Raw genomic sequence first — 57,671 nt, 5'->3', positions numbered from 1 at the left:
GAGATCCTATTAACAGTTACACTAACGCTTGTTGTCAATGGCACATTGTTTAGATTTTCTACCCCTGACGGCAAAGTTACAGTTCCAGTTATTGTAAATATTTGTGCTGTCTTTATAGCTGGATCATATTTTGAAGCATCTACATCCCATGTCACTAAGGCATCGCCATCACCACCATCGGTAACCAAAGATACTGTCTTTGGCAATCCAAGGGCGTCTGCTGTCTTCGCCGATCCGATTGTCAACCCTGTTATGTCAGCAGGCGCATTGATGCTCACTAAATTAGCGCCTTCAGGCGTAATATCAATCTCCTGCAGTGAACGGTTATACATGGAATCCGCGGCGAATACTCGGAGTGTATATGGAGTAATCGGCGACAAACCTGTAAACTTGTATTCCCTAAATACATCGAATGGCTTGTCCAGCGGCAGCGAAAGACTATTGAACGATTTATCCACTTCTTTCGTAAGCTTGTTGATCAGCTGAACATTGTATTCCATTACACGAACATTGTCACTGGCTTGCTTCATTGTAAAAACAAGCTCGTTGTTTTCGAAGGATTTGACCGCAATACTGCCTTCATCAAACTGCGGAGGAATGAGTTCTCTTATATCGTTCTGGCTATACGTAAAGGCGTTTCTGCCACTGCCAGCGTTTACTACAAAAGGGATGCCTACAAATTCATTAGTACTTAGATTGTACTGTTTGATAATAATTTTCGGACCGTAAACCTCCAAGAAATTCACGATACGAGGGGTGGTATGGTAATTGATATACGAGCCTTCAATATATCCGCCGTATGGACCCTCATCAATATAACTAGAATAGGACGACGCGCCGGAATCGAGATACGTAGCCGAACCTTGATAGAGAGAGCGTTCGTCGGTCGGATCGTATTGCGTATGGCCTGAAAAATATACCACTTGCGACAAATCATTCTCGGCAATATATTTACCAACAGCATTACTTCCCGCGCTGCTCCATCTCTCACTCCACACGGTTCCGCTTATTGGGTAGTGAGACATGACAAATATGGGTTTTGTCGGATCGTAATCCTTTTCTTCTTTAATGGTTTTGAGGTAATTATTGGCCTTCCCTACTGTATTTTGGTTGTTGTAATTCGCGTCAAAACCTACAATGTTATATCCTTTTACCTTGACCCGATAAGCATCGTTAAAGAAATTGTTATCGTACGAATTCGTAGATTCATTCCACGCGCCCGCCGAACCGATAGGTATTAAGTTTTCGGCGCCGCCCATATCATGGTTGCCTCTTACCATTAATAACTCTGTCTTTTTAAATAAGCCCTCTTTTTGAAGTTTACTGTATACGTTTGTAAGCTCACCCATCCACACATATTCACTGGCTTGGTTACCGCCGGTAACGTCGCCTGGAATCAACATGACATCGGCCTGCGGGAATACACCCATGGCTTTTCTGAAATCTTCTTCCACGCGCTTGATTGCATTGGGATTACCACTGATTTCCGTGTCGCTGTTCACCGTTACATTCAAACCGGGAGGAGTTAATGTTTTATTGCTTTTTTGATAGATGAATATCGCGTTGTTTAGTTCACGTTCGTAATAATTGATCGTTTCCTGTGTATAAAATTTCACTTTTTGCGTAGTTGCAACGGTATTTGAATAATTTAAAACCTTCTTCAAATAGTTAAAATCGGTTTCGCTGAAGCCGTTGCCGAGACCGCCTTCTACGATTGTATTTGCTTCTGATATTGCGTCGTTAAGTGCGTCTATATCTACTGAATGTCCAGCGTAACTATTGTAATTCGCTTGGACCACTTCAGTATTTAATACGCCTTTCCAAATCATCAGATCAGCAATATCGAATGAGTTACCGCCGAGGTTGCCCAATCCGTCACTACCTATATTTAATGGGTTCGACGTATCTAAAGTTCCGTTCCTCAGCGTTGTATCAGCCATTTTGTAAGCATCAATATAAAGCGACGCGAGCATTTTATCTCTGTCTACAACAAATGTTACGTAACGCCAATCGGAAGCATCAAACGTGTTGCGTCCAAAGGAAATGTTTTTTACTTTTGCCGTTGGGAATCCAAAATTCATGTTGACCGAATTGTCGGATGTGTAAATCGCCCAGCCTGCGTTAGAGCCGTTACTAAAATCCTTGTTTGATAATATAACTTGATTTTTTTTGGTGTCACCCTTATACCAGAAGGATACGGTAAAGCTTTCATCACCAAACTTCAAGCTATTCGATGTACCGACATAATTGCCGTCTCCGCTATCTAAATGCATAGCTTTGGTCCCGGGTTTTATACCGTCTACATAACTATAATCTCCAGTTGCTTTCAAATCTTCTTGATTTACATCGTTCTTCAAATTATTATCAAATTTCATCGATGCAATAAGGGGGTTGGCATTTGTGCCGGCAGTATCTTTTGCTGCGTTTGCCGTGGTCGATAACATAGTGAATATCATCGTTAATACAAGGGTAAACGATAAAATTCTTTTCACTAGAGAAAACCTCCATAATATAGGGATTTTATGATTAAAAAATATCTGCTTATTAATGAACGTTGCTGCTCATTTTGAGACCGATGACGCCGAGCACGATGAGCGACACCCAGAGCACTTGAATCAGGTTAATCGATTCCTTAAACAGGACAAATCCGATCAGCGTAATCAGAACAATGCCTACGCCCGACCAAATCGCATAAGCGACGCCGACATTAATGTAAGTCAACGCAAAGTTAAGCAAGGTAAAACTGCAACCGTACAAAACAAACATCCATACGGAAGGCCATAGCTTGGTGAAGCCGTCAGACAGCTTCAAGGAAGTGGTGCCGGCTAATTCGAACAGGATGGCAAGCAGAAGCAGCGTCCATCCCCAGCCGCTTTCAACCTTCATGCCGTGACGCCTCCAAGTGAAGCTGGGCGTATGGCTCCGAGAGGGAGCAGACTCTCATAATGACGGTGCATCCATTCGCTCCATTTGCCCCATAGATAAATAAAATCCAGCAGCGTACCGTCTTTGTCGAATAAAATTCCTTGTATAGGATAGCGTATCTTGTTGATTATCAATTCCGGCATTCCGATCTCTCCTGTACAAATATTGAAATTAATCGCCTTTCTTGACCAGCAACCCCTCCGTTCTCTTACGCATCTTTCCGGACAAACCCATGATGACCGATCGAACCAACAAATTGGTCACAATGATTAACGTAGACATTGCTGCTGCCGGTGCGATATCGCCTGAATCCTCCATATTGACGATAGCAACCGAAGCCGGCTTCAAATCGGGCGCATACAAGAAGATAACCGCCGACACCGTAACCATGCTGTTGATAAAGAAGTAAACGAAAATTTCCAGAATCGTCGGCAGCGAAAGCGGCACGGTTACCCGAAACAGCGTCCGATACCAAGGGACGTTCATCGATTCCGAAGCGGCCTCGAACTCGCTATCCAACTTCTTCAGCGACGATGTCATAGTCAGGAAAGAAACCGAGTAAAAATGTACGATGTTGCACAGGATGACGATCCAGATGGTGCCGTAAATCCCGTGCAAGGGCTGATTCGGATTGTTAAAAAAGAAAACGTAAATCAGACCCAGCACCAGTCCCGGCAGCGCAAGCGGCAGCATGGACAGAAAATAAGCGGCATGACGCAAAATCGCAAAACTGCGCGATTTCTCGATGAGATATGCGAACATAAAGGTAAACAATGTGCCGATTACGGCAGTGCCTAACGCGATAATCAAACTGCTCGCGAATGGTCCCGCTCCTTCGAATAATCCTTCATAGCGAGAGAAGGAAATCGACAGGTTATACGGCCACACTTTAACCAAAGATCCGTATACCGCTACGAGAAGAATTCCAAGGATGATCGCCGACACGATGGAGCAAAGCAGGTAGAATAAGGCATCTCTCCGTCTGTTCTCTTCAATCCGGTAAGGCGTTGATTTAGCGTTCAACCACCCGCTCTGCTTACGCTGGGAAATGCGGTCGATAACGAACGAAACAACGGCCGGAATGAGGAGAAGCACGCCGACGGCCGCACCCATCTGCATATTTTGCTGACCGATAACCTGCTTGTACAAATCCGTCGCAAGAACGTTATACTGCCCTCCCACGACCTTCGGAGCTCCAAAATCCGTAAACGTCAGAACAAAACAAACGAAGATGGTACTAATCAACGCGAACTTCGTGCCGGGCAGGGTTACCGTCCAGAACGTACGCCATTTGGAAGCGCCGAGCGTCTCCGCCGCTTCATACAGCCGGTAATCGGCGCTCGAGAGGGCAACCGACAGAATCAGGAACGCTTGCGGAAACGTATATAATACTTCCGACAGAACGATTCCTACCGGCCCGTAGAGCGGAATGCGGAGCTCGGGCAGCAAGCCGAAGAACCCGGTCGAAATAAGCCCTTGATTGCCGAACAAATAGATCAGCGCCAGTCCGTGCAGCATGGAGGGAGCGAAAAGCGGCAGCAGTGCAACGGACCGAAAAAACCATTTCCCCCGAATTCCGCTTCTCTCCAGCGCATAAGCAAACCCGAAGCCGAGCGTCACGGCAATAAGTGTGGTCATCGTCGATACTTTGATCGAATTCCATAGCGATGCAACAAGAGCAGGCGTCGAAAAATAGTTGGCGAAGTGAGCCAGTCCGACAAACTTTCCTTCTTGGTCGGTGACCGCCTTCATCATAAGCTCAGTGAGCGGAAGGAGGATCGCGATCAACAGCGCTAAAGTCATCGTGACCATTACGATATTTTGACTCCAGGAGCCGGCTTTCGGCCTCATTCGTTTTAACCAGATGTCCATATTCATCATCTCCTTACTGAGCATCCGCCAGATTGGCTGACGAATCAAACCGGATCACGTGCTCGGGCGGGAAAGTGAAAAGAATCTTTTGTTTCGTCCTGACGTTTAAGGACATCATCGTCTTTGCGGACACGTCTATCGTAACGAACTGCTGCTGCGGCGTATCCTGCGTGTTCAAAAGCTCCGCAACGAGGCGATAATGAGACCCCCGATACTCAAGCTCCCGCACGACGCCTTGCCTTCCTTTCTCATGACCTTCACGCACCAGCTGGACATGCTCCGGACGAATCGCGAGGGTCGCGCTGCCGTGCCTGTCTTTGTCCGTCCCAATAAAGTTGACGGCCCCAATAAAATCGGCAACAAACGGCGTTCTCGGATTTTCATACACTTCATTCGGTGTCCCGACCTGGATAATACACGACTTATTCATGACCACAATGCGGTCGGCCATCGTCAGCGCCTCTTCCTGATCGTGCGTCACCATGATCGTGGTCATGCCGAACTGGCGGTGCAGACGGCAAATTTCATTCCGCAGTTTGACGCGAACCTTGGCATCCAGCGCGGATAACGGCTCGTCGAGCAGCAAACAATCCGGAGAGAACGCCAGCGCCCTTGCGAGAGCGACCCGCTGCTGCTGGCCTCCCGACAACTGCGCAGGAACTTTGTGACGCTGCTCGACTAGTTCCACCAGTCCAAGCAATTCCTCCACTCGATCGGCTATCTGAGCCTTGGACAGGCGGTTGCGCAGCCCGTACGCAATATTCTCGCTAACTGATAGATTGGGGAACAGAGCGTACGATTGGAACATCATGCCAAAGTTTCGTTTCCCTGCCGGCAGCCCGGTAATATCTTTGCCCGCAATGGTCAACTGCCCTCTGTCCGCTTTTTCCAATCCCGCGAGAATGCGAAGCAGCGTCGTTTTTCCGCAGCCGCTCGGTCCCAAGAGACAGATGAACTCGTGTTTGTCAATTTCCAAATGAATGTCCTGCAGCGCCGTTTGCTTTCCGAATTGCTTGGAAATACCGAGCAGGGATAAATAACCTTGCTTCATTACAACTGCCCCTTTATATACATGAGATGACTCACCCGCCCCCCCAAAGCCCCGGAAGGATGCTTTCGGCATCCCTTCCTGGGCTTACCTTGCAGGTCTAGGCAAGCTTAATTTTTAGGTTCCGCCTTGGATCCGTATTTCTCCTCCCATTCCGCAAGCACCGTTTCCCGGTCCCGAGCCGCTTGATACAAATCGAGCTTCGCCAGCTGCGAAACCGGATCTTTACTGTAACCTTCGGGCGTACTGCCACCCTCCTGCTTAATGCTCAGGATCGCGTAATTTTTGTTGTATTCCTTCATCGGCTCCTCGCTGATCGCCCAGTCGAGGAACAACTTTGCTTCCGGTTTGATTTCTTTTTTCTTTACAAGAGCGTTCGCTTCCATATCCCAGCCGGAGCCTTCCTTAGGGAAAATCACTTCGACCGGAGCTCCTTTTTTCTGCTCTAGAATGCCGCTGTATCCATAAGAAATGCCGATCGGCACTTCGCCGGAAGCAGCCATCTTGGCAGGCTTTGAACCGGAATGCGTGTACAGCATCATGTTTTCATGCAGCTTGTCCATGTACTGCCACGCTTTTTCTTTCCCGTAAAGCTGATTGAGGGCGTTCACCGTCAAATATCCGGTGCCCGAGGAAGCCGGATGCGGCATAGCGATCAAGCCTTTGTATTCCGGCTTCGCCAGCTCCTCGTAAGACTGGGGAATCGTCAGATTACGTTTCTCCATCTCCACCTTATTAACGATGATCGCTGTCTCCCAAATATCGATGCCAACCCATTTCGGCGGGTTCGCTTTATCCTTGAACTCCGGTAGTACCCGATCCACCCCTTTAGGGGCATAGGGCTCCAACATTTCCTGATCATCCATAACAAGCAAGCTAGTTGCAGCCAGACCCCAAACGACATCCGCTTGAGGGTTATCTTTCTCGGCAATCAGCTTTGCAGTCATGATTCCTGTCGAATCGCGTACGATGTTGACTTTCACATCCGGGTTCTGAGACTTGAAGGAAGTGAGATAGGTCTGGATCTGTTCCTCTTCCATCGCTGTATATACGTTGATTTCGCCCGCTTTACCAGACACTGCAGGCTGTTGACCGCTGTTTGAAGCAGCTCCCTCTTGTTTTGCCGTTCCACATCCTGCCAATAAACCCGTAATGAGTAACATGGCCGTCATCGATTTCCAATTAAAATTGATCTTCACAGTCAGCTCTCCCTTGTCTTTCCTTATTATTCAAAAAAAATTTAATACAAGTACTTGGACTCCCTCTTTAGAGCTTTAAACCTGTTCTGTACAAAAAATATTGTACAATTATTTCGAGAAAGTTATGTCAAATGACTGTAAACTGATCATAAAGATTATGTAAAAGCTTGTTTTCATCCTTGCTGTCCTTCATGGTGGTCTTTTTGCTATAATAGAAGATATCAATTCAAGAAATATTGAACATATACATCGAGTCCTAAAACGGTTACGAGGAGTGAACAGCATGGTGTCCCAAAGCGAGGAAAGCGCTGAACGACGGCTGCGCATCAGAAAAAATATGATCGAAGCCATAGCAGAGACAATGGATTTATACGGCGCCACTCATTCGTCGGGCCAGTTGTACGGCATTATGTTCTTTGAGAATCGGGCTATGACGCTCGACGAGATGAAAGCGCAAATGAACATGAGTAAAAGCAACATGAGCTACGCTGTCAGAGCGCTCGTTGAATCCCAGATGGTCAACAAGCTGGACGAAAAGCAGGATCGAAAAGATCTGTACGCCGCAGAAACCGATTTTTTTCGTGCGTTTCAGCACTTCTTCTCGCATAAGCTCCAGCGTGAAGTCGATGTTATGACGGAAGCTATCTATCAGGCTCTTCCCGAGCTAACCAATATCATTCTTGAGGAACATATTACCGACGAGGAACGGAAGCTTGCGCTTCAGGATCTGCATAAGCTCAGGCATGCGAAGAAGTATTACGAGTGGCTGCAGCAGTTTGTCGATGCCCTGCGCCGAGGGGGATTTTTCAAAGAAAGCTCTGCCGAAGCGGACTCGGCAAATAACAAAAAAGTGACGCATGACGAGTAAGCTTTATCTCGCTATATGTCTTTTTTTATTAAGCAGGCATTTGATCTCACCTTGCTTCACAACTACATTTATGAGTACAGCCCGCTGATCATCATTGGGCTATACTCTTTATAAACTGCTCAGCCATGCCAATAATTTTCATCCTTCACTTCACTATAAACAAAGAACAAAAAAGCCCGCGGTTTCCGCGGACTTCATTCGGACAATGTTGTCCTTCTTCACACTCTCTTTTTATACACTCTCATTGCAAAGAAATAGGCTACGAACAAAATCCCAACGCACCACGCAAGAGCGACCCCATATATCATTACCCACCGGCTGACCTGACAGCAGCGCTCGGTTAGCCTCTACGATCGAGGTCACCGGCTGGTTTTCGGCAAAGACACGAACGACCTTCGGCATCGACTCGGTCGGAACAAATGCCGAGCTGATAAACTGTAGGAAGATAAGCAGGTACGAAAAAGCACTTGCGCCATTGACCATTTTTGCTGACAGACCTGCAATGGCCGCTAGCCAAGTTAATGCCAGCGTAAACAGAGCGAGTATGCCGACAACCGCAAGCCACGACAGTATCCTCGCAGACGAATGAAAGCCACACAGGCTTCTATTGGTGGTTATAATCTCTTTGCGAATGTATTCAACAGTCGATATCCAATGAACCTCTTCGATAAATTGGAGGTAACCATTTCATTGGACAGTTTTTGCCATCGGAGTCGTCGTGCAACGGTTGACCGACCATAGCGCTCAGGCTTCCTTATGGTTCTCCATTATTTCCCTGCCGGTATATACATATTTTGTATCTCCTGTACTCCAGGCACGAACCCAAGATTAAAATAAACAGATTCTGCATCATTACCTTCCATGACATACAATCTAAGTATCGAATATTTATCTACTAGGATACTCAGGGCTCTTTGCAACATATGTGTAGCCAATCCCCTTCCTCTATGAGAAGGTATTACACCGATACTATATACTGCTGCCAGATTGTCTTGTAAACAAAGACGACAATTCGCAATGAGCTGACCCGTATTCTTATCATAGATCATTGTTGAAGCCTGAACTAATATATCATTCGTATAATTAGGATCTTCATTTGGAATAAAATCTTCTAAAGAAAACTTTTTTCTCCTTACTGCTTCAAATCCTCCTTTAAAGCTTTCAAAGTCACAACGAGCAATTTCATCTTCATTGATGAAGCGCTTAGTTCCCTTCTCGTTTTCTTCAATTTGGGGACTTTCAATAATTAAATTTTCATCCCAGATAACTTCGAAATGATCTGTAGGACGCTGCATCCAACGACATCTGAATTCATCTGGCCAAAAACCCGCCCTCGCATATATTTGAACTTGATCGGGAAGAACCTCAAAAGTCTTAATTGGTTGAGTTCTGTCAGACCAATGTATTAATATTTCTTTAAGCAGCTTCAATATTTCGAATGAGTTATTAAAAGGAGGGATAAAAAATAAATGGTATATCACGTTGGGTGCCATTCTTACGCCGCCGATTTTAGTCTCTCCCTTATAAATCCAAAAAGAATTTCTTCGCGAAGCTGCATAGCTTTCTTCTCTAAAAAAACCAGTATACTGCATGTTATAATAAACGGAACAATAGACTCCCCATTCTTCTGGCTCCGCCATTCGAATAGAATATTCACTTGATAAATCATATGTAATAGTATCAATAGACCAATCGCTTAATTGCATACTCCATTCCTCCTTGTAAATTCACAAAATAATAGTAAGTGAACACGAATCACTACTGTTTGATACCTCTCCTCAAGATGTCCAAGAACGACAAAAAGACTACAGATGAACATAGCATCATCAGTAGCCTCAAATCTCCTGGATCACCTTATTAACAGATACGAATGAGGTACATATCTGACATAAGCATACAAATACCGAGCAAATAAGGCCCGGTGGAGAAAGGGATATATGATATTGCTATTGTTCTTAATAATATGAGCGCGGCTAAATAGAAGGTCTGCAGATTATAACTACGATTACTTCCAATTAGGATCGGCCTCATATATTCAGTTATTTTTTCAACTGATTAAGAACAACAATAATCACGACACCATTCACTCCTATCGAATGCTTATTTGCCCATATTACCAACGAGATAGATCATTCTCAAGTTACTAAATAATTATAAAGGTATTCTACCTGTATGTGATCCTACAGATAGCAAAAACCCGACCTCACGAGGTGGAGGCGAGGGGATTTGAACCCCTGTCCGAAGATCACGCCACAGGCCGAGATTTGACAGCGTATCCCACTAAAGTTGGGCCCTCATCCCGGTACGGTACATGGGCGATACAGAGCGAGAGCACACGAGCAGGTAATTAAGCTGTTACAGCGTAGTTTATTTGTTGTTTGCCAATTAATTGGCTTTAGCATTGATGAAGCAGACAACTCCCTGATGCTCGCTGGCTCAAAAAAAAGACAACCTTCATCAAAAAGGTTATCCTTTACACAGTTAAAGATGTTATTCGTGTGCTTGTAAACGTCTTTTCAAGAAATATGTAATTCAGGATGTTTGCGGTAAAAATCCGCCCAAAGCTCCAGATTGTCAGTTGTGATCAGAGATGTCGGATAATTCTTTGCGATTAACTCCATATCCTCAATCGTATCAATCGGCCAAGGGCCGGATTCAATGCCGTGCTCTGCAATCATCTCCGCATATTTCGGCGTCATAAATTGTTTGTGCACCCCGAGATACGTACAGCGGATCTCCTTCATAAACGGAAAAACGTAAGGCATACTGCCGTTGCAAATCATTCCCAATTCAATATCAGAATCAAGTTCTCTCGTACGTGCTATGGAAAAATGGTCGAAGCCGATGATCCGCGATTGGTCCAATGTATCCGTACGGCGAATAACATCCAGTGCCGCTTCTTCCAGCCCCGGATACCGGTCTCCGGTTTGTTTTAATTCGATAAGCACAGAAATGTTGCCCTTGAGCAATTTCATCGCTTCCTCCAGCGTCGGGATCGTTTCTATCTCCTTCACACGGAACCTTTTCAATTCCTCCAACGTATAATCGCGGATCAATCCTTGTCCGTCCGTCATACGGTTAATGGCAAAATCGTGCATCAGAACGGGCACGCCGTCCTTGGACAAATGGACGTCCAGCTCCAAGTGCGTAAAGGACAAGTCAATAGCCGCTTGAAACGAAGATAATGTGTTTTCCGGTAATCTCACCGGATAACCCCTATGCGCTACGCCTCTGATTTTCATAGTCTTTTCCTCCGTTATTATTAAGAATTTATGAATAGCGTTCGGTTGATAAAGTAAACGTGTGAATCTGGCAGTTGAGAAATTCTAGTATTTCTCAACTGCCAGTTCCGAGTCCGCCGGATGTTCGATTCGAGAGGCTTTCTGGAACCGCTGCCGCTCTACATAGTTGGCAATTCGAGCAAACGTCATGCTTGTCAGTACCGCAAATAGCACGAAACCATAGAAGCCGGCACCTAACCCGATCCCCGATCCCCCCACGAACAGTATCATGGCCGCCGAAGTTAATCCCTTAACCTTCAATCCATCTTTCAGAATAACACCAGCCCCGAGAAAACCGAGTCCCGCCACAATCTGAGCGGCCAGCCTCATTGGGTCCATCATCGTGTTCGGATATTGACCACTTAGCTTGCCGACGCTGTGAATGGATATCAGCGTAATTAAGGAGCAAGCTACGCAGACGTACATATACGTTTTCAAACCTGCAGGCTTGCTCTTGGTTTCCCTGTCCCAGCCAACGGCTAAACCGACAAGCGCACTTAGGACGATTCGCACATACGCTTCGTAGTATAGCTCGAAATGACGTGCGATATCAGCCACGGCGCCTGCCAGAGCATCATTCATTGCCTTCCCTCCACTCCAGGGCGATCTTTTTAGTTTATGCCACTAAAACAACATGATATGATCCCGATCCGCATTTTGCCCATATGCATTTAATGGCCGATGATAAAGAGGCAATTTATCATATAGGATCTGCGCAGCTCTTACTATTTCTTCATCCTCGATAGCTACTATTCGGGTGCGAACTTCAGACTTATCGATTTCCACGATACGTATGGAAGGATGACACAAGCCGGCAGCAGTCTGAATAAAGTTCCATTGTTCTTCCTTTACAATGGAGTGTACGTGATTGTGGCCGTTGAAGTAAAAACAGTTTCCTTGTCTTTTTCGTAAAACTGCTCGCATATCAATGGTCGGATCAATATGCATCTTTTCATCCAAAGATCCGGTTGTCGTGTTATATAGGGGATGATGGGCAAAAACCAAGATTGGCTTTGATGGAGAAACGAGCATTTGTGCCTCCAACCATTCCAATTGATCCGCATTAAGATGACCGCTATAATCTTTCGGGTCCATTTCTCTAGTCGAATCAACAAACACGAACAGGGCCTCATTGGTTTCAAATACATCGTTCAATGGTTGATCAATCAAAGATTGAAGCTTAGTTTTTGGTAATTCATATGCATCGTGATTCCCTAATACTTGGCGAAACGATATACCGGAGTTACGAATATACTGATATACGTTTTCGAATTCTTCCTCCGTTCCCATGTGGGTCAAATCACCAAGGGAGATGTGTAAGTCTGCCTCAATTTCGAATAGCTTTTGTAAATATCTTTCATAGAAACACTCTTTAGCCCTTAACAGCTCTTCATTTCCTTGCACAAATTTGTTATCAAAAAAATGCAAATCTCCAAATAGCGCCAAACGCATCATTTTATCTCTCCCCTATATAAATTTGAGTCAATTGCATTATTCGCCAGAAGGCACATCAATGGGATGATCGATCGGGACCGGAATTCCGAAATCGGGATTACCCTGTTCATCCCATCCGAATTTTTGTGCTCTAGTACTTCGATGCGCACTTCCTGCGCCTGACACTGAAATTGCGTGATAGACTATCCAATCTTCGTTATCATCAGGTGATTTAACAAAACTATTATGTCCGGGCCAGAACACATTATTTTCCAGGCTCTTTTGGAATACTGGACTTAGGGTTTTTATCCAAGATTTTGGATTCATCAAGTCATCCTGTTCAGAGCAAGTCAGCATACCTAGTGAATAGTCATCAGACCAACAAGTGCTAGCCGAGAAAATAAGAAAAATCTTCCCATTGTTCCTCAAAAGTACAGGCCCCTCATTAATCGCCATACCACCTTGCATTTCCCATGGGTCCGTAGGTTTACTTAGCAGAACGTTTTCTCCTTCTATTGTCCAAGGATTGATCATTTTTGCCATATAAATCGCAGACCCATACTCCGGAAAATGACCATATCCCGCATATAGGAAAAAAAGATTGCCCCTATGTTCAAATACCGTACCGTCCAAGCCTGCATATTCTGTATTAATAGATCCTTTATCCGTCCAGGTTCCTTCAAAAGGGTCTTCTTCTTCATTTTCAAGGACGAATATTTTACGAGTGCTGTCCCCGCCCCCATCATTCGCCGTGTAGTATATATACCACTTTTTGTTAATGTAATGAATTTCAGGAGCCCAAAGATTCTTACTTTTGATTCCGGTCTCTTCCGGGATCCAGATTGTCTTTTTGTCACCGTTGGCGATATTCGTAATATTGTCTGATCTCCATAGATCCAGACGATCTCTTCTTGTAACCATAAAATAATAGGTTCCGTCTTCGTGTTTATACATCCAAGGATCCGCACCATGCACTAGTAATGGATTCACAAAAGTTTTGCCCATACGATTCCCCACTCTCCTATACTATTTTAAGTTCGTTTACTCGACAGGCGAAGATCTCCCATCCCTATTCGCTTTCAGATAAGACCCGATCGCCCGGTCGCAAAGTTCCTTCGCGAATCTGATTAACGATTATATCCTGGATATGTTTGTACAGCGGGTATCCGGTCATATACGATTTCTCCAGTTGTTTAAATAAAAGTTGTTATATCCTTAACTTTGTAGCACAATAGGGATCTTTTCAACATCTAATGGTTGATTATACCTCCACATAACCACACATTTTCATGGTAATAAAAATCACCCCCACAGCATAGTAAGTCTGTTTCGGATAGAAAACGCTTTCTCAAAAGACCTGAGTACCTCTCATAATTTCTGTCCTACTGCGTAAAGCTATAAAGTTTCTAATCACTGGAAGTGTTATGCCAAAGAAAGTCCTGATCCGGTTTACTCCGTCAATGAGTGCAGATTCATGTAATTCTTTTGGTACCGTTCTCAAAGCTGCTACAATGATAAATAACTTAGATGGGCCGATAAATACATAGGGAGCTGTTACCGCAGAAAGACTTCGCACTTTTTTGAAGGTAAACATTGAGTAATACCTCCTTTTCCTATTTTTTAATACCATGCCTATATATTTGTGTTTATTATACTTAGGATATTTTTAAAGTTATATATTAAATTTAGTACATATTATATAAGTTATAATAAAGAATATAAGCTGTTAGCCTATATGAAGAAATCGTCGCAGATCTCGGCATTTTCAGTGAATACCTTTCTAACCTCCATGTATTCCGAGAATGCAAAAAAAACACCTGACAAGGTGTCTCCTCTGATAAGTTTGGTGGGGGTATGGAGATTTGAACCCCTGTCCGAAGATCACGCCACATTTGTCATCTAAGCGTTTCATAGATAAAAAATTTTCAATAATTTTATTATTTATAGGTAGGAATGGTAAACATAATAATAGAAGAAATTATGGAAGTCAAAACTAAGGAGGAAGTCATGGGAAGATTAGTTCATTTCGAGATTCATGTAGATAATATGGAGCGTGCTAAGAAGTTTTATGGAGAGATATTTGGATGGACTTTTGAGGATTGGAGCAGTTATGCTGGAATGCCCTACTTTGGAGCTGTGACGGGAGATGCAAATGAACTTGGAATCAACGGAGCTTTGATGCAGCGTCAAGGTGCCTCCCCACAACCAGGCCAGGCCATGAATGGTTATGCATGCACAATGGGAGTGGAAGACTACGATTCTACTGAAGCAAAAATTCTTAATCTTGGAGGCAAGCTCGCATTGCCAAAGTATGCACTGCCTGGGATGGCGTGGCAAGGGTATTATATTGACACTGAAGGAAATTTATTTGGGATTCATCAGCCAGATGAGAACGCAAAATAGCAGTTTGCCTTTTCCGCATATTTACAAAAGCCCGGCCTCACGCGGTCGGGCTTTTCATGTTAGAACTAAGTATTTTGCGAATTTTCATAATTGAAATATAGCTGATAAATAGCAAACATCCAAACCTTGGATTACATAGCAAAAACCCGACCTAATTCGGTCGGGTTTCTCATGGTTGGTGGAGGCGAGGGGATTTGAACCCCTGTCCGAAGATCACGCCACACAGGCTTCTACGGGTGTAGTCACAGTTTTGATGTCACCCAAGCAAACGCCCCGTAACCGGCTTTCGCTAAGGTCAGCCTGATTGTCTTCTTCAGCTCACCGCAGGCGGAGATGAGACAGCGTATTCCACTACTTGTTAGCCCCTAATCCAGTCACATGGACGATGCTGGGTAGAAGCACGCACACAGTTTCTTAGGCTGCGAAAGCGTAGTTTGTTTGTTGTTTGCCGTTTAATAGGCTTTAGCGTTGATGAAGCGGACGACTCCCCGCTACCCGCAACCCGCGCTCGTACAATCCCCGTCGAATCCATAAACGCCCCCAATTTTGCATAAACGATCAGCTGCAGATGAACACTACTCCGAAGAGTACATCCACACTAATGTTTAGCTAGATTGAAGCTTTAGGATTAAGGATCAGCATCTGACAAAGCAGGCTGTTCCGATTGTCTAACACGAATGCACTTGCATTGTTTGTCTTGCCGTTGCTACTGCTTTAGTATACCACGAATCAGCAGCTTCCGTGCACAATTGTTATTGGCAACAGTGGTCGCTTGCTCCCATGGAAAACAACACCTTAGTTAGAAACCTTCTGTTTCTCGCGCAGCACGCGCTGGATATCACGCTGAGCATCACGCTTAGCTGCCGTATCCCGTTTATCATACTGTTTCTTACCTTTACCGAGACCAATCAATAACTTCGCGTATCCATTGCGCACATAAATCTTCAAGGGCACGATCGCATAACCTTCTTGCTTAGATAAGCCTAGAAGTTTATGAATTTGCATCTTGTGCATCAACAGCTTGCGAGCACGTGTTGGATCGGTAGGATTATGAATATTCCCTTGCTCGAACGGACTAATGTGCATATTGTGTATGAAAATTTCCCCATTGCGGATAGTAGCAAACGCATCGCTAATGTTTGCACGGCCTGTACGCAGTGACTTAATTTCCGTACCCAGCAGTACCATGCCAGCTTCGAACGTTTCCTCAATGAAATAGTCATGGGAAGCTTTCTTATTCTGGGCGAGCTGCTTGCCGTCACTCTTCTTACCCATGCTAGTCACCTCGACTTAATTAAGCTAAAATAATGGTTGCACGTATACTGGTGTTCATTGTAACAACTTTAACAACGAAAATCAAGGCGGCCATGGAGCAACCCGCTCTGTCGCCCTGCCAAAAAGGAGATTTCCCATGCTGCTTGAAATCATTGCTACGACTGCAGATGAAGCGGTTACAGCTGTAGTGCACGGTGCGGACCGTGTAGAGCTTATCTCAGCCTTTGATGAAGGTGGACTAAGTCCACAAGAGGACGTTACGGTATTGGTGCTTGAGGCACTTAAACGACTCGAGCAATCTAACCATACACCTTTATCCAAAGTCTATCCCGTACACGCAATGGTCAGGCCACATAGCAAGTCCTTCGTATACGATAAGGCCGACATTAGTGAAATGACTACTCAAATGATTAGTATGCGCTCATTAGGCGTTCATGCATTCGTTTTAGGCACACTGCAGCTTGATGGCACCATTAATACTGATGCATTAGAAAGATTGTTGGAAGCTGCTGGTGATCGTCCTGTCACCTTCCACCGAGCATTCGATGAAGTGCCCGACCAAGAAGCAGCATTAGCCACACTCATAAAATATCCTCAAATTAAATGGGTGCTTACCTCGGGAGGCAAACCAAGCGTACTTGAAGCAGAAGATCAAATTAATAGGTTGGTTAAACAAAGTATTGGACATACTGTTACCATACTCCCTGGAAGCGGTCTATCGGTTCCTTCATTGCCTGCCTTTATAAAATCGACCGGAGCACAAGCCGTTCATCTTGGAACTGGCGTTAGAACCGGTGGAACAGATTCTCCTATTGATGGAATGCTCGTTCGGCATGCCCGTCAATTACTTAACGAATTCGAATAAAGAAACAGACATTCCTCTTATAAAAAAAAACCGCCTTTAACCCAAAGGTCAAAGGCGGTTTTATTAACGTTCGTAAGCTACTACAGCTTTACAACGTTTTCTGCTTGTGGTCCACGGTTGCCTTGAACAACGTTAAATTCTACGCGTTGTCCTTCTTCAAGAGTTTTGAAGCCTTCGCCAGTGATTGCGGAGAAATGTACGAATACATCGTTGCCGCCTTCAACTTCGATAAAGCCGAAACCTTTTTCTGCGTTAAACCATTTAACTGTACCTTGTTGCATGTGTAAAAACCTCCAAAAAAATAATATTAATATGCGCCTGGTTTGTCTTTAAACAAAAAATTCACACATTGGAAAGGGTTTCATGACTATAATGATACCCTTTTCAATATGTGAATTCAGGTTCATATTATCGATTGATTTGAGTGTACTATACCCAGAATTAAAATGCAAGTGACGAGCTTAAATATATTTTCCCAAATTGCCCAGATAGCGGCGACTTCCAAATATGCCATAGAACGGAAGTCGCCGCCCCTATTTTATTTGCGATTTTTCCGGACAAAAGCAGCTGTGGTGTTACCGCCGCCTCCGCTTTTTTTCTTCCGCTTGCTCTTCACCGCATCGCCGCTACTACCTTCCACACTCGGCGAATCCGCGCCTCGCTCACTACCAACCACGCCGCCCTCCGGCGTATTCCGCCGCTTCGCGCCACCACTACTATCGTTGCGCCGCTGCCCGGCTCCACGACCATTTCCGCCTGGCCCGCCGCCATTGCGGATGGGCAGGCCCCACATATCCGTACGCGAATTGTTCCCGCGCGACGAATCTCTGCCGTTACCGCGCGACGTATCCGCCTCTTGCCCCGGCCCACGTTCCGCCGGCTTTCCGCCGTCGTTCACGTTAGCTCCGGCTTCGCCGTCGCCACCCCGTCCGCGCCGCTTGCCTCCGCCGCGCCCGCTATCAGGTGCATCGATGCGCCATGGATTGGCCTGCTCGACAATGCCGACTACGCTGCGATCGACTCCGCCGCCAAATCCGCCGCGTCCGCCTTTGCCTCCGCGACCTTTACCGCCCGCATTTGCTCCGCGCTCGCCTCTTCCACCACGGCTGCCCTCGGCTGTTCCACCTTGGCCTTTACCTCCCGCGTTTCCTCCGCGATCAGTTTTGCCACGATAACCTTCGGTCGCTCCGCCTTGGGCTTTACCGCCTGCGTTTGCTCCGCGCTCGCCTCTTCCGCCGCGGTTGCCTTCACCTGCTCCGCCTTGGCCTTTGCCGCCCGCGTTTCCTCCACGTTCACCTCTGCCGCCTTTGCCTCTATCACCGAATCCGCCGCGTTTTTTGCCGCCGCGTTCACCGCCGCCAAAACCGCTGCTCGGTATACCCTTATAGCCGCTGCGCGGCTTCATATCTACAAGCTCAAAGTCAATCGTGTGTTCGGTCATACTGACGCGAGTAACACGAATCTTAACCTCATCGCCAATCCGGTACACTTTAGAGGTACGCTCGCCGACCAATATCATATGCTGCTCATGGAAGTTATAGTAATCATCAGACATGTCACTCAAGCGAATTAAACCTTCGACCGAATTATCTAGCTCGATAAACATCCCGAAGCTTGTTACGCTGCTAATAATACCTTCGAACTCTTCGCCCACTTTATCGAGCATGAATTCACATTTTTTCAACTGCTCTGTATCACGCTCGGCATCAACCGCTACCCGCTCGCGTTCCGATGAATGCTGCGCAATTTCCGGCATTCTAGCAGTTAACGATTCATGTCTTGCTTCTGTCAATTGTCCCTTGCCATCAAGCACCTCGCGAATGATACGGTGAATGACCAAATCGGGATAGCGGCGAATAGGCGATGTGAAATGCGAGTAGAATTCGGCTGCAAGGCCAAAATGCCCCAAGCTTTCCGCATCGTACTTCGCTTGCTTCATCGAGCGAAGCATCACCGTAGAAATAACGGTTGCTTCCTTCGTGCCGCGGATATCTTCTAGCAGTGTTTGCAATGCTTTTGGATGAATTGAATTGCCTTTGCCCTTCACTACATAACCGAAGTTCGCTGCAAACTGGACAAAGTTAAGCAATTTCTCTTGCGACGGATCTTCATGGATCCGGTAAAGGAACGGAACGCGCAGCCAGTGAAAATGCTCGGCTACCGTTTCATTCGCTACGAGCATAAATTCCTCAATGATTTGCTCCGCTACCGAACGCTCACGTTTCACAATATCAACCGCTTTACCGTTCTCATCAACGATAACTTTAGACTCTTGGAAATCGAAGTCGATCGCGCCGCGCTTCATTCGCTTGGAACGAAGACGCATCGCCAGATCCTCCATCAAACCAAACATATCAAGCAAGCTGGCGTAACGCTCTTTAAGCTCGGTTTGAGGCTCCTCTACCGACGCGGTCAATATTTTTTTCACATTGGTATAGGTCATACGTTCTTTCGTGCGGATCACACTTGTAAACACATCATGACGCACACGCTTAAGTGTAGCAGCATCAAATTCCATTTCACATGAAAGAGTCAGACGATCAACCTGTGGATTGAGCGAGCATATACCATTCGACAAACGGTGGGGAAGCATCGGAATAACGCGATCCACCAAATAAACGCTGCAGCCTCTAAGATAGGCTTCCTGATCCAGCTCTGAATTTTCTTTTACATAGTAGCCAACATCGGCAATATGTACACCTAACAAATAGTTGCCGTTCTCCAGTCGCTTCACATGCACCGCATCATCTAAATCCTTTGCATCTTCACCGTCAATCGTGACAATGACCTCACCGCGCAAGTCTCGTCTGCCTTGCTGCACAATCTCATCGTCTGTAATAGAATCGGGTGCCGCCTCAGCTTCTCTCATTACTTCATCTGGAAAGCCTTCTGGAAGCTGATGTTTGCGAATAATCGACAGGATGTCGACACCGGGATCATTTTTATGTCCCAAAATTTCGACAATTTCCCCTTCAGCTGCAGAACGCCCTTCTGGATAGGAGACAATTTTAACTACGACCTTCTGACCGGAGACAGCACCTTGATAGCCGCCTTTTGGTATGAATATATCTCGATTGATTCTTTTATCATCCGGTACGACAAAGGCATACACCTCATGATCCTCGAACGTTCCTACGATTTGCGTAACAGCACGTTCTACAATACGGACGACCTCGCCCTCCATCCGGCCCCCATGCTCACTTCTCGAAGTGACGCGAACCAGAATGATATCGCCGTTCATCGCGCTCTTCAAATCATTGGCGTGCAAATACACATCTCCATGATCCTTCTCATCCGGTATCAGAAAGCCGAAGCCCTTCGCATGCGATTGCAGCTTACCGCGCAATAGATTCATTCGTTCCGGCACGCCGTAATGATCATTTGGCGTACGAATGATTTTACCTTCATCTTCTAATTTATTCAGCAGTTTAAGGAACTCCTTAAACTCCACTGCATCTACGATACCAAAATGTTTCTCAAGCTCTTGGTACGTCATCGGCTTATATGCCGTTTCCCTCATAAAATCAAGCAGTTCCTGCTCGTAATTAATCATTATTATTTTTTCTCCTCATAAACCTGTCATATTGCTATAGCGCATTTTGCAGCAGGTTGATAGATTGTCATATAACATGTAGTATACACGAAATGGAAGCCGCGCATCCGTGAATATGATGAAAATACAAAAAAAGCGAGGAATATCCTCGCTTTCTGCGTGTGTGTTCGTTATTGTTTTACGAAGTAAGAAACAACAAGCGCCAATATGAAGAAACCAGCTGCTAAAGCAACTGTCAAACGCTGCAAGAACAAATCCAAACCGCGCGCTTTCTGTTTTCCGAAAAGGTGCTCAGCGCCACCCGTAATCGCTCCGGACAAGCCTGCACTTTTACCTTTTTGCAATAATACGACAGCAATAAGGCCGACAGAAAATATAACGAGCACGATTTTCAATATGATATCCATTCATTCCACCTCCAGCATAGGAGCTCCGTAGAAACACATAAATCGAGTGTACCATAGATGGGCACAAATTACAATAGGACAGCCCTTAATCTAGCTGATCACGTAAAACCATGTTCTTTCAAATATTTGAAATTATTAGCTGCGCTTTCGAGCGAGCTCGAATCAAATTGCTCTTGCTCAACAAACATATACGCAACGCCTGCAGGTTCAATCTCATTTAGCAGTTCACCATAACCAACCTCGCCCTTGCCGATTTCTGCATCCTTCCGCCCTTTGAAGAAGTCTTTCAGATGCACGCAAGGAACGCGCCCCTTGTATTTTTTTAAATAGTCAGCCGGATTATAACCTGCGATATAAATCCAGCCCAAATCAAACTCCATCTGCAAGAGCTCCTCTGGCATATCCGACAAAATATGATCGATAACAGGTTTCTTATCCACTAGCTTAAATTCAAAATCATGATTATGGTAGCCGTATTGCATGCCTGCTGCTTTCACTTGTTTCGCGCATTTTGTGAATACATCGACTAAATGCTGCACATTATCCTTCGTGGGCAACTCAGGGAGTGGTGCCCAGGGCGTAATAATATAAGAAACATCAAGCTCCAATGCATACTCGATTTGTCCTTCAAAATCAGATTCCATATGTTTGGTATCACTAAAATTGAGCGGGACATGCACAGAGGGTGTGATTAACCCTAGCTCATCCAGCTTACTTTTCAATTCCTTCGCCGGTGTTTTGAAATATCCTGCGAATTCAACCGCCTTATAACCTATTTTCGCCACCTTCTCTAAAGTAGACAAAAAATCAATCTCGGTTTCATCTCGAAGTGAATACATTTGAATGCCTATTACAGGTTTCGCCAATCTTACACACCGCCTAATCGTTCATACTTTACCCTCCTATTATGTCCTGCACGAGTCCAAAAAAAAGAAGGGTATGCCTGATCAGGCATACCCTTCTCAATAAGCCGCTAATTGCGTCCTATTTGATGTTTTTCAAGTTGTAGAATGCTGTTTTGCCAGCGTATTGAGCTGTCGAACCCAGTTGGTCCTCAATGCGAAGCAATTGGTTGTATTTCGCAACGCGATCCGTACGGGAAGGAGCGCCTGTTTTGATTTGGCCAGCGTTTGTAGCTACAGCGATGTCAGCAATTGTGCTGTCTTCGCTCTCGCCTGAACGGTGAGAGATAACTGCTGTGTAACCAGCGCGTTTAGCCATTTCGATCGCATCAAAAGTTTCAGTAAGCGTACCGATTTGGTTTACTTTTACAAGGATAGAGTTACCTACGCCTTTATCGATACCATCGGATAGACGCTCAGTGTTCGTAACGAACAGATCGTCACCAACCAGTTGAACTTTTTTGCCAATCTTCTCAGTAAGCAATTTCCAACCATCCCAATCGTCTTCGGAGCAACCGTCTTCGATTGTAAGGATTGGGTATTTGTCAGCCCATGAAGCAAGAAGATCAACGAACTCAGCAGGTGTAAACGATTTGCCTTCGCCTGCAAGTACGTATTTACCGTCTTTGAAGAACTCAGTCGAAGCAACGTCCATACCAAGGAATACGTCAACGCCTGGCTTGTAGCCTGCGCGCTCGATAGCGGAGATGATTGTTGTGATTGCTTCTTCGTTTGAACCAAGGTTAGGAGCAAAGCCGCCTTCGTCGCCAACAGCTGTGTTAAGACCTTTTTCATGCAATACAGCTTTAAGGTTGTGGAAGATTTCAGCGCCGATACGAAGCGCTTCTTTGAAGCTTTCAGCACCAACAGGAAGAACCATAAACTCTTGAACGTCGATGTTGTTGTCAGCATGCTCGCCGCCGTTGATGATGTTCATCATTGGAACCGGAAGCACTTTAGCGTTGAATCCGCCAAGGTAAGTGTAAAGAGGTACATCAAGCGCGTCAGCAGCTGCGCGAGCTACTGCCATCGATACAGCTAGAATCGCGTTAGCGCCAAGCTTAGCTTTGTTTGGAGTACCGTCAAGCTCGATCATTTTGCGGTCGATAGCTACTTGATCAAGTGCATCTAAACCAATGATTTCAGGAGCGATTTCAGTGTTAACATTTTCAACAGCTTTCAAAACGCCTTTACCAAGGTAACGGGATTTGTCGCCGTCACGAAGCTCAACAGCCTCGTAAGCGCCAGTGGAAGCGCCGGATGGAACGATTGCACGGCCTTTGCCGCCTGACTCAAGAGAAACCTCTACTTCTACAGTTGGATTCCCGCGGGAATCGAGTACTTCGCGTGCGTATACATCAACGATAATTGACATGTGAGAAAACACTCCTTTTAAGTTTTATTATTTGTTGATTAAAGTAATGCCCGTCATTTCACTTGGCTTAGCAAGCTCAAGCAAATCAAGAACTGTCGGTGCGATATCTGCAAGAATACCGCCTTCACGAAGTGTCTCGCCTGCTTTCGTTACGATAAGCGGAACCGGATTCGTCGTATGTGCCGTAAACGGACGGCCATTCTCGTCGAACACCATGTCAGCATTACCATGGTCAGCCGTGATGATGCAGACGCCGCCTTTGGCTAGTACAGCTTCCACTACTTTGCCAAGACATTCATCCGTCGCTTCAACCGCTTTTATCGTAGGCTCCAGCATGCCGGAGTGACCTACCATATCAGGGTTAGCGAAATTCAGAATGATTGCGTCATGCTTGTCAGATTCAATCTCGCGTACTGTGGACTCCGCAAGCTCATATGCGCTCATTTCCGGCTTGAGGTCGTACGTTGCGACCTTAGGGGAGTTAATAAGCACACGAGTTTCGCCAGGAAGCTCATGATCGCGTCCACCGCTGAAGAAAAACGTAACATGCGGATATTTTTCTGTTTCTGCTGTACGTAATTGAGTCTTGTTGTTTTGCACGAGCACTTCGCCAAGCGTATTATCGAGGTTCTTTGGTGAATACGCAACGAATCCGCCTACGGTTTCACTGAATAGCGTCAAGCAGACGAAATACAGATTAACAGGGTGGCTCTCGCCACGGTCAAAGCCGCGGAAGTCCTCGTTCGTGAATACTTGCGACAATTGAATCGCACGGTCAGGACGGAAGTTGAAGAAAATAACCGCGTCCTCGGATTCAACAAGACCAACTGGCTTGTTTTCACCGTCAATAATAACCGTTGGCATAACGAATTCATCATAAACCGATTTCTCGTAGGATTCAACTACCGCTTGAATCGGATCGAAATATTGAGGGCCTTCACCATAAACCATGGCACGGTAGGATTTCTCCGTACGCTCCCAACGCTTGTCGCGGTCCATTGCATAGTAACGGCCTTGTACCGTCGCAATGCGGCCTACGCCAACCTCTTCGATTTTGGCTTGAAGACGCTCTAGATAGCCCTTCGCACTGTCCGGGGACACGTCGCGGCCATCAAGAAAAGCATGAATGTATACCTCTTCAAGCTCTTCCTTCTTCGCTAGTTCCAGCAAAGCGAACAAGTGCTCAATGTGGCTGTGAACACCGCCATCAGATAGCAAGCCGTAAAGATGAAGCTTTTTGCTATTCGTTTTCACATGACGAACTGCGCCAAGAATCGTTTCATTGTCGTAAAATTCGCCGTCACGAATTGATTTACTAATACGAGTCAGATCCTGATAAACGATACGGCCAGCGCCGATGTTCAAGTGGCCAACCTCGGAGTTGCCCATTTGACCTTCAGGAAGTCCAACCGCCTCGCCGGACGCCGTTAATGTCGTATGCGGATAAGTTGACCAGTAACGGTCATAGTTCGGTTTTTTTGCTTGTGCAACCGCATTGCCCGTTACATCATCGCGCAAACCGAAGCCGTCTAGAATAATAAGCGCTACAGGTTTTGGAGCAGCCATATTACTTGGCCCCCTCGACCAGTGCGATGTAGGATGCTGGCTCTAAGCTCGCGCCGCCAACAAGTGCACCGTCAATATCAGCTTGACCCATGTACTCAGCAACGTTATTAGGCTTCACGCTGCCGCCGTATTGAATGCGAACCGCATCTGCAGTCGCTTGATCATAAAGACCAGCAACAACACCACGGATATAACCGATAACATCTTGTGCATCCTCGGAAGTTGAAGATTTACCTGTGCCGATAGCCCAGATTGGCTCGTATGCGATAACGACTTCAGCTGCTTGTGCTGCAGATACGCCTTGGAAAGCTGCTTCTGTTTGCACTTTGCAAACTTCCTTCGTTTGTCCTGCTTCACGCTCTTCAAGCTTCTCGCCTACACAAACGATAGGAAGCAAGCTGTTTTTGAAGGAAGCATGAACTTTCTTGTTCACGATCTCATCGGACTCTGCGAAATAAGCACGACGCTCGGAGTGACCGATAATCACGTATTTAACGCCTAGATCCTTCAGCATTACTCCGCTGATTTCACCAGTGAAAGCACCGTTGTCCTCAAAGTGAACGTTTTGCGCTCCGATTGCGATCGAAGTGCCTTTTGCTGCTTCAACAAGCGCTGGAAGCGTTGTGTATGGCGCGCAAATAACGCTCTCTACACCGTCAACTTCAGCTTTGCCTTTAATTTCGGAGAAAAATGTTACAGCCTCGGATACCGTTTTGAACATTTTCCAGTTACCTGCAATAATCGGTTTTCTGTTGCTCATGCTTAAGTCCTCCTCAAATCATATTATTTTGGTAAAGCCTATTATTTATCGTTAAGAGCTACAACGCCTGGAAGTACTTTACCTTCCATAAACTCTAGGGAAGCGCCGCCGCCTGTCGAGATAAAGTCCATTTTGTCAGCCAGGTGGAACTTCTCAGCTGCTGCTGCGGAATCGCCGCCGCCAATAACTGTATAACCAGCTGTTTCCGCGCATGCGCGAGCAACGGCTTGTGTACCATGGGAGAATGGCTCGATTTCAAATACGCCCATAGGTCCGTTCCATACGACTAGCTTGGAGTTTTTGATAACGTCAGCATAAATTTCACGCGTTTTTGGACCGATGTCGATACCTTCCCAATCAGCAGGGATGCTGTCAACATCAACGATTTGCGTGTTAGCGTTCGCGCTGAAATCGTCAGTAACAACGATATCAACAGGGATCAAGAAGTTTTTGCCTAGCTTCTTCGCTTTTTCCATGAACTCAAGCGCTAGATCAAGCTTGCTATTATCTACAAGTGATTTGCCGATTTCATGACCTTGTGCTTTGAAGAATGTATAAGACAAGCCGCCGCCAATAATAACATTGTCAGCAATTTCAAGCATTTTATCGATTACTGCGATTTTGTCTTTTACTTTAGAACCGCCAACGATTGCTGTGAAAGGACGCTCTGGGTTGTTTAGCGCTTTGCCTAGTACTTCAAGCTCTCTTTCCATAAGTAGGCCTGATACAGCTGGCAAAATGTGAGCAATGCCTTCTGTTGAAGCGTGAGCGCGGTGAGCAGCGCCGAATGCGTCGTTTACGAACAGGTCAGCAAGTTTTGCAAAAGCTTTCGCTAGTTCTGGATCGTTTTTCTCTTCGCCTTCGTAGAAACGTACGTTTTCAAGCAATAACACATCTCCGTTGTTAAGTGCAGCAACTTGTGCTTCAACAGCTTCGCCAATTGCTTCGCTAGCTTTCGTTACTTGCTTGCCTAGCAGCTCAGAAAGACGTACTGCGGAAGCTGTGTGACGAAGCTCTTCTACCACTTGACCGTTCGGACGTCCAAGATGACTTGCAAGAATAACTTTTGCGCCTTTTTCAATCAAGAAGTTGATCGTTGGAAGTGTTTCACGAATACGTTTGTCATCCGTAATTTTCCCATCTTCAAGCGGCACGTTGAAATCAACGCGAACAAATACTCGTTTACCAGCTAGTTCTGCTACATCACGTACACTTTTCTTATTCATCAATGAAGCCTCCCGAAAATGTGATATGGAAAGGTATAGCTGTAGAATTATAAAAAAAAGAGGGCGTTCCTTCAAAGAAGAAACGCCCTCATGATTTACGACTCCTAGAAGCCCCAAATCAAAGACCTATGCTTTACTCCGCATGCGCGGAGAGCTGCGGCCTCAGTCCGTCTTCTTTGCTTACAGACCTTTGCTAGCGATGTAAGCAGCAAGATCTACTACACGGTTCGAGTAGCCCCACTCGTTGTCGTACCATGAAATAACTTTAACCATGTTGCCTTCAACAACCATAGTTGAAAGACCATCAATTGTGGAAGAAGCAGGATCAGTGTTGTAGTCGCTTGATACAAGCGGCAATTCGTTGTAGTTCATGATGCCTTTAAGAGCGCCTTCTGAAGCTTCTTTGAATGCAGCGTTAACTTCTTCAACAGTTACGTTAACTTTAAGCTCAGCAACAAGGTCAGTTACGGAAACGTTAGGCGTAGGAACACGCATAGCCATACCGTTCAATTTACCTTTAAGCTCAGGAAGAACTAGTGAAACAGCTTTTGCTGCGCCAGTTGAAGAAGGAATGATGTTCTCAGCAGCTGCGCGAGCACGACGCAAGTCTTTGTGAGGAACGTCAAGAACGGATTGGTCATTTGTGTATGAGTGAATAGTAGTCATCATACCTTTAACGATTCCGAATTTGTCGTTCAATACTTTTGCGAAAGGTGCTAGGCAGTTCGTTGTGCAAGAAGCGTTGGAAATAATGGTGTGTGCCGCAGCGTCGTATTTATCTTCGTTAACGCCGATAACCACTGTAATATCTTCGTTCGTTGCAGGAGCGGAGATGATAACTTTTTTAGCGCCGCCTTGCAAGTGAAGCTCAGCTTTTTCTTTCGCTGTGAAAATACCAGTTGATTCAACTACGATTTCAACGCCAACCGAACTCCAAGGAAGGTCAGCAGGGTTACGCTCTGCGAATACTTTGATTTCGCGGCCATTTACGATAAGCGCGCCTTCTTTAGCTTCAACAGTACCGTCAAGTTGACCGTGTGTTGTATCGTATTTCAGAAGATGTGCCAGAGTTGCAGTATCCGTAAGATCGTTTACTGCCACGATTTGAACATCAGGGTTGTTCAGTGCTGCGCGGAATACGTTACGGCCGATGCGACCAAAACCATTAATACCAACTTTAACCATTTTTGTTTCCTCCTAAGCGTTTTTAAAAGATTATTGAATATATTTCAAGACATTTTGCAGGTATGCCAGAACAGCAATTTGCAAAGCGTCATGATTCCTTATTGCTTTCTTGTTGACTAAGCTTTTCTTGATCAATCAAAGCTACGATTTCGAGTGCAGCTGCTTCATCCGTTACGAGCACATCATTGTGTCCAAATCGCATCACTGCCGCTATAGCCTCGCCTTTGCTCTTACCGCCGGCTACACCTATAACAACTTCAGTCTTCACAATATCCTCGAGCCGTAACCCCACCGTTTGCATTTTGTGCACGACAGCGCCTTTTCGGTCAAAATAAAACCCGAACGACTCTGCCAAAGCACCCTCAGCTTCCATAGCATCAATAACCTCACGCTCTAGCCGCCTGCGTCTTGCCATAACTATAGCATCCCCGATACCATGTACAACGATGCGAGCACTGCGGATGACATCCACAATTTCCCGAATGTTCGGCTCCTGCATAATAGATGCAAAAGCTTCCTCTCCAAGATGATCCGGCACATGCAGAAGTCTGTATTGCGCTCCTGTACGCTTAGCCATCATTGAAGCAATCGTATTGGCTTGGTAATCCAAGCTCTCACCAAGACCGCCTCTAGCTGGCACGAACAAGTTCGTCTTCAGCTGAGAAGAGCTAACCAGTTGATTCGACAGCTGTGCAATCGTCGTACCGCCTGTTACCGCCACAACATCACTCGGCTGCATAACCTTGTTAAGCACCTGACATCCCGCACGACCAAGCTCTCGCTTCGTTTGAGCAGAAACCTCAGAATCGCCAGCAACAATAATGACCTGCGATAGTCCGTAATGACTGCGAATCGTTTCCTCCAGCTCGGATAGTCCGAACATCGTCTTGTAAAATGGCTCAAGCTGCTCTAACAAAAGCTTGCCTGAATCGCTAATCCGCATGCCCCCCGAGTGTATCTCGAGCAGCCCTTGCGCCTTTAGAAAATCGGTCTCCGCCCGAAGCATACGCTCCGTCATCGATAATACAGAAGCCAAAGTTCGACGTCCGATTAAGTCCGATACCATCACTTGATGTAAAATCGAATATCGTTTCTTCATGACCTCTAGCAGATCAGGCACAAGCTGCTGCTGCAGTTCAATGATCTGACGCATCTCTCATCCTTCACTCCATCGGCCTATAGCGTATTCGGTTCAAATACGTTGGACTCATTATGTCCCGCGGTATCATTTCAAGTCCCACCTTTAGTTTATCGGAAATCTACGATTGTAGCAATAGCCGATTACCAATTGAAAACGGTTTCCGACACATTTTTCACAAATTTAATTTTTGCTCTCCACTTGCTTTAAAATCTTTAATGTCATATAATCATTTTTGCGACTATTTTCTAACATAAGAAGATAGCGGCAACCACCAATTATGCTTATGCGCCCGTGGTCCAATGGATATGACGCAGCCCTCCGAAGGCTGAGATCTAGGTTCGATTCCTTGCGGGCGCGCCATTACTCCTTCTTATCGTAAGTTCAAACTCTATATTGATACACACTAACCGTTCCTATACACTGGAACGTTTTTTTTATTTTAAGGAAGAGCCTAGCGAATATTCTCCTACCCAAACATCCAACCTCTGCCTCATGAAAAACACTCCAAATTGCGCTTGTTTTTTTCATCCAATCCACTTCAAACCTGTTTTTTTCTTATACGCTGCATGGGAATGACAGACCTCTTTGACTATCTTTGACTTTTGACTTTTCATCCGTTATTATGAGAATACGATTTAACCATTCATTGTTTTTTAGGAGGGGGCTTACGTTGGATATGAATTTCGTTCCTATGGTTATTGAGCAAAACAATCGGGGTGAGCGTGCGTATGACATTTACTCTCGCCTATTGAAAGATCGCATTATTTTTCTAGGATCAGGTGTAAATGACGTGGTTGCCAACTCCATCATCGCACAATTGTTATTCTTGGCAGCAGACGACCCTGAGAAAGACATTTCTCTTTATATTAACAGCCCGGGCGGTTCAATTACGGCAGGCATGGCTATTTACGATACGATGCAATATATTAAACCGGATGTATCTACGATTTGTGTCGGTATGGCTGCTTCCATGGGTGCCTTCCTGCTCACTGCAGGTGCAATCGGCAAACGTTACGCGCTACCAAACAGTGAAGTAATGATCCATCAGCCACTTGGCGGTGCAGAAGGTCAAGCAAGCGATATCGCCATTCGTGCGAAACGCATTATCCTTATGCGTGACAAGCTGAACGGCATCTTGGCAGAGCGCAGTGGACAATCGCTTGAGCGTATCGAGAAAGATACTGACCGCGATTACTTCATGAGTGCAGCAGAAGCCAAAGAGTACGGCTTGGTTGATAAAGTTATTGAGAAACTTGCGTAATCAATTTAGCTAACGCAAAAAAGAGCAAGTTCGGATTAATCCGAGCCTGCTCTTTTTTTTTGCGTTCACACTCGCAATGTTATGTACTTCCCTATAAAAAAAGAGCTGCCTCCGCAAGCTCATAATGAACCTGCGTGACTTCTCTCCTTCTTCCTTATTGGTTCTCCAGCTCTTCTTTGCTTACCAAAGCGACTAAAGCGTTTACAGCCTGTTCTGCATCCGAACCCTCTGCACTTATGGATACCTCAGTGCCAGAACTGATTGCCAAACTCATAATTCCCATTATGGATTTAGCATTTACTTTTTTGTCGTCTTTCTCTACAAATACTTCGGAGGAAAATTTGTTCGCTTCTTGTACGAATAATGCTGCTGGTCTTGCATGTAGTCCAGTCTTAAGACGAACAACAACCGGAAGCCTTGTCATGGAAACCATACCCCCTATATTTTTCTCAATCATTAACATGCGGCAAAAGCTTATACGGCTATGTTTGCCGTCTTCTGGCTGCAAAAGCTCGTTTCCGGACAAAGATAAGATGTGTAAGTATCGCTGCTGCTTATTCTTATCTTTAGAAATTACGTCATTTTAAATTATTATATCATTATACCAGCTGATGCACTAGGATAAAAGTTCAGACGCCACGGATTTTTTCCGCAAGCGCGTCGATTTTACGTAATCGATGGTTTACGCCTGACTTACTGACCTTTCCTCCGAGCATTTCGCCGACCTCTGTCAAATTCATATCTGGATGTTGAAGCCTTATTTCAGCTACTTCCTTCAGCTTATCAGGCAGGCTATCCAGTCCCACTTCACGCTGCAGCAGCTTAATGTTCTCGATTTGACGAACAGCTGCACCGATCGTTTTATTTAGGTTAGCCGTTTCGCAATTAACGATCCGGTTAACTGAATTACGCATATCGCGCATGATTCGAACATCCTCAAACTTAAACAGAGCTTGATGCGCACCAACAATATTGAGAAGCTCGATAATTTTCTCGCCCTCTTTGATGTAGAAGATGAATCCCTTTTTTCGTTCAATGCATCTAGCGTTTAGGTCAAATTTGTTCGCAAGGTCAACTAACGCTTCACAATGCTCTTGGTACATCGAAGAGATCTCCAAATGATAAGAAGAACCTTCCGGATTATTAACCGATCCGCCAGCAAGAAATGCACCTCGCAAATACGACCGCTTGCAGCAAGGCTTGCGAATAATTTCCTTATCGATACCTAAATTGAACATAAAACCTTCAGATACAATTTTGAGCTCGCTTAATATTTCTTGAACCCTTACCGGGATACGGACGATATACACATTATTTTTTTTCAGCCTCATCTTTTTGCGGACGAGCAGTTCTACATGTACTTCATAGTGCTTTTTGAGCAGGGAATAAATCCTTCTGGCAATCGCGGCATTTTCCGTTGAGATGTCCAAAACGACTTTGCGGCTAGATACGCTAACCGAACCATTCATCCGTATGAGCGCGGATAGCTCCGCTATCTCACAACAGCTGTCCGCTTCGATTAACGTCAGCTCTTTCTTTGTTTGGGCCGCAAATGACATTGTGTATCACCTCTTTCGTAACATCCAGTTCTCTACCAGTTTATAAATATGATGGCTTAAACGTTCGGCATCATGCCGAAGAAAAGTGCGAAATAAAACCAGTCGGTCCGCAATGACTTCATATCCCTTTTGCGTAACCGCATCTAAATCCAAATGGACCGCCTTCGCGCCTAATTCAGCATATCTGCTCTCGATCTGCGGCGGGATCTCGCCGTCATTTACAATGACGTAATCGAATAAATGCTGTCCGATATGAGCATGAATCGCATCGAGGTGATCACCTACTGAATAATTATCAGTCTCTCCAGGTTGCGTCATTACATTACAGACAAATAGTTTTACTGCTTCTGATTCCACGATGGCAGTTGCCAGTTTAGGAACTAGCAAATTTGGAATAATACTTGTATATAAGCTGCCCGGTCCAATCAAAATGGCATCTGCCTGTTCAATCGCCTCGACTGCCTCTTGCAGCGGTTCTACATCAGCTGGTTCCAAAAATACTCGTTTAATGACCTTACCAGCCTTCGGAATCATCGATTCCCCAGTGACAATGGTGCCATCAGCCATTTCCGCTTTAAGTACGATAGCCTGATTCGCCGCGGGCAGGACCCTTCCTCGAACGGCTAAAACACGGCTCAGCTCACGAATCCCGGTCACAAAGTCACCGGAAATATCGGTCATTGCTGCCAGCATAAGATTGCCAAGGCTGTGCCCTGCAAGTCCCGGTACCGTTTTGAAACGATACTGAAGCACCTCAGTGAGCAGCGGTTCAGCATCAGCTAACGCCATAAGTACGTTCCGAATGTCCCCTGGAGGTGGAATTTGCAGCTCATTGCGTAAAATACCTGAGCTTCCGCCATCATCAGCAACGGTAACAATCGCGGTAATATCGAGCGGTTTCTCCTTAAGACCTCGTAACATGACAGAGAGACCTGTACCGCCGCCAATAACGACGATTTTAGGCCGTCTCATTATCTTGTGTCTACTTTGCATTCTCTCACCTCGTCAATGCTTGTCACGTTCGGCATCGCGATGGCTGACACGCACACGTTCCGTATCACTGCTGCCGAGCATGCGTCCCAAATATTCAGCTATAGCAACGGAACGATGCTTACCGCCAGTACAGCCAATACCGATAACAACCTGACTTTTCCCTTCCTTCCGATAAAGCGGAATAAGGAATTGCAACATGTCCAGCAGCTTCGTTAGAAATTGCTGAGTTTCAGGCCATTTCATAACGTATTCATATACATCTGGGTTTTGACCGGTATTTGGACGCAGATGCTCGACATAATGCGGATTAGGCAGGAATCGAACGTCATAGATCAGATCCGCATCAATGGGAATGCCATATTTAAAGCCAAAGGAAGTTACATTTATCGACAGGCTGTTTTGCTCTAAGTGCGTAAAATGAGAAATAATACGTTCCTTCAATTGAGCAGGTTTCAAAATACTCGTATCAATAACCTGTGATGCCCAGCCCTTTAAGTCCTCAAGCAGGCGACGTTCATTACGAATGCCCTCAAGCGGCATGCCCTCAGGCGCTAGCGGGTGACGACGACGGCTTTCCTTATATCGCTGAACCAATACAGAATCAGTCGCATCCAAAAATAGGATTTCACAGCTAAGCGTGTAATGCTCCTTGATGTAGGCCAACGACTCCGAGAGCGCCGTGAAAAATTCACGCCCGCGCAAATCAATGACAAGCGCAACGTTGCCGATTTTACCATTCGACTGATCGATCAACTCTGCAAATTTAGGAATAAGAACGGGCGGCAGATTATCTACGCAGAAGAAACCGAGATCCTCCAGGCTTTGGACAGCAATGGTCTTGCCCGCGCCAGACATCCCGGTTATAATGACAAGCTTCGCTACTGCTCCTGTCGTTTCCATGAATAAACCTCCTAAAGACTTTGCGAATGCAAAGTCACTTCGTAAGGATATGCTTAAGGTTTGCGAATGCAAACCTACTTCGTAAGGATAAGCTAAGACTTTGCGGATGCAAACCTACTTCGTAAGGATAAGCTAAGACTTTGCGGATGCAAAGTCTCTTCGTAATTTATGATTATTAAATTATCCTCTTAGAATAAGGCCAGCTGCGCCTACTACACCTGCATTGTTGCCTAACGTTGCCGCTACGATTTTCACATTTTCTTTCGCTTGATCCTGTGTATACTTCTCGAAAACTTCACGGATTTGCTCGAATAAAAATTCTCCAGCCTTCGACACGCCGCCGCCAATGATGAAATATTGCGGATTCAATACGATAGCGATCATCGCCATTGATTTACCCAAATAATAAGCAGCGCGGTTTACGATGCGAGTAGCAACTTCATCTCCTGCTTTAGCTGCATCAAGAACGTCCTTCGCCATAATGTCCTCAACGAGTGAAAGCGATGTGCGATCGCCGCGTTCAACAGCATCCTTCGCCATACGGATAATACCCGTTGCCGAGGATACCGTTTCCAAGCAGCCAATTTTTCCGCAGCCACATACAATAGCTTCAAGATCAGGCACAATTGCCATATGACCTAGCTCGCCTGCCATACCCATTGAACCCTCTACGATTTTACCATCTATAATAATGCCGCCGCCTACGCCTGTGCCGAGTGTGTAGCATACGCAGTGCGCAATGCCTTTGCCCGCACCGCCCCAAGCTTCACCTAGTGCAGCAACATTCGCATCATTATTAACTTTTACTGTCTTATTCAGCTCTTGCTCCAAATAAGCTTTAAGATTGACGTTCTCGATTTTCAAGTTTGGCGCAAATTTCACAATTCCGTTCGGAATATCTAGGAAACCAGCAATACCAACACCTACCCCGTCAACTTGCTCCCAATCATAGTCCGATTCAACTACGATTTGTTGTGCATATTTCGCAATATTTTGAAGGATAGTGTCCGTTCCTTTACTCGCCTCCGTCGGCCCCTCGTACGTCTGGAGCAGTTGCCCATCCGAATTACAAATACCTACTTTAATAGCAGTTCCGCCGACATCGACTCCAACGTAAATCTTCTCAGACATCACTAGTCCACCTCATCAATATGTTAATCTTCTCTTGTAACACTATAAGCGACCTTCATCCTCTGGTCAAGATAGAGGAACACAGGTAGATCAACCGCTCTCGGCCAAGCAAAAATGCCTGCAGCATCCTCTGAATGCAGAAGTAGCTTTGACATAGAAATATAAGATAAGTAGAAGCAAATAATATACTTTCTTTTATTTTAATGAAAAGGCTATACCGTCAAGCATATCGCTCTGCTGGTATAGCCCTTTCTTTATCTTATGATGATGCTCGCCAAGTATTAAAGCGATTTGCTCCAGTCATGCGTAATTGCACCTTCCAAATATCTTTCGCAATCCAGTGCAGCCATACAGCCACTGCCTGCAGCAGTAATCGCTTGACGATATTTGTTGTCCTGAACATCGCCGCAAGCGAATACGCCCGGTACGTTCGTTTCAGAGGTACCCGGTTTTACAACAATGTATCCGTGATCGTCTGTGTCGATTTGGCCTGCAAGGAATTTCGTATTTGGCGTATGACCGATTGCGATAAAGATTCCGTCCGTCTCAATAACGTCCTCTTCACCTGTCTCGTTGTTACGAACTTTAAGTCCGGTAACACCCATGCCGCTTGCTACGACTTCAACCGGCGTGCGGTTCAAGCTCCAGCTGATTTTCTCGTTCTCACGAGCGCGATCTTGCATGATTTTTGAAGCGCGAAGCTCATCACGACGGTTAACAAGCTCTACATTAGAAGCAAAACGAGTAAGGAAATTTGCTTCCTCCATTGCAGAGTCGCCGCCGCCAACTACGATAATTTTTTTACCGCGGAAGAAGAAGCCATCACAAGTTGCGCATGTGCTTACGCCGCGACCTACGTTATCTTTCTCGCCAGGAATGCCGAGGTATCTAGCCGATGCCCCAGTAGAAATGATAATGCTTTCTCCAACAAGCTCGCCGTGACCTTCCACTTGAAGCTTGAATGGACGCTCTGACATATCCACGCTATTTACCCAACCTGTAATAAACTTAGCGCCAAAGCGCTCCGCTTGTTTACGCATGTTTTCCATAAGCTCAGGACCCATAATACCTTCTGGGAAACCAGGGAAATTCTCAACCTCTGTCGTTGTCGTCAATTGTCCGCCCGGTTCTGGGCCTTCAATAATCAGTGGGCTCATGTTGGCGCGAGCCAAATAAATTGCTGCTGTAAGTCCCGCAGGACCAGTACCGATAATAATTGATTTGTACATAAGCTTCACCTCGTAACAGTTTATTCGTCCTGTAATTCCTGTGTAAAGAAGACGGAACTCATCGACTTCATCTTTTCTTTGATGCCGCAAACCTCATCAATAATCTTGACGTTCTTGCTTACTGTAGCAATGGATGTGCTATATCTGGTCGATACCTCGTGGTATGAGATCGCCCGACGATGCATTTTCGCTGTCAAATATTCTAATGCGGCCGCCCAGCTCTCCGGCTTTGTTAGCTTCGGAGTATCCGGGTATACTCGCGTCAAAAATTCTACCCATAAGGTCATCAGATCATGCTGCTGAACCAAATCATATTGCTTGCTCATGCGATCGAGAGCCATATCTACAACAGTCTGCCACTTATCTTCCCATACAGGCAGGCTTGAAGGGACACGATTCGGCTCAATGACCGTTTCTTTTCCTTCCAGCACCACATGTAAAGGCTCTTGAACACCCATCGTTCTGAGTACAAAGATGGCAATCCGTTTTAAATAATCATCCTCTTCCCGCTCCAGCAAAAACGTCTGAAGAACATCCTTCACTTCGCTGTCGGCGATCATCCCTAGAGCCTGAATAACCTGCAGCTTCGTGTCCTGATCACCATGACGCAGCGCCCAGAAGAACGAAGAGCGCACTAGTGGATCCCGCTTAAGATGATCGGGAATGCCGTCGGAGGATTTCTCCCAAAGCTTGAACTGCTCCTCGAACGGCAAATGATAATGATAGCTGATGGCTGCCGTCTGTTGCCCGCTTCGAACTAGCTCCAACTGCTCCATATAATAAAGCGGAATGCTTGATTTCGGATCGAGCTTGATCGTCTGCTTCCAAAGCCGCTCTGCTTCCTGCAAACGTCCGATATTGCAAGCTGCAACAGCCGCATAATGGTACAGACTAGGATCCTGAGTCAGCTCAGAGTCTTTGAGCAGTCTGGTGAAATGCTTATAAGCAGCACCATGCTCTCCTAAGATGCCCATTGTTGTTGCCAGTTTAAACACATGCTCCTGATGGAACGGTACCGTCTTCGCAAGCAGCTCAACGAGTGGCTTCAAGCTTTTTTCATCGTTTTTGTGCTGATAAAAAATAGCAAGATTGCACAGTGCATGCAGATTGCCCGCTTCAAGATCAAGCACTTCATGAATCGTTTCCATCGCTTTATCGAACATGCCCATATAGTAATAGGCTAACGCCAAATTATTTCGAGCAGCTAAAAAATCAGGCTGTCCTTCAATAATTTTTTCCAAAATGCGCACAGCCTCAGTGAATTTGCCTTCCTCAAGCAAAGTACGCGCCAAATCATGCTCGACCATGCCTTCACGAGACTTTATGTTGGTCAAGCGTGTAGGACGCTCCAGCTCATAATGCAGCAGATCCATCATATCCTCTGCTTCATCTAGAAACTGTCCCTCTGAGTCTTCTTCTAAATATCGAATAAGCGAGCCCTCAGCTGCTTCATATTGCTCTAAATTAGCAAAATTGTTTGCCATATAGAAATGGCATTCCGTCATCGTCGGATCGAGCTCATCTACAATCCATCCCAATATTTTATTCGATTCCTCATAGTTGCCCATTTCAGAAAGAATGCCGGCCATATTACAATGGTTTACCGGATTCTCCGGCTCGTATTCAACGGCGCGACGAAAATATTTAAGTGCCTTGTCATAATGGAGCCGATCAAGCGACCGAACCGCACGTTCGAAAAAAAACGTAGCGTCCCATTGAACCGGTATGACTTTCGTCTGTTGATCTACGGCAACTCGTTTCTTTTCTTTCACCCGCAAGGCACCTCCCGTAACTTCCGATTTTCTACGATTATACCATAGCAATACCCATCAGAACATGAAAGAATATGTGGGAAAATCGCGGGTGGCAAATACACCACCCGCGATTTCCCGCGGCATTACTATTCATTTCGTGTGTTCTGCATTCCATTTGAACGATTAGACACCGTTGTTTTTGAACAAGGTGCTAATGGAGCCGCCTTCCAAAATAATGCGTGTTGCTTCAGCAAGAAGCGGCGCAACGGAAAGCACTTTGAATCGTTCAGGAGTCGATTCCGGCAAGCTGATTGAGTCTGTAACGATGACTTCTCTAATATTTGGATGATCCAAACGCTCAATGGCCGAGCCGGAGAATAACGGGTGCGTTGCGCATACGTATACATCTTCTGCGCCACGCTCCTTCAAGCCTTCCACAACGTTAACAATCGTAGATCCCGTATCGATAAGATCTTCGATAATAATCGGTGTCTGACCTTCGACATCACCGATAACGTGTGTGATAACCGATTCATTATGCGCAGGGCGTTTCTTGATCATAATCGCAAACGATGTATCCAAGTAGTTCGCTAGCTTCTCAGCAGTTGAAGCACGTCCTGCATCCGGCGATACGACAACCGGGTTCTTGATGTTTTTCGACTTCAAATAATCGCTGATTAAATCTAGCGCAGTCATATGATCGACCGGAATGTTGAAGAAGCCTTGAATAGCTGGAGCATGTAGGTCGATTGTAATCACTCGGTTCGCTCCAACTGTCGTGAGCACATCCGCCAGCATTTTCGCTGAAATCGGCTCCCGAGGTGCTGCTTTGCGCTCCTGACGCGCATAACCGTAATAAGGCATGATGATGTTGACCGTTCTTGCGGAAGCACGCTTCGCCGCATCAATCATAACAAGCAATTCGACAAAATGCTCGTTGATTGGATGTGAAAACGATTGTACGAGAAATACGTCGCAATTCCGAATCGTTTCCTCGTAATGCACGTAAATCTCACCGCTTTTAAAACGGGACATCTTGATCGCACCTAGCGTCAGACCAAGCTCTGCACTAATTTTCTGAGCCAATACCGGATTAGACGAACCCGAAAAAATACGCACCTTGTCGCTTAACATGATACCCTCCTGAGCGTTAAAACCAATTAATTTGACGGAACTAGTACTCGTCTTTGTCGGATCATTCGACAAAGCTTCTTTTATCATCTATATTATACATGGAATTTACGATATTTCAAAAATCAATCATCACTAATTTTCGACAATTAAATGTCGCAAGCTGCTTATAACCAACTTCTTTGAGCAAAGCGTACGCTTGATCCAAATATTGGCCTAGTCTTTCGGGCTGATGAGCATCCGATCCAACCGTAAGCGGAATGCCTAATTCAAGCGCATATTCCAGCATACGGCGGCTCGGGAACATTTCAGCGGCAGGCGTGCGGAGCCCCGATGCATTGAGCTCAATCGCAAGCCCATGCTTCTTGACTGCCTCAAGCGCTGCATTTTCCAAATGGGTAACATTTTCCTCCGGTCCAAAACCAAAGCGCTTGATTACATCAATGTGTCCGAAATAGTCATAAAAACCGCTTGCGGCTGCTTTGCCCACGGCTCTGTAGTATTGCTCATATACAGCCATTCGATTACGGCCTTCCCAGCCTCCTGTTTGCCGAAAATCCGTAATGTCCCACTCCTCCAGAAAATGAACGGAGCCAATCACGTAATCCCAAGGGTAAGCGTTCACGATCGCAGCGATCTGTTCTTCACAGCCTTCGATATAATCGCCTTCCAGCCCAACACGTATGTCGATTTGTCCCTTATACTTTTCCTTGAGCTCAAGGCATTCCTCTACATAACGGGGAAGCTCATCCATCGGCATTGCCATTTCCGGATAATAAGTCGCAGGGTCAACATGGAGCAGAGGCATGTGATCGGAAAGGCCGAGCTGCACGAGTCCGATCTCTATTCCCTTCCTTACATATTCCTCTAGCTCCCCGACGGCATGACCACAGCGAGCATGATGCGTATGGTAATCGATAAACATGTGCGTACCGGCCTTTCTGCTGAAATTTATTATGAAGCTGCTAATTATCTCATTTTGTTCGTTGTTGGTTTGCCGTGACGATTGTTAATTTCGCTAATCACATCATCAAGTGGCAATCCGCGCTCACGGAGCAATACCATCAGGTGAAAAATAAGATCGCCAACCTCGCTCCGAAGCTCGTCGTTATCTTTATTTTTCGCTGCAATGATCACTTCGGACGCTTCCTCGCCAACCTTTTTCAAAATCTTATCTACACCTTTATCGAACAGGTAAGATGTATAAGAGCCCTCAGGGCGCTCTGCGTAACGCTCGGCGATTATGCTCTCTAGCTGACCAAGCGTAGCGAAACGGTCTGGAGAGGATGATACAGCATCAAGGGCAGCTTCTGTGTTCCCGCTTACTTCAATTGGATTAAAGAAACAGCTATAGCGTCCTGTATGGCATGCCGGCCCCTTCTGATCCACTTTAACGAGCAAAGTATCGCCATCGCAATCATAAGCCATCGAGACGATCCGCTGAGTATTTCCGCTAGTAGCTCCCTTGTTCCAGAGCTCACCCCGTGAACGGCTCCAATACCATGTAACACCGGATTCTACGGATAACTGAAGCGATTCCTTGTTCATATAAGCAAGCATAAGAATTTCTTTGCTCTGCGCATCCTGCACAACAGCAGGCACTAGACCTGCGTCGTCCCATTTGATTTTAGAGATAAGTTCATTATGATTGTTTTCCGTCATCGTACCTCTACTCCCTTCAAACGCAAATCGTCCTTCACTTCACGGATCGTCATTTCTTTATAGTGAAAAATAGTAGCAGCCAGAGCGGCGTCCGCATGTGCCAACTGGAATACATCGTTAAAATGTTCAACTTTACCCGCTCCGCCTGAAGCAATGACCGGAATACCCAGTGAATCTGATACCGCCTGTGTAAGCTTGATGTCGAAGCCGTCTTTCGTACCGTCTGCATCCATACTCGTCAGCAAAATTTCTCCGGCACCTAGCCGCTCCGCTTCACGCGCCCATTCGAGTGCCTTAATTCCAGTCGTTTTGCGACCGCCGTGCGTGTAAACTTCCCATTCACCCCACTCAGGATTGAACTTCGCATCAATCGCCACCACGATGCACTGTGAGCCGAACTTGCGAGAACCCTCTTGAATGAGCGCCTTGTTTAGTACCGCAGCAGTATTTATGCCAATTTTGTCCGCGCCTGCGCGCAGCAGCCGCTTCATATCATCGACATGTGAAATGCCGCCGCCTACCGTAAACGGAATCGTAATTTCACCAGCCGTCCGCTTGACGACCTCAATCATCGTCGCACGTCCTTCAACCGAAGCCGATATATCTAGAAATACAAGCTCATCAGCGCCCTCTTGGTCATAGGTGGCCGCCAGCTCGACTGGATCGCCCGCATCGCGCAAGTTCACAAAATTAACGCCCTTCACAACACGTCCATCCTTCACGTCAAGACAAGGAATGATACGTTTCGCCAGCATATTGCCCTCTCCTTTATGCCCGTAGCCGAGCTTGATTATGTGTTTAGTGATGCTTGGTGTTACTTAGGATTACTTCAATAAAGCTGCTTGGCATTAAGAAATATCATAGCCATAACCAAGCAGCGTGGCTTCATATATCGGTATAACTCTGATCGAGCAGCTCGATTTAATGTCTATAAATTTTTGTTGTTTGTTAGTGCAAGAAAGTTGCCCAGCAGCTGCATGCCAAGCTCTCCGCTTTTCTCGGGGTGAAATTGCATGCCATATACATTGCCACGACCAACAATTGCCGTTACCTGCTGGTAATAGTCTGTCGTCGCGAGCAGATCAGAACCTACCTCTGGCTTCGCATGGAACGAATGCACGAAATAGACATGACCTTCGGTCAGACCATTGAACAGTGGAGACTGTTCCTGAAGAAAAGACAGCTTGTTCCAACCCATATGAGGAATCTTGTAATCACCTGTGAAACGGCTAACCTTGCCAGGAAGCAAATTCAAGCCCTCGTTTGTTCCGTACTCATCACTTTCGGTGAAGAGGAGCTGCATGCCAAGGCAAATGCCCAGTAACGGCTTACCAGAAGCTGCATACGTCTTGGTTACCTCATCCATCTTCGTTTCACGAAGGTTTTGCATCGCATCGCCAAATGCACCAACGCCCGGAAGGATTGCTCCGTCTGAAGCTGCAATCGTATTTGGATCAGCTGTGATGACCGCCTCGTATCCAAGACGCTCAACCGCTTTGCTTACGCTGTGGAGGTTGCCCATCCCATAATCAATAATCGCGATCATCCTAGAGCACCCCTTTCGTTGAAGGCACTCCTTGCACGCGAGGATCAATGCTCGTTGCTTCATCTAGCGCTCGTCCAAGCGCCTTAAACACCGCTTCAATCATGTGATGCGTGTTTTTGCCGTAATGCACGATTACGTGAAGCGTGATACGTGATTCAAGAGCCAGCTTCCACAAAAACTCATGAACTAGCTCTGTCGAGAAGCTGCCTACTTGCGCTGATGGATATTCTGCACGGTATTCAAAGTGAGGACGGTTGCTGACATCAATAATAACCTGAGCGAGCGCCTCATCCATTGGTACAAATACGCTAGCATAACGCTTGATGCCGCGTTTGTCGCCTAGTGCTTCGCGAAGCGTCTGACCGATACAAATCCCGATATCCTCTACTGTATGGTGATCATCAATGTCGATATCCCCGCGTGCTTCTAACTCCAGATTAAACTGGCCATGCTTAGTAAACAAATCTAGCATATGGTTAAGGAACGGCACATCCGTATCAATCTTTGTCTCACCTGTTCCATCTACTGCAAATGTAAGTTTGATATCCGTTTCATTCGTCTTGCGTGCCACCGATGCTTCACGTACGCGATTTTCCGACACTTTCATTCCTTCTTCCTATATGATTATGTTTGTTTTCTTCTTCTCTGCAACATGCACTCTGCCACATGCGCCCTGCCACTCGGGGCACTTGCCCCTACCTACATTGCACTATCTGCAATGTAATCCTCTGTAGAGTATTAGGTACTCAGCACCGTTGTAGTTTTTGCAGCAGAAATCACCATTTCCGGATGATTAACTTTACTTTAGGTGGTTTCTATTGCAGTTTCTGCAACGCAGCTCTTAAATCGGGTTGTTATGTCAGGTTTCTATTGTAGTTTCTGCAACGTAAGTAAGTAAGTCTGCACTCTCGAGACTGGCTGCAGTAAGACAAGCACCATAAGTGTTTTTGTCGCAACAATATTCACTACTTTTGCGCACGTCCCATCATGGCCACTTCCATCACATGCGATCACATACCACTAAAGAGCATAAGAGTTATTACCTAGGTAATAACTCTCCAATACATGGTCGCTTACATAACAAATTTATCTATTCATGCTGAAAGCATTTACCCGCGTTCCTTCTCAAGCCGAATCTCGATTGCACGAGCGTGGCCTTCAAGTCCTTCGTGACGAGCCAGCGTCATGATTTTATCGCCATTGGCAAGCAATGCTTCTTTACTATAGTAGATCAAGCTCGATTTCTTCAAGAAATCGTCTACGTTTACTGGCGATGAGAACCGTGCTGTGCCATTCGTCGGGATGATGTGGTTTGGTCCAGCAAAATAATCCCCAACCGGCTCCGAGCTGTAAGGTCCGAGGAAAATAGCGCCAGCATTCTGAATGTAACCCAGCAAACGCATCGGGTCGACCGTCAGCACCTCTAAGTGTTCGGGTGCTATCTGATTAACGACGTCGATACCCGCTTCAAGCGAGTCGACGAGCAATACAGCGCCATAGTTGTCGATGGAGCTGCGTGCAATGTCTTGGCGCGGCAGTGTAGACAACTGACGCTCCACCTCCGCTGCGACAGCTTCCGCAAGCTGCTGCGATGGCGTTACAAGTATCGCAGATGACATTTCATCGTGCTCTGCCTGCGACAGCAGATCCGCAGCTACATACGCGGGATCAGCTGAATCGTCAGCAAGCACGACGATTTCACTTGGCCCGGCGATACTGTCGATATCGACGGCACCGAATACGGCGCGCTTCGCAAGCGCCACGTAAATATTGCCCGGTCCGCATATCTTATCGACCGGAGCAATGCTGGCCGTGCCGTACGCAAGCGCGGCAATGGCTTGTGCACCCCCGACCCGGTACATCTCCTTGACGCCCGATTCCGCGGCGGCAACGAGAATATACGGGTCGATGCCCTCCTTGCCGCCAGTTGCAGGAGGCGTCACCATAACAATCTCCGGCACGCCAGCTACCTGTGCCGGAATAACATTCATCAGCACGGACGACGGATAAGCCGCCTTGCCTCCGGGCACATATACGCCGACCCGCTTCAGCGGTCGCATAATTTGCCCGAGCAGCGTTCCGTCCTGCTGCAAATCCATCCACGAGGTGCGCATTTGCTTCTCGTGGAAAACCCGAATATTCACAGCCGCTTCGCGAATAGCCGTGAGAAAGTCGGCGTCAACATGCTCATACGCCGCCTGTATTTCCTCCTGCGTCACTCGCAGCGACGCAGCATCCAGCTTAACGCGGTCATGCTGCTCCGTATACCTCAGCAGCGCTGCATCCCCCTCAGCCTTTACGTCTGAGACGATCTTTAAGGCACTTTCATTTTGCTCAGGTGTCCCATACTCCACCTCACGCTTCAAACCAAATTGCTCCGCTCGCATAATACGCATATCATCCACTCCTTCCAATACTCGCCTTACCGATCTATCCGTTTTATTTAACGTTTTAATCGCCTTGCCCTAGTCTTTACCCTACCCCCGCTTAGCCAGCGCTTCCTGCAAGCGATCGCATAGACCTTGGATCGCTTCATTCTTCATCCGGTAGCTTACTCGATTGGCGATTAAGCGGCTCGTAATACCGAAGATCGACTCCATCTCCACAAGCCCATTCTCACGAAGGGTTTGGCCCGTTTCCACCATATCGACGATACGGTCTGCCAATCCGATCATTGGCGCAAGCTCGATTGAGCCATTGAGCTTAATGACCTCAACCTGCTGCCCTAGCTCACGGAAATACGCCGAAGCTACATTCGGGTATTTGGTGGCTACGCGCGGATTCATAGTCGGCTTCCAATCCGGCATACCGATAACAGACATCCGGCATTTTGCAATGCCAAGATCAAGCAGTTCATAAACGTCTTTGTTTTCCTCCATGAGCACGTCTTTGCCCACGATACCGATGTCCGCCACACCGTATTCCACATAAGTCGGCACGTCAACCGGCTTCGCCATAATGAACTCCATACCCACTTCAGGAAGTTCAATGATCAGCTTGCGTGTATCATCAAAGTCGTTTGGAATTGGAAGTCCCGCTTCACGAAACAGCTTAGAAGCTACCTTATAAATGCGGCCCTTCGGCATCGCCACTTTCAATATGTCTTTTGTCACTCCGCTCATGTGGCGCTGCCTCCTTTAATTCCATTTCCGTCAAACGTCAGCAAAGTCGTATAGGCTACGCCTTTATACGTAAACGAATGCTGCTCACTCGAATTCCTTATTGCATCAAGCACTAGGTTGTTCATGTCTACCCGCTCCGTTACAACACTGGCACCCTGCCCACGCAGTTCCTGTGCTTTAACAAGCGCTTCATTGCGTCCATCTGTATCATATATAACCAGCGTACGTTCCGTTTCACTCTCAGCTCCATCACCAAGCAGTTCCAGAATACGTGTCGTCTTGAGCGCAAATCCCGTTGCAGGAGCCGGTCTGCCGAACTGTGCCAGCAGGTTGTCGTAACGGCCGCCGCTTACAACCGGGAAGCCCAGATCAGCTGCATAACCCTCGAAAGTCATACCTGTATAATAAGAGAAGTCTCCGATCATCGTCAGATCGATGAGCACATGCTCACAAACCCCGTATGCCTTTAATACATCCCAAATTTCGCACAAATGTTGAATGGACGCCCGAGCTTTATCATCTACATTCAGCTGCAGCGCTTGATCACATATTTCTTGGCCACCGCGAAGACGCAAAACACCTTCTAGCTCTTGCTGTACGGAATCATCAACGGATAATTCACGCAGCTGCTCGCGGTAACCTACAAAATCACGGCCCAGCAAGCAGCTCTTCAACTGCTCCTGTGCTTCTCCACGGCCTGGTAGCGATTTCTCCAATAAACCGTTTAAGAATCCAACATGCCCAATGGCAATCTTGAAGCGTTCAACACCGGCTGCTTTAAGCGATGCGATTGCAAGCGCAACGACCTCTGCATCTGCTTCTGCTGATGAATCACCAACAAGCTCTACGCCCGTTTGGAAAAATTCCGCCTCGCGGCCCGCCTCTTCTTCTATCGCCCGAAACACATTTGAGTGGTACGACAAGCGCTGCGGGAAATCTGCCTGCTTCAATAAGGATGACACCACACGAGCGATTGGCGCCGTCATATCAGAGCGCAGTACCAACGTTGTACCACGATTGTTTAGCAACTTGAATAACTTCTGATCGGACGTAGAGCTAGCTACACCCACTGTATCGTAATATTCCATTGTTGGAGTTATAATTTGTTCATAGCCCCAGCCCTGCATACAGGCTAGAACCTGACGTTCAATATGACGCAGCTTAGCCACTGCGCTTGGCAAATAATCTTTAACGCCAATCGGCTTCTCAAATACTTTTGGTTTAGACATATTTATCACCTTCATCTACTTTAGTTGTTTAAAGCGATACCATGTTACCATGCTAACAAATTAAAGAGTTTAGTCGTAATATTAGCATGAAAACCTTGTTTTCGTCAAGCTGAAATCAGCCCGTTTTACGTCAAAAAGAAAGCCTCGACCCGTTGCGAAACGAACTCGCACGGACGAAGCTTTCCATAGCCCATTAATTTAAAATGTTGCGCACATTCTCATCAAATTCGCTTGGCACGACCATTTCGCTTCGCCTAATTTCCCGCATTGGATTACCGCCTACAAACGCATAAGCAGGCACATCCTTATGGACAACTGATCCAGCAGCTACAATGGCATGATCACCGATTGTCACACCTGGCAATATCGTCGTATTTGCTCCTATCATGACATGGGAGCCAATCACGACGTCACCGAGACGGTACTCCTTGATCAAATATTCATGAGTTAGAATGGTTGTATTATATCCGATAATTGTATTATTGCCTACCGTTATACGCTCGGGGAAAAAGACATCGACCATGACCATAAGTGCAAAAGCGGTATGTTCTCCGACCTTCATGCCAAGCAAACAGCGGTAAATCCAATTTTTCAACGGAAGAATCGGACAATAGCGCGCTAGCTGGATGCAAATGAAATTACGAACCGATTTAATTCGGCTTACCGTTGAATATACTTGCCATAGCGCGTTTGGCCCTTCCACCGGATATCGTTCAACTTTACGCAAACGTTTCCCGCTCCATTCCGACAAAGGAATAGAGATCGCGCATGTCGTGAATGACATGATGGGCTCCGGCATCCTTAAGTATTTGCTCGCCTTTTAGCGACCATGCGACACCAACCGCTATCGCACCCGCTGCAACCGCGGATTCAATATCAACCGTGCTGTCTCCAACCATAATCGTCGTTGCTGGATCTGCGCCGAGCAGTCCGATAGCTTTGCTCACTGGCTCCGGATGCGGCTTAGCATGAACAACATCATCAATCGTTACAATCGTATCTACGAAGTCAAACAGCCCGACGTACTTTAAGCCGCGTTCCGTTGTCAGGCGCATTTTCGTCGTGACAACTCCGATTTGAATACCTTGTTTATGCATTCGCTCTATTACTTCAATGACATAATCAAATGGTTTTACATAGTCATCATGCAAACGTAAATTCACTTCGCGATACGCTGCCACAAGATGTGTTACGTCTTCCAGACCCGAAAACAACTTCATTTGATCCGTAAGCGGTTGTCCCATGCTTGGAATAATATGTTCTCTTCCGAATCCTTCTGGCGCTACACCCTGTAAAGACTCTATGAACGAGCGAATAATAAGCTCATTGGTGTCGATAATCGTGCCGTCCAAATCGAACAGCATCGTTTTGATATTGCCCGTCATCGATAAACCTCCCTAAATTACGTTTAACGCTTGCCGACCTCATCATCTTTAGTGGAGCCCGTAGGTTGGTCCTTACCTTTTTTTACAGAATCCGATCCTACATTTCGCTCCGGCTTGCTTGTCGTAATGGGGTCAAGATAATACGCAGATGCAAGTCCTGTTTTACGCCGCACGACAATAAGTGCAATCGCGCCAACGATGAGGAGCAAAGCAAGTACCTGAGAAATCCTTATGTTGCCGTACGCAGGGTCCAAGTAACCTTGTTTAAACAATACCTCCATCGGAGTCCATAGACCATTGATGAAGGATGCCAGCCACGATGGTCCTCTAAACGCAAGACTGTCGGTACGAAGAGCTTCAATAAAGAAACGGCCGATTGAATACCAGATAAAGTAGCTGGCCATCAGCTCGCCTGCGCGCAAAAACTTTTGACGGCGAAGTATGAACAATATAGCGATACCGACCAAGCTCCATATGGATTCATACAAGAAAGCTGGGTGACGATACTCGCCTTGAACGAGCATCTGATCCACGATAAACGATGGTAAATGGAGTGTATTACGAAGGAAAGACTCGCTAACCACGCCGCCATACGCTTCTTGGTTCATGAAATTGCCCCAACGACCGATCATTTGACCAGCAAGCAGTCCAGGTACACAAATGTCCACCAATCGCCAGAAATTATAACCTTTATAGCGGAAATAGAAGAACCCGCAAATAAAAGCCCCGATAATCGCACCATATATCGCGATACCGCCATTCCATATTTTGAACACATCAATAAAGTTGCCTTTGTAATCTTCCCATTTGAACGCTACATAATAAATTCGCGCTCCAATAATGGCGGAAGGAACACCAAGCAGCAGCAAGTCCATGAATAAATCTGGCTTAATACCGAATCGTTTTCCTTCTTGCACCACGAGAAGTAGCCCAACTAATGCCGCCGTTCCCAAAATTATGCCATACCAATGCACTTCTATCGATCCTAATGTGAAGGCAATTGGATTTAGTATCAATGTCTTCATTTAGTTATATCCCCTTTAGGTTCAATCGTATTCATCCATATCGTCTGCGATCGTTTCCGTCAGCTTATTCGTAAACTGCAGAGCTGCGTTGTAACCCATGCGTTTCAAACGGAAATTCATTGCCGCCACCTCGATGATGACCGCTAAGTTACGACCTGGCCTTACCGGCACTGTAACGAGCGGAATGTCCGTATCGATAATGCGCGTTGTCTCCTCGTCAAGCCCAAGGCGATCATACTGCTTGTCCTGCTGCCAATTTTCCAGCTTAATGACAAGGCCGATACGCTTCTGCGTCCGAACTGCCCCCGCGCCGAACAATGTCATTACATTAATAATGCCTAGCCCTCTAATTTCAAGCAGGTGACGAATGAGCTCTGGCGCGCTTCCGTGCAGCTGAGCGTCCGAGGTTTGCATAATCTCTACCGCATCATCCGCAACAAGCCGATGTCCGCGTTTAACAAGCTCTAGCGCCGTTTCACTTTTACCTATGCCGCTTCCGCCGGTAATGAGCATACCAACGCCATACACGTCAACAAGCACGCCATGAATCGTAGCGGTTGGAGCTAGCTTTCTCTCCAGGAAGTCTGTAATTCTGCTGGACAAAATAGTCGTAGCCACATTGCTCCGCAGCAGCGGGATCTGTTTCTCATTGCATTGATCTACGAGCTCTTGAGGCGCTTCCAGCCCTCTTGTCAAAATAATGCATGGTGTGTCCTCGTTGCACAAACGAACCATACGATCCTTGCGTTCTTCACCGTCCAGCATGTTTAGGAACGAAATTTCTGTTCTTCCAAGCAGCTGTACGCGCTCGCTCGGATGGTAGTGGAAATAACCGGCCATCTCAAGTCCAGGCCGATACAAATCATCTACAGTAATTGCACGCTTCATTCCATCCTCGCCCGCAATAATTTCAAGCTGGAATTGTTTGACGAGCTCAGATACTTTTACTTTTTTCGGCATTGTAGGGCCTCCCTCATATGACAACTGCTTGTGTGTATATGTATGATATTTTCCAATGTCTTCATCGTAAAGGAAAAAGGCGCTGAACGCAACGTCTCCTCCGCTGCTCAGCGCCTTCGGCTTACTTAATCGGTATATTTATAGGTTTCAATACATAACCAGGGAACTGCTCGATATCGAATGTTAACGGCTGCTTATAGTCCGCCTTTGGAATTCGAAAAACATAGGTCACTTTGTCTTCATCGGAATTCCATTCAACCCCCCGATTATCTGAAATAGGATAAGATACGCCTGCCCCGTCCTTGAAGGTACCGCCATGCGCAAATAACGTATAACCAGGCTTCTTGTCGATTTCATTCAGTCTAAGCAAATCAAACTTCACTTCATACTCACCCTTAACCAGCTCTTTACTGGCTAACTGAAGCCTGTTACCAGGCGATGATAATGTATCAATTTTGTTCGTATCGACCGTGAGGCTCAAATGGTTATCCGACAAATACAATCCATCCGCTACTAAAGTCAATTTTTTAGGCTTAACGAAGTAACTACTCTTAAAATGAAGAGTTATTGCCGTATGGAACTCGCCAAAAGCCGAGTTTGACTCATATCGCCTGCCTTTCTCATCGACAAGCGCTATATTTATAAAACCATTTGCGTGTTTTTCATTATTCGCATCCGCTTCGATAGTCACCGATATTTGAAGCGGTGTAATGACGGCGTCTTTAACCGTAAAACGTTGTCCTCCTACCTCTACCTTTTGTTCAATCGAGATTTCTTCGCGCATCCCTGCGAATCTCTCATGCTCAATCGGAAAGTCTACCTTAAGCCACTGACCGCCAAGCAATAGACTAAATTGTAAGCTATCTGGCATTTTAGCATCATCGCCCAATTTAATATCCAAATAGTCATGTACGGGAACACTCGAGCCTTCGGCATCTTCACTTTGATAATGTGATGAACCAATGGAAGCGACCAAATCTTTGCCGTCACTCGTCTTTAATTTATAATCCAGAAAACCTGTATTCCCGTTTATCCCTGGTCCTTCTACTGTATACAAAATAGCCATGCGTTGATCATCGGCTATAATCCCATCTACCGTAAACGTATAGCCATTTTTCTCATCAGAGAGTTTAACTGGCTGAATGAAATCATTCTCCATAGCCGTCAACAATGACTTATCCCCCTGAATCAACTCCACAAACCCGCTGAACCCAGGTATATCCTTTACAATGGATGCAAATGCAGGAGATACGCGAACGAACGCAGTTAAGAGTAGGATTACACTTAACCCCGCCGCAATCATGCTCATACTCCATCTTTTCCTGCTTCTACGTATGGATCGCTTCCGCCCCTGATCGATTCCTCTTCGAATGGCTGCATCCAGCGCCAGCTCCGGCATCACTGCAAGCGCCTGACTCACTTGGTCAATGTCACTTCGCAGCACCTGATTGGCTTGCCCGAACTGCGTCTCCTTGGCCTCGCTCATTCCATATCTCCTCCTTCATATCTGCCATATCTGCTCTTAGCCCTTTTAATGCTTTGTTCAGCCACGTTCTGATGGTCCCATCAGGTTTCTCCAACAGCTCAGCGATTTCTGTAATCGTCATATCACGATAATATTTGAGCGTAATCACCATACGGTAATTAACCGGAAGCATCTGAATCTGCGCAGCCATATCAAGTCGCGCCGCCGCATCCTGATCAACCATTTTTCCCTTCATGTCATATTGCTCTTCTATATACTCGGTTGGACGCTCCCTCGTTTGTTTCTTCCTAGCATCCATGCATACACGGATCAAAATACGAATGGCCCATGTCGTAAAAAACTTTGGCTCTCTTAAAGTATGTCTCTTCGTCCATATGCGGCAGACGGTCTCTTGCATAACCTCCAATGCATCCGATTCATTTCGCATATAAGAGTAAGCAATCCCATACATTTGATGCTTATCCTGCTCAATACGCTGCAACAACGCCGTTTCATCACCCCGTATCGCTGCTTCAGCCCACTCATCCTTATTCATGCCGTTTTCCCCTCCTGCCCAGGCTGCTACTCATTTCCCATATTCCTTTTTATATTAGACAGCCGAAGCATGCAAACGGTTTTCATTTAAATACTATTTTAAAACAAAAAAAGAACGATCGGATAATCCGACCGTTCTTCTTCCATACTATTTATTAAGCTTCGAAAATGTTAAGTTCTGTAGTTTTGTCGAACAAATGTACTTTGTTCATATCAAGCGCAAGCTTAACGCTTGTGCCATCACGTAGTCCGGAGCGGCCATCAACACGAGCGATAACTGTGTCAGTGCCAATACCGTTCATGTACAAGTACATCTCGTGACCAAGGTTCTCAGCAACCTCAACATTCGCGTTCACGATTGTTTGTGGGGATGCTTCCAAGAATACTGGCTCTTCGTGAAGATCCTCTGGACGAATTCCAAGAATCACTTCTTTACCGATGTAACCTTTCGAGCGAAGCGATGCTGCTTTGCCTTCTGGAACAACTACGTCAACGCCGCTTGCTTTGAAGCGAAGCGCGCCGCCTTGCTCTGTAAGCGAACCACTGATAAAGTTCATCGAAGGAGCGCCGATAAAGCCAGCTACGAAGATGTTAACCGGGTGGTTATACAGTTCTTCAGGTGAAGCTGTTTGTTGAATGAAACCGTCTTTCATAACAACGATACGGTCACCCATTGTCATTGCCTCGATTTGGTCATGCGTTACATAGATAGTCGTTGTTTCAAGACGTTTTGTAAGTTTGCTGATTTCAGCGCGCATTTGTCCACGAAGTTTCGCGTCCAAGTTGGAAAGCGGCTCATCCATCAAGAATACTTGTGGCTCACGAACGATTGCGCGTCCTAGAGCGACACGTTGACGTTGACCACCGGAAAGTGCTTTTGGTTTACGGTCAAGCAAATGCTCGATATCTAGAATTTTAGCAGCTTCACGAACACGTTTGTCGATGTCTGCTTTTTTGAATTTACGAAGTTTAAGGCCGAAAGCCATGTTTTGGTAAACGTTCATGTGCGGGTACAACGCGTAGGATTGGAATACCATCGCGATGTCGCGGTCTTTAGGAGCAACATCGTTCACAAGGCGGTCGCCGATGAACAATTTGCCTTCAGAAATTTCTTCAAGGCCTGCAATCATACGAAGAGTTGTCGATTTACCACAACCAGATGGTCCGACCAATACGAGAAACTCTTTGTCTTTAATATCTAAGTTAACGTCAGTAACCGATGCTTTGTCAGTACCCGGGTATTTTTTGTAAATGCCTTCTAAACGTACGCCTGCCATGATAATTTTCCCCCTAGAAAGAAATTTCGTTATGCCTATATCTTATCCCACAAGGGAGCTTGTGACTATGCACATACTTTACAAAAAAACTAATTTCTTTTCGTAACTTTGTACAATAGTAATATAATTTTAACTAGTACGGCATCTCTAAACTGACGTACATCTAATCCAGTCTCTTGTTTAAGCTTGTCTAAACGATATAATAATGTATTTCGATGAATGTATAATTTCTTCGCAGTCTCACTAACATTACAATCAAGGGTAAAAAATGTTTCCAGCGTGCTCAGCATTTCCGATTCAACAAATAGATCTGCTCTCTTTAACGACTGCTCCAAATATCTAGCACGGTGAACCTCAGGAATCGCATTTAACAAACGTTCCAGCTGAAGCATCCACGGCAAATAAATATTCGTCCCTACATGGAATTTCCGACCGAGATTAATCGTCTCACGCAGCAGCATGGTCGTCTCTATCATACCTTTCGCCGGTGATGAGGGATGAGCGACCGCTATATGACATTCACCAATCCATTCACTAGCAAGCATCTCATGTAATCCAAGCCCAATCGAGGCAAGACTATCCTCAATCGTTTCTTCCTCCTGTTCATCGAAGGCATCTGAATCCTCATCCCTAAGCAAGGACATAGAGCCCCATATGAGCCATTCCTGACTCTTTAGCGGGATTAGCAAGACTTCATCGGACATAAACGAGCGCAGCAGTTTTTCTAACTCTGAATAAGTTGCATGCTTTGTGCCAGGTTGCTCTGTAACCAGTAAGAAAGGTATCATTTCATTAAATAAACGACTGCCGACAGTTAAGTGATCCGGCAAAGAATATGCGGGCTCATCAGACTCCAATTGCTTCTGGATCCAATCTCCAAGCTTTAGCGCTTGCCTCTCTGATTCAGAGAGCGCCGCATTTTTTTTCTCCATTAGATGGCCTCGGTTAAGCTGCAGTGTCCAGCTAATCAATTCCTTCTCTGTTGACTGAAGAGGACACTCGATTTCTAATAAATCCACTTCATATTCCGTAGACGAAATAATAATCCACGTTTTTCCTTCTTTTTCTACGCGTTGGCCTTCTATAGGAGAAGATCCCATATGATCGCCTAACCACACCTCATCAGCATTGCTAATTAAATCGTTCCACTCCGCTATAGATTTCGAAACAGCATGTACCGGACAGTTCAAAATGTGCTTCAGCGGCTTCAACCAGTCTGTCGTGCTCATTTCTCTATCTCCAATCTCCACAAGCATTTGCGGCTGCGTGCTTCCTCATATGGGAGGGGCACCTATTGCGATTAGCAGCTCCATATAAGCGGATTAATGAGTAAAAAAGTTTATTCTCACTTTTTTGTGGAATAACGCTTTTTCCCGTCATTGTACCATAAGAGCTTGCTTAATTCAGCCTATTACTAGTAAAAGAATGATTGACAAGAGCGCGAATAACGCTGCAATCAAGTATAGAAACGACACGGTTTGAACCTGACTCAGCCCCCATTTCATCAAAAGATGATGGGTATGGAGCTTGTCCGCATGATGCAATCCTTTACCGCTTATAAGCCTGCGCAGCATGACATAAGCCGTATCAAATATAGGCAATCCAAGCGCCAGTAGAGGAACAAGCAATGTGATAAACGTCGCTTTCTTAAACGCGCCATCAACGGCAATTACCGCAAGAGTAAAGCCTAAAAAAGTCGCTCCGGCGTCCCCCATGAAAATTCTAGCTGGATAGAAATTATGAACTAAAAATCCGAAGCATGCTCCAGCTACGATAATGGCAAGAATGGCTGAGCTAGGCTGCCCTTTTATGATCGCCACCGTAAGAAGGGTAAGTGCCGACAGCGTACATACGCCTGAAGCCAGCCCATCAACACCATCAATAAAGTTGATCATATTAATAAGCGCGAAGACCCATAGCATAGTAGTGAGCCATGACAGCCAATCGGGAAACGAAATAAATAGATGTGTAAACGGATTAGTTATACCCGCGATTTTGATATGAAATAAGCTTGGTATTGATGCAGCGCCCATATAGAGGATTACGCGCGGCCAAACCGGAAAGTCTTTTCCTTTTGCCTTTGATCCATCATCGAGAAGACCAATAATAACAAGCACTGTTCCTCCGGTGACTATAGTCCAAGTAAGCGAAGTAAAGCCAATAAAAATAAACATCGTAATCACACAACCAACAAAAATAGCCGCACCACCCATTAGAGGAATCGGCTTATTATGGATTTTTCTCTGATTAGGACGATCGACAAAACCAAGTCGCAGCGCAAAGACACGAAGCGGTGGCACGCTTGCAAATACGATAGCAAAGCTAATTAAGACCGCTAATCCGTATACCATTGCAACTACCCCTTTTTCTATTTCATTCCTGTATGTATACATTGTTCCCTTATATCGATAAAATACAAGAAACAAATCAAACCTGTTTGACCAAATAACAGCTGCCATGGTACTATCTATTCAAAGTTTACTTATCGGATTAATGTAATACCGTTTCTCACTATTTATTTCAAAAAGAGGAGTGCACACATGTCCAAGATCGTAATTATTTCCGGTAGTCCGAATGCTTCATCTCGTTTAAATGGCATTACACAATACGTAGAGCAACAATTGAATGAGAAAAGCCTTTCAGCTCAGACCATTACTGTGGTTTCCTTGCCAGCCGAGGACCTTATTCACGCTCGTTTTGGCAGCCCTGCTATTATAGAAGCCAACAAGCTTGTGGAGGACGCTGATGCTGTCATTATTGCAAGTCCTGTTTACAAAGCATCTTATACAGGCGTGCTAAAAACTTTTCTAGATCTACTGCCACAGAAGGGTCTTGATGGAAAAATAATTGCTCCACTATTTATCGGCGGCACTATAGCGCATCTGCTCTCTATTGACTATTCCCTCAAGCCGGTACTTGCATCCATGGGCGCAAAATTATATGTTAGCGGGGTATACGCAGTTGATTCCCAAATTGAACGTACACAAGAGCCAAATGAGGCTCCTGTATTTGAATTAAATGAGGAATTAAAGCTTCGTCTTAACGAAACGATAAACGAGCTTGCTTATGAATTGAATCTGCGGAGAAAAAATTAAGATTTGTTCGTTAGCCCTACATTCAAGCAAAGAAATACTTACTGTTACAACTAATCGAAAAAAGAGTCTGTCCATCCATTACTGATGAGCAGACTCTTTTTTATTGTCCTAAACCATAATAAAACAAAAAAACCGTAGATCCTAGGATCTACGGTTGTATAGGTGTGTTTAGAAAAAAATGGTGAGCCATGTAGGATTCGAACCTACGACACCCTGATTAAAAGTCAGGTGCTCTACCAACTGAGCTAATGGCTCTTGCTGTAAAAGAATGGTGGAGGATGATGGATTCGAACCACCGAACTCAGAGAGAGCAGATTTACAGTCTGCCGTGTTTAGCCACTTCACTAATCCTCCATACTATTACTTATTTCTCGTCGTCATAACGAAAAATAAAGTGGTGGCTCGGGACGGAATCGAACCGCCGACACGAGGATTTTCAGTCCTCTGCTCTACCGACTGAGCTACCGAGCCTTACTTTAAAGAAAAATGGCGGAGCTGACGGGATTCGAACCCGCGGTCTCCTGCGTGACAGGCAGGCATGTTGGGCCACTACACCACAGCTCCAAGTGGATCCGGTATAAAACCGAATAAGTACATATGGTGGAGGATGACGGGATCGAACCGCCGACCCTCTGCTTGTAAGGCAGATGCTCTCCCAGCTGAGCTAATCCTCCAAATGTTACGATAAAAAGGTAATGGTAGCGGCGAAGGGGATCGAACCCCCGACCTCACGGGTATGAACCGTACGCTCTAGCCAGCTGAGCTACACCGCCACGCTTGTCCCCCGAATAGTTGTCGATTGCAGCGTTCGGGGACGCTTGCAAAGTCAGAACATTACGCCCTGAAAACTGGATACGAAAGATTAGGCTTGCTGAAGCCTTAATACTGCTGTCTACCGGATGTATGGGTCACGGCAAACGTGTTTAGGATAAGCCCTCGACCGATTAGTATTCGTCAGCTACACACATTGCTGTGCTTCCACCCCGAACCTATCAACCTCGTCGTCTTCAAKGGGTCTTACATACTGGGAAATCTCATCTTGAGGGGGGCTTCACGCTTAGATGCTTTCAGCGCTTATCCCGTCCGTACTTGGCTACCCAGCGGTGC

Annotated in this window: 53 protein-coding genes, 7 tRNA genes, 1 other RNA gene and 1 pseudogene (1 of these 62 only partly in view); 6 read left to right on the top strand and 56 right to left on the bottom strand. The window is 45.9% G+C overall.

Annotation, left to right across the window (positions count from 1 at the left end; genetic code table 11):
* The 6 genes from AC787_RS17560 to AC787_RS17535 form a co-directional block, all read right to left on the bottom strand.
* A protein-coding gene (locus AC787_RS17560; protein WP_054025962.1) for an S-layer homology domain-containing protein crosses the window boundary here: on the bottom strand, positions 1 to 2,492 show its 5' portion. It extends 1,813 nt beyond the left edge of the window; the window shows 2,492 of its 4,305 coding nt (coding positions 1–2,492); its start codon is at positions 2,490 to 2,492; its stop codon lies beyond the left edge, outside the window.
* 52 nt (positions 2,493 to 2,544) lie between these two features.
* Positions 2,545 to 2,886, bottom strand: a complete 342-nt coding sequence (locus AC787_RS17555; RefSeq protein WP_054025961.1) for a DMT family transporter — start codon at positions 2,884 to 2,886, stop codon at positions 2,545 to 2,547.
* Complete coding sequence (locus AC787_RS35395) at positions 2,883 to 3,068, bottom strand: hypothetical protein (protein ID WP_054025960.1); 186 nt, start codon at positions 3,066 to 3,068, stop codon at positions 2,883 to 2,885. Before AC787_RS35395 ends, AC787_RS17555 begins: the two co-directional genes overlap by 4 nt.
* Before the next feature lie 28 nt (positions 3,069 to 3,096).
* Positions 3,097 to 4,797, bottom strand: a complete 1,701-nt coding sequence (locus tag AC787_RS17545) for a putative 2-aminoethylphosphonate ABC transporter permease subunit (RefSeq protein WP_054025959.1) — start codon at positions 4,795 to 4,797, stop codon at positions 3,097 to 3,099.
* Positions 4,798 to 4,810: 13 nt separating this feature from the next.
* Complete coding sequence (locus AC787_RS17540; RefSeq protein WP_054025958.1) at positions 4,811 to 5,848, bottom strand: ABC transporter ATP-binding protein; 1,038 nt, start codon at positions 5,846 to 5,848, stop codon at positions 4,811 to 4,813.
* Positions 5,849 to 5,955: 107 nt separating this feature from the next.
* Positions 5,956 to 7,017, bottom strand: a complete 1,062-nt coding sequence (locus tag AC787_RS17535; protein WP_054027118.1) for a putative 2-aminoethylphosphonate ABC transporter substrate-binding protein — start codon at positions 7,015 to 7,017, stop codon at positions 5,956 to 5,958.
* A 310-nt stretch (positions 7,018 to 7,327) separates the two neighbouring features.
* Here AC787_RS17535 and AC787_RS17530 point away from each other — a divergent pair, with 310 nt between their 5' ends.
* Positions 7,328 to 7,912, top strand: a complete 585-nt coding sequence (locus AC787_RS17530; protein WP_054025957.1) for a GbsR/MarR family transcriptional regulator — start codon at positions 7,328 to 7,330, stop codon at positions 7,910 to 7,912.
* 218 nt (positions 7,913 to 8,130) lie between these two features.
* Here the strand turns inward: AC787_RS17530 and AC787_RS17525 are convergent.
* The 7 genes and pseudogenes from AC787_RS17525 to AC787_RS17495 all read right to left on the bottom strand — a co-directional run.
* Positions 8,131 to 8,512 (bottom strand): annotated as a pseudogene (locus AC787_RS17525) (ABC transporter permease); the annotation flags it as partial.
* Between the two features lie 167 nt (positions 8,513 to 8,679).
* Positions 8,680 to 9,618 (bottom strand): GNAT family N-acetyltransferase, encoded by a 939-nt coding sequence (locus AC787_RS17520; protein ID WP_054025956.1) that lies wholly within the window; start codon positions 9,616 to 9,618, stop codon positions 8,680 to 8,682.
* Between the two features lie 810 nt (positions 9,619 to 10,428).
* On the bottom strand, positions 10,429 to 11,154 hold the full coding sequence (locus AC787_RS17515) for a glycerophosphodiester phosphodiesterase (protein ID WP_054025955.1): 726 nt from the start codon (positions 11,152 to 11,154) through the stop codon (positions 10,429 to 10,431).
* Positions 11,155 to 11,238: 84 nt separating this feature from the next.
* Positions 11,239 to 11,775, bottom strand: a complete 537-nt coding sequence (locus tag AC787_RS17510; protein WP_054025954.1) for an MgtC/SapB family protein — start codon at positions 11,773 to 11,775, stop codon at positions 11,239 to 11,241.
* A 42-nt stretch (positions 11,776 to 11,817) separates the two neighbouring features.
* Positions 11,818 to 12,648 (bottom strand): metallophosphoesterase family protein, encoded by an 831-nt coding sequence (locus AC787_RS17505; protein ID WP_054025953.1) that lies wholly within the window; start codon positions 12,646 to 12,648, stop codon positions 11,818 to 11,820.
* Positions 12,649 to 12,684: 36 nt separating this feature from the next.
* A complete protein-coding gene (locus AC787_RS17500) occupies positions 12,685 to 13,632 on the bottom strand; it encodes a family 43 glycosylhydrolase (protein WP_054025952.1) in 948 nt (315 codons plus the stop codon).
* Positions 13,633 to 13,975: 343 nt separating this feature from the next.
* Positions 13,976 to 14,221 (bottom strand): ABC transporter permease subunit, encoded by a 246-nt coding sequence (locus AC787_RS17495; RefSeq protein WP_054025951.1) that lies wholly within the window; start codon positions 14,219 to 14,221, stop codon positions 13,976 to 13,978.
* A 413-nt stretch (positions 14,222 to 14,634) separates the two neighbouring features.
* Here AC787_RS17495 and AC787_RS17490 point away from each other — a divergent pair, with 413 nt between their 5' ends.
* Positions 14,635 to 15,030, top strand: coding sequence for a VOC family protein (locus tag AC787_RS17490; protein WP_054025950.1), 396 nt, complete (start codon positions 14,635 to 14,637; stop codon positions 15,028 to 15,030).
* A 176-nt stretch (positions 15,031 to 15,206) separates the two neighbouring features.
* On the opposite strand, the gene ssrA is transcribed toward AC787_RS17490, so the two are convergent.
* Together ssrA and smpB are read right to left on the bottom strand one after the other, a co-directional pair.
* Positions 15,207 to 15,572: a transfer-messenger RNA gene (gene ssrA, locus AC787_RS32960) on the bottom strand.
* A gap of 253 nt (positions 15,573 to 15,825) precedes the next feature.
* Complete coding sequence (smpB, locus tag AC787_RS17485; RefSeq protein ID WP_054025949.1) at positions 15,826 to 16,305, bottom strand: SsrA-binding protein SmpB; 480 nt, start codon at positions 16,303 to 16,305, stop codon at positions 15,826 to 15,828.
* 136 nt (positions 16,306 to 16,441) lie between these two features.
* On the opposite strand from smpB, the gene AC787_RS17480 reads away from it, so the two are divergent.
* The gene (locus AC787_RS17480) at positions 16,442 to 17,170 is read left to right on the top strand and encodes a copper homeostasis protein CutC (RefSeq protein ID WP_054025948.1); all 729 of its coding nucleotides are present in this window, start codon (positions 16,442 to 16,444) and stop codon (positions 17,168 to 17,170) included.
* 80 nt (positions 17,171 to 17,250) lie between these two features.
* Here AC787_RS17480 and AC787_RS17475 read toward each other — a convergent pair whose 3' ends face one another.
* The 10 genes from AC787_RS17475 to AC787_RS17430 form a co-directional block, all read right to left on the bottom strand.
* Complete coding sequence (locus tag AC787_RS17475) at positions 17,251 to 17,451, bottom strand: cold-shock protein (RefSeq protein ID WP_028609190.1); 201 nt, start codon at positions 17,449 to 17,451, stop codon at positions 17,251 to 17,253.
* A gap of 257 nt (positions 17,452 to 17,708) precedes the next feature.
* Positions 17,709 to 20,720 (bottom strand): ribonuclease R, encoded by a 3,012-nt coding sequence (gene rnr / locus AC787_RS17470; RefSeq protein ID WP_414730987.1) that lies wholly within the window; start codon positions 20,718 to 20,720, stop codon positions 17,709 to 17,711.
* Positions 20,721 to 20,893: 173 nt separating this feature from the next.
* Positions 20,894 to 21,130, bottom strand: coding sequence for a preprotein translocase subunit SecG (gene secG, locus AC787_RS17465; RefSeq protein ID WP_054025946.1), 237 nt, complete (start codon positions 21,128 to 21,130; stop codon positions 20,894 to 20,896).
* Positions 21,131 to 21,228: 98 nt separating this feature from the next.
* Complete coding sequence (locus AC787_RS17460; protein ID WP_054025945.1) at positions 21,229 to 21,996, bottom strand: sugar phosphate isomerase/epimerase family protein; 768 nt, start codon at positions 21,994 to 21,996, stop codon at positions 21,229 to 21,231.
* A 118-nt stretch (positions 21,997 to 22,114) separates the two neighbouring features.
* Positions 22,115 to 23,407 carry a phosphopyruvate hydratase gene (gene eno, locus AC787_RS17455; RefSeq protein WP_054025944.1) on the bottom strand — a complete coding sequence of 431 codons (1,293 nt, stop codon included), beginning with the start codon at positions 23,405 to 23,407 and terminating at the stop codon, positions 22,115 to 22,117.
* Between the two features lie 27 nt (positions 23,408 to 23,434).
* Positions 23,435 to 24,973, bottom strand: coding sequence for a 2,3-bisphosphoglycerate-independent phosphoglycerate mutase (gene gpmI / locus AC787_RS17450; RefSeq protein ID WP_054025943.1), 1,539 nt, complete (start codon positions 24,971 to 24,973; stop codon positions 23,435 to 23,437).
* Position 24,974: 1 nt separating this feature from the next.
* Positions 24,975 to 25,733, bottom strand: coding sequence for a triose-phosphate isomerase (gene tpiA, locus AC787_RS17445; RefSeq protein WP_054025942.1), 759 nt, complete (start codon positions 25,731 to 25,733; stop codon positions 24,975 to 24,977).
* A 41-nt stretch (positions 25,734 to 25,774) separates the two neighbouring features.
* Positions 25,775 to 26,959: a phosphoglycerate kinase gene (locus AC787_RS17440; RefSeq protein WP_054025941.1), complete on the bottom strand. Its 1,185-nt coding sequence runs from the start codon at positions 26,957 to 26,959 to the stop codon at positions 25,775 to 25,777.
* A gap of 180 nt (positions 26,960 to 27,139) precedes the next feature.
* A complete protein-coding gene (gap, locus tag AC787_RS17435; RefSeq protein ID WP_054025940.1) occupies positions 27,140 to 28,144 on the bottom strand; it encodes a type I glyceraldehyde-3-phosphate dehydrogenase in 1,005 nt (334 codons plus the stop codon).
* An 88-nt stretch (positions 28,145 to 28,232) separates the two neighbouring features.
* Positions 28,233 to 29,297: a sugar-binding transcriptional regulator gene (locus AC787_RS17430; RefSeq protein ID WP_054025939.1), complete on the bottom strand. Its 1,065-nt coding sequence runs from the start codon at positions 29,295 to 29,297 to the stop codon at positions 28,233 to 28,235.
* Between the two features lie 273 nt (positions 29,298 to 29,570).
* Between AC787_RS17430 and AC787_RS17425 the strand changes: the two genes are divergently transcribed.
* A tRNA-Arg gene (locus AC787_RS17425) sits at positions 29,571 to 29,645 on the top strand.
* A gap of 316 nt (positions 29,646 to 29,961) precedes the next feature.
* Positions 29,962 to 30,546 carry an ATP-dependent Clp endopeptidase proteolytic subunit ClpP gene (clpP, locus tag AC787_RS17420; protein WP_161807559.1) on the top strand — a complete coding sequence of 195 codons (585 nt, stop codon included), beginning with the start codon at positions 29,962 to 29,964 and terminating at the stop codon, positions 30,544 to 30,546.
* Positions 30,547 to 30,700: 154 nt separating this feature from the next.
* On the opposite strand, the gene AC787_RS17415 is transcribed toward clpP, so the two are convergent.
* The 25 genes from AC787_RS17415 to AC787_RS17295 all read right to left on the bottom strand — a co-directional run bounded on the left by AC787_RS17415 (position 30,701) and on the right by AC787_RS17295 (position 55,820).
* Positions 30,701 to 30,970: an HPr family phosphocarrier protein gene (locus tag AC787_RS17415; RefSeq protein ID WP_028609180.1), complete on the bottom strand. Its 270-nt coding sequence runs from the start codon at positions 30,968 to 30,970 to the stop codon at positions 30,701 to 30,703.
* A gap of 205 nt (positions 30,971 to 31,175) precedes the next feature.
* Positions 31,176 to 32,105: a DNA-binding protein WhiA gene (whiA, locus tag AC787_RS17410; RefSeq protein ID WP_054025937.1), complete on the bottom strand. Its 930-nt coding sequence runs from the start codon at positions 32,103 to 32,105 to the stop codon at positions 31,176 to 31,178.
* Between the two features lie 6 nt (positions 32,106 to 32,111).
* Positions 32,112 to 33,077: a YvcK family protein gene (locus tag AC787_RS17405; RefSeq protein ID WP_321166121.1), complete on the bottom strand. Its 966-nt coding sequence runs from the start codon at positions 33,075 to 33,077 to the stop codon at positions 32,112 to 32,114.
* 33 nt (positions 33,078 to 33,110) lie between these two features.
* Complete coding sequence (gene rapZ, locus AC787_RS17400; protein ID WP_054025935.1) at positions 33,111 to 33,998, bottom strand: RNase adapter RapZ; 888 nt, start codon at positions 33,996 to 33,998, stop codon at positions 33,111 to 33,113.
* A gap of 180 nt (positions 33,999 to 34,178) precedes the next feature.
* Positions 34,179 to 35,129 (bottom strand): ROK family glucokinase, encoded by a 951-nt coding sequence (locus AC787_RS17395; RefSeq protein ID WP_054025934.1) that lies wholly within the window; start codon positions 35,127 to 35,129, stop codon positions 34,179 to 34,181.
* A 281-nt stretch (positions 35,130 to 35,410) separates the two neighbouring features.
* Positions 35,411 to 36,358 (bottom strand): thioredoxin-disulfide reductase, encoded by a 948-nt coding sequence (trxB, locus tag AC787_RS17390; RefSeq protein WP_054025933.1) that lies wholly within the window; start codon positions 36,356 to 36,358, stop codon positions 35,411 to 35,413.
* Between the two features lie 20 nt (positions 36,359 to 36,378).
* The gene (locus AC787_RS17385; protein ID WP_054025932.1) at positions 36,379 to 38,130 is read right to left on the bottom strand and encodes a tetratricopeptide repeat protein; all 1,752 of its coding nucleotides are present in this window, start codon (positions 38,128 to 38,130) and stop codon (positions 36,379 to 36,381) included.
* Between the two features lie 165 nt (positions 38,131 to 38,295).
* Positions 38,296 to 39,246, bottom strand: coding sequence for a ribose-phosphate diphosphokinase (locus tag AC787_RS17380; RefSeq protein ID WP_054025931.1), 951 nt, complete (start codon positions 39,244 to 39,246; stop codon positions 38,296 to 38,298).
* 115 nt (positions 39,247 to 39,361) lie between these two features.
* The gene (gene hisJ, locus AC787_RS17375) at positions 39,362 to 40,168 is read right to left on the bottom strand and encodes a histidinol-phosphatase HisJ (RefSeq protein WP_054025930.1); all 807 of its coding nucleotides are present in this window, start codon (positions 40,166 to 40,168) and stop codon (positions 39,362 to 39,364) included.
* A 44-nt stretch (positions 40,169 to 40,212) separates the two neighbouring features.
* Positions 40,213 to 40,905, bottom strand: coding sequence for a bifunctional phosphoribosyl-AMP cyclohydrolase/phosphoribosyl-ATP diphosphatase HisIE (hisIE, locus tag AC787_RS17370; RefSeq protein WP_054025929.1), 693 nt, complete (start codon positions 40,903 to 40,905; stop codon positions 40,213 to 40,215).
* Complete coding sequence (gene hisF, locus AC787_RS17365; protein ID WP_054025928.1) at positions 40,902 to 41,660, bottom strand: imidazole glycerol phosphate synthase subunit HisF; 759 nt, start codon at positions 41,658 to 41,660, stop codon at positions 40,902 to 40,904. Before hisF ends, hisIE begins: the two co-directional genes overlap by 4 nt.
* A 173-nt stretch (positions 41,661 to 41,833) precedes the next feature.
* The gene (hisH, locus tag AC787_RS17360) at positions 41,834 to 42,451 is read right to left on the bottom strand and encodes an imidazole glycerol phosphate synthase subunit HisH (protein ID WP_054025927.1); all 618 of its coding nucleotides are present in this window, start codon (positions 42,449 to 42,451) and stop codon (positions 41,834 to 41,836) included.
* Between the two features lies 1 nt (position 42,452).
* Complete coding sequence (gene hisB / locus AC787_RS17355; RefSeq protein ID WP_054025926.1) at positions 42,453 to 43,058, bottom strand: imidazoleglycerol-phosphate dehydratase HisB; 606 nt, start codon at positions 43,056 to 43,058, stop codon at positions 42,453 to 42,455.
* A gap of 502 nt (positions 43,059 to 43,560) precedes the next feature.
* Complete coding sequence (gene hisD, locus AC787_RS17350; RefSeq protein WP_054025925.1) at positions 43,561 to 44,847, bottom strand: histidinol dehydrogenase; 1,287 nt, start codon at positions 44,845 to 44,847, stop codon at positions 43,561 to 43,563.
* 81 nt (positions 44,848 to 44,928) lie between these two features.
* The gene (gene hisG / locus AC787_RS17345) at positions 44,929 to 45,573 is read right to left on the bottom strand and encodes an ATP phosphoribosyltransferase (protein ID WP_054025924.1); all 645 of its coding nucleotides are present in this window, start codon (positions 45,571 to 45,573) and stop codon (positions 44,929 to 44,931) included.
* On the bottom strand, positions 45,570 to 46,802 hold the full coding sequence (locus AC787_RS17340; RefSeq protein WP_054025923.1) for an ATP phosphoribosyltransferase regulatory subunit: 1,233 nt from the start codon (positions 46,800 to 46,802) through the stop codon (positions 45,570 to 45,572). Before AC787_RS17340 ends, hisG begins: the two co-directional genes overlap by 4 nt.
* Positions 46,803 to 46,995: 193 nt before the next feature.
* The gene (locus AC787_RS17335; RefSeq protein ID WP_162839315.1) at positions 46,996 to 47,529 is read right to left on the bottom strand and encodes an acyltransferase; all 534 of its coding nucleotides are present in this window, start codon (positions 47,527 to 47,529) and stop codon (positions 46,996 to 46,998) included.
* Entirely contained in the window at positions 47,522 to 48,187 is a 666-nt protein-coding gene (gene ppaX, locus AC787_RS17330; RefSeq protein ID WP_054025921.1) for a pyrophosphatase PpaX, read from the bottom strand. The genes AC787_RS17335 and ppaX overlap by 8 nt, the downstream gene beginning before the upstream one ends.
* 23 nt (positions 48,188 to 48,210) lie before the next feature.
* A complete protein-coding gene (lgt, locus tag AC787_RS17325; protein WP_054025920.1) occupies positions 48,211 to 49,212 on the bottom strand; it encodes a prolipoprotein diacylglyceryl transferase in 1,002 nt (333 codons plus the stop codon).
* Between the two features lie 21 nt (positions 49,213 to 49,233).
* Complete coding sequence (hprK, locus tag AC787_RS17320; RefSeq protein WP_054025919.1) at positions 49,234 to 50,172, bottom strand: HPr(Ser) kinase/phosphatase; 939 nt, start codon at positions 50,170 to 50,172, stop codon at positions 49,234 to 49,236.
* Positions 50,173 to 50,293: 121 nt separating this feature from the next.
* Entirely contained in the window at positions 50,294 to 51,658 is a 1,365-nt protein-coding gene (locus AC787_RS17315; RefSeq protein ID WP_054025918.1) for a DUF4179 domain-containing protein, read from the bottom strand.
* A complete protein-coding gene (locus AC787_RS17310; RefSeq protein WP_054025917.1) occupies positions 51,603 to 52,193 on the bottom strand; it encodes a sigma-70 family RNA polymerase sigma factor in 591 nt (196 codons plus the stop codon). The genes AC787_RS17315 and AC787_RS17310 overlap by 56 nt, the downstream gene beginning before the upstream one ends.
* Before the next feature lie 154 nt (positions 52,194 to 52,347).
* On the bottom strand, positions 52,348 to 53,469 hold the full coding sequence (locus tag AC787_RS17305) for an ABC transporter ATP-binding protein (protein ID WP_054025916.1): 1,122 nt from the start codon (positions 53,467 to 53,469) through the stop codon (positions 52,348 to 52,350).
* An 89-nt stretch (positions 53,470 to 53,558) separates the two neighbouring features.
* Positions 53,559 to 54,698, bottom strand: coding sequence for a PucR family transcriptional regulator (locus AC787_RS17300; protein ID WP_054025915.1), 1,140 nt, complete (start codon positions 54,696 to 54,698; stop codon positions 53,559 to 53,561).
* Positions 54,699 to 54,872: 174 nt separating this feature from the next.
* Positions 54,873 to 55,820: a glycosyltransferase family 4 protein gene (locus AC787_RS17295; RefSeq protein WP_054025914.1), complete on the bottom strand. Its 948-nt coding sequence runs from the start codon at positions 55,818 to 55,820 to the stop codon at positions 54,873 to 54,875.
* A 189-nt stretch (positions 55,821 to 56,009) separates the two neighbouring features.
* Here AC787_RS17295 and ssuE point away from each other — a divergent pair, with 189 nt between their 5' ends.
* Positions 56,010 to 56,564: an NADPH-dependent FMN reductase gene (ssuE, locus tag AC787_RS17290; protein WP_054025913.1), complete on the top strand. Its 555-nt coding sequence runs from the start codon at positions 56,010 to 56,012 to the stop codon at positions 56,562 to 56,564.
* Positions 56,565 to 56,743: 179 nt separating this feature from the next.
* On the opposite strand, the gene AC787_RS17285 is transcribed toward ssuE, so the two are convergent.
* From AC787_RS17285 to AC787_RS17260, 6 genes are all read right to left on the bottom strand, one after another.
* A tRNA-Lys gene (locus AC787_RS17285) sits at positions 56,744 to 56,819 on the bottom strand.
* Positions 56,820 to 56,833: 14 nt separating this feature from the next.
* A tRNA-Tyr gene (locus AC787_RS17280) sits at positions 56,834 to 56,918 on the bottom strand.
* 41 nt (positions 56,919 to 56,959) lie between these two features.
* A tRNA-Phe gene (locus AC787_RS17275) sits at positions 56,960 to 57,035 on the bottom strand.
* A gap of 16 nt (positions 57,036 to 57,051) precedes the next feature.
* Positions 57,052 to 57,128, bottom strand: a tRNA-Asp gene (locus tag AC787_RS17270).
* 34 nt (positions 57,129 to 57,162) lie between these two features.
* A tRNA-Val gene (locus tag AC787_RS17265) sits at positions 57,163 to 57,238 on the bottom strand.
* 22 nt (positions 57,239 to 57,260) lie between these two features.
* Positions 57,261 to 57,337: transfer RNA gene (locus tag AC787_RS17260), tRNA-Met, on the bottom strand.
* Positions 57,338 to 57,671: the final 334 nt, after the last annotated feature.

Source organism: Bacillus sp. FJAT-28004, from assembly GCF_001280845.1.
GTDB lineage: Bacteria > Bacillota > Bacilli > Paenibacillales > Paenibacillaceae > Pristimantibacillus.
Note: the sequence above shows the minus strand (reverse complement) of the source record. Positions and strands in the feature narration are given on the sequence as shown.

What these genes read in the sequence shown, in the direction of transcription:
- AC787_RS17555 (WP_054025961.1), bottom strand. Translation starts at nt 2,886, where the DNA reads ATGAAGGTTGAAAGCGGCTGGGGATGGACGCTGCTTCTGCTTGCCATC.
- AC787_RS35395 (WP_054025960.1), bottom strand. Translation starts at nt 3,068, where the DNA reads ATGCCGGAATTGATAATCAACAAGATACGCTATCCTATACAAGGAATT.
- AC787_RS17545 (WP_054025959.1), bottom strand. Translation starts at nt 4,797, where the DNA reads ATGGACATCTGGTTAAAACGAATGAGGCCGAAAGCCGGCTCCTGGAGT.
- AC787_RS17540 (WP_054025958.1), bottom strand. Translation starts at nt 5,848, where the DNA reads ATGAAGCAAGGTTATTTATCCCTGCTCGGTATTTCCAAGCAATTCGGA.
- AC787_RS17535 (WP_054027118.1), bottom strand. Translation starts at nt 7,017, where the DNA reads ATGACGGCCATGTTACTCATTACGGGTTTATTGGCAGGATGTGGAACG.
- AC787_RS17530 (WP_054025957.1), top strand. Translation starts at nt 7,328, where the DNA reads ATGGTGTCCCAAAGCGAGGAAAGCGCTGAACGACGGCTGCGCATCAGA.
- AC787_RS17520 (WP_054025956.1), bottom strand. Translation starts at nt 9,618, where the DNA reads ATGCAATTAAGCGATTGGTCTATTGATACTATTACATATGATTTATCA.
- AC787_RS17515 (WP_054025955.1), bottom strand. Translation starts at nt 11,154, where the DNA reads ATGAAAATCAGAGGCGTAGCGCATAGGGGTTATCCGGTGAGATTACCG.
- AC787_RS17510 (WP_054025954.1), bottom strand. Translation starts at nt 11,775, where the DNA reads ATGAATGATGCTCTGGCAGGCGCCGTGGCTGATATCGCACGTCATTTC.
- AC787_RS17505 (WP_054025953.1), bottom strand. Translation starts at nt 12,648, where the DNA reads ATGATGCGTTTGGCGCTATTTGGAGATTTGCATTTTTTTGATAACAAA.
- AC787_RS17500 (WP_054025952.1), bottom strand. Translation starts at nt 13,632, where the DNA reads ATGGGCAAAACTTTTGTGAATCCATTACTAGTGCATGGTGCGGATCCT.
- AC787_RS17495 (WP_054025951.1), bottom strand. Translation starts at nt 14,221, where the DNA reads ATGTTTACCTTCAAAAAAGTGCGAAGTCTTTCTGCGGTAACAGCTCCC.
- AC787_RS17490 (WP_054025950.1), top strand. Translation starts at nt 14,635, where the DNA reads ATGGGAAGATTAGTTCATTTCGAGATTCATGTAGATAATATGGAGCGT.
- smpB (WP_054025949.1), bottom strand. Translation starts at nt 16,305, where the DNA reads ATGGGTAAGAAGAGTGACGGCAAGCAGCTCGCCCAGAATAAGAAAGCT.
- AC787_RS17480 (WP_054025948.1), top strand. Translation starts at nt 16,442, where the DNA reads ATGCTGCTTGAAATCATTGCTACGACTGCAGATGAAGCGGTTACAGCT.
- AC787_RS17475 (WP_028609190.1), bottom strand. Translation starts at nt 17,451, where the DNA reads ATGCAACAAGGTACAGTTAAATGGTTTAACGCAGAAAAAGGTTTCGGC.
- secG (WP_054025946.1), bottom strand. Translation starts at nt 21,130, where the DNA reads ATGGATATCATATTGAAAATCGTGCTCGTTATATTTTCTGTCGGCCTT.
- eno (WP_054025944.1), bottom strand. Translation starts at nt 23,407, where the DNA reads ATGTCAATTATCGTTGATGTATACGCACGCGAAGTACTCGATTCCCGC.
- gpmI (WP_054025943.1), bottom strand. Translation starts at nt 24,973, where the DNA reads ATGGCTGCTCCAAAACCTGTAGCGCTTATTATTCTAGACGGCTTCGGT.
- tpiA (WP_054025942.1), bottom strand. Translation starts at nt 25,733, where the DNA reads ATGAGCAACAGAAAACCGATTATTGCAGGTAACTGGAAAATGTTCAAA.
- AC787_RS17440 (WP_054025941.1), bottom strand. Translation starts at nt 26,959, where the DNA reads ATGAATAAGAAAAGTGTACGTGATGTAGCAGAACTAGCTGGTAAACGA.
- gap (WP_054025940.1), bottom strand. Translation starts at nt 28,144, where the DNA reads ATGGTTAAAGTTGGTATTAATGGTTTTGGTCGCATCGGCCGTAACGTA.
- AC787_RS17430 (WP_054025939.1), bottom strand. Translation starts at nt 29,297, where the DNA reads ATGCGTCAGATCATTGAACTGCAGCAGCAGCTTGTGCCTGATCTGCTA.
- clpP (WP_161807559.1), top strand. Translation starts at nt 29,962, where the DNA reads ATGAATTTCGTTCCTATGGTTATTGAGCAAAACAATCGGGGTGAGCGT.
- AC787_RS17415 (WP_028609180.1), bottom strand. Translation starts at nt 30,970, where the DNA reads ATGACAAGGCTTCCGGTTGTTGTTCGTCTTAAGACTGGACTACATGCA.
- whiA (WP_054025937.1), bottom strand. Translation starts at nt 32,105, where the DNA reads ATGTCATTTGCGGCCCAAACAAAGAAAGAGCTGACGTTAATCGAAGCG.
- AC787_RS17405 (WP_321166121.1), bottom strand. Translation starts at nt 33,077, where the DNA reads ATGAGACGGCCTAAAATCGTCGTTATTGGCGGCGGTACAGGTCTCTCT.
- rapZ (WP_054025935.1), bottom strand. Translation starts at nt 33,998, where the DNA reads ATGGAAACGACAGGAGCAGTAGCGAAGCTTGTCATTATAACCGGGATG.
- AC787_RS17395 (WP_054025934.1), bottom strand. Translation starts at nt 35,129, where the DNA reads ATGTCTGAGAAGATTTACGTTGGAGTCGATGTCGGCGGAACTGCTATT.
- trxB (WP_054025933.1), bottom strand. Translation starts at nt 36,358, where the DNA reads ATGTACAAATCAATTATTATCGGTACTGGTCCTGCGGGACTTACAGCA.
- AC787_RS17380 (WP_054025931.1), bottom strand. Translation starts at nt 39,246, where the DNA reads ATGTTAAGCGACAAGGTGCGTATTTTTTCGGGTTCGTCTAATCCGGTA.
- hisJ (WP_054025930.1), bottom strand. Translation starts at nt 40,168, where the DNA reads ATGTTTATCGATTACCATACGCATCATGCTCGCTGTGGTCATGCCGTC.
- hisIE (WP_054025929.1), bottom strand. Translation starts at nt 40,905, where the DNA reads ATGACGGAAAACAATCATAATGAACTTATCTCTAAAATCAAATGGGAC.
- hisF (WP_054025928.1), bottom strand. Translation starts at nt 41,660, where the DNA reads ATGCTGGCGAAACGTATCATTCCTTGTCTTGACGTGAAGGATGGACGT.
- hisH (WP_054025927.1), bottom strand. Translation starts at nt 42,451, where the DNA reads ATGATCGCGATTATTGATTATGGGATGGGCAACCTCCACAGCGTAAGC.
- hisB (WP_054025926.1), bottom strand. Translation starts at nt 43,058, where the DNA reads ATGAAAGTGTCGGAAAATCGCGTACGTGAAGCATCGGTGGCACGCAAG.
- hisD (WP_054025925.1), bottom strand. Translation starts at nt 44,847, where the DNA reads ATGCGTATTATGCGAGCGGAGCAATTTGGTTTGAAGCGTGAGGTGGAG.
- hisG (WP_054025924.1), bottom strand. Translation starts at nt 45,573, where the DNA reads ATGAGCGGAGTGACAAAAGACATATTGAAAGTGGCGATGCCGAAGGGC.
- AC787_RS17340 (WP_054025923.1), bottom strand. Translation starts at nt 46,802, where the DNA reads ATGTCTAAACCAAAAGTATTTGAGAAGCCGATTGGCGTTAAAGATTAT.
- ppaX (WP_054025921.1), bottom strand. Translation starts at nt 48,187, where the DNA reads ATGACGGGCAATATCAAAACGATGCTGTTCGATTTGGACGGCACGATT.
- lgt (WP_054025920.1), bottom strand. Translation starts at nt 49,212, where the DNA reads ATGAAGACATTGATACTAAATCCAATTGCCTTCACATTAGGATCGATA.
- hprK (WP_054025919.1), bottom strand. Translation starts at nt 50,172, where the DNA reads ATGCCGAAAAAAGTAAAAGTATCTGAGCTCGTCAAACAATTCCAGCTT.
- AC787_RS17315 (WP_054025918.1), bottom strand. Translation starts at nt 51,658, where the DNA reads ATGAGCGAGGCCAAGGAGACGCAGTTCGGGCAAGCCAATCAGGTGCTG.
- AC787_RS17310 (WP_054025917.1), bottom strand. Translation starts at nt 52,193, where the DNA reads ATGAATAAGGATGAGTGGGCTGAAGCAGCGATACGGGGTGATGAAACG.
- AC787_RS17305 (WP_054025916.1), bottom strand. Translation starts at nt 53,469, where the DNA reads ATGGCAGGCGTACGTTTAGAAGGCATTTACAAAAAATACCCGGGTACT.
- AC787_RS17300 (WP_054025915.1), bottom strand. Translation starts at nt 54,698, where the DNA reads ATGAGCACGACAGACTGGTTGAAGCCGCTGAAGCACATTTTGAACTGT.
- AC787_RS17295 (WP_054025914.1), bottom strand. Translation starts at nt 55,820, where the DNA reads ATGGTATACGGATTAGCGGTCTTAATTAGCTTTGCTATCGTATTTGCA.
- ssuE (WP_054025913.1), top strand. Translation starts at nt 56,010, where the DNA reads ATGTCCAAGATCGTAATTATTTCCGGTAGTCCGAATGCTTCATCTCGT.